Here is a 57078-nt window from a genome sequence, read left to right on the forward strand (position 1 = left end):
GCCGCTCTCCCCCCAACGTGGATGCGGCATGCCGACCACCGCGCATTCCAGCACCGCAGGATGGGTCAGGATGGCCTCCTCCACCTCCCGCGGATAAACGTTCGACCCGCCTGAGATATACATGTCCGAGGCCCGGCCAGTGACATAGAGGAAGCCGCGCGCATCCAGGTGCCCGAGATCGCCGGTGTGGAACCAGCCGCCGCGGAAGACCTTCCCATTGGCCTCCGGGTTCTCGAAATAACCCGCGAAGACAGCCGGGCCGCGCACGCAGATCTCGCCGGTCTCGGCCGCCGGCAGGCGCGCACCCTTCTCGTCCAGGATGGCTATGTCCATTCCTGTCCGCGCGCTGCCGCAGGAGCCGAGCGGGAAGCTCTCGTCATCCTCGATGCTGTGCTGGTCCGGCCGCAGCACACTGATATTGCCGGTCACCTCGCCCAGGCCGAAATACTGCACAAGACAGGGCCCGAGTTTCTCGAGCGCCCGCTTCTGGTCGGCGCGGTACATCGGCGCGCCGGCATAGATCACATGCCGCAGCGAGGAATGGTCGTAGCGGTCCACGCCCGGATGCTCGACCAGCGCGGTCAGGATGGTGGGCACGGTGAACATGTTGGAGACGCGGTGCTCCTCCACCAGCCGCCAGGCTTCCTCCACATCCAGTCGCTCGGACGGCAGCAGCACGGTCCGGGCGCCGCGTGCCACCTGGCCAAGCTGGTGGATGCCCGCGCCATGCGAGAGGGGTGCGACCACCAGCGAGGCGTCGCGCTCGGTCACGCCGGGGAAGAGGTCTGCCAGATGGTTGGTGACGACGAAGGCCATCTGGCCATGCGTCAACACGGCTGCCTTGGGCCGCCCCGTGGTACCGGAGGTGAAGAAGAACCAGAGCGGGTCGCCATAGGCCACCTCGGCCTCATGGTCGGGCGGCGGCGGCTCGGCCGCGGCGAGCGCAGCCTCGTAGTCCAGTTCATCCGCCCGCGCATCGCCGACGGCCAGCACCAGGCGGCAATGCCCGGCGGCACGCACCGCATCGGCATGGCCGGCAAAGCCGCGATCGCGCAGCATGACCCTGGCGCGGGAAGTCTCGGCCAGGTAGGCGACCTCGGCCGGCGTCAGCCGGAAATTGGTCGGCACCCAGACCGCGCCCAGCTTGAACGCCGCCCACATGCTCTCGAACATGGCGTTCGAGTTCCGGGAATGCACCAGGACGCGGTCACCCTTGCCGATGCCGTGGGCCCGCAGCGCGGCGCAGAGGCTGTCCACGCGTGCGTCCAGCTCTGCGAAACTCCACTGCCGGTCGCCCCAGGCCAGCGCGACGTGGTGGGGCAGGCGCCGCGCTGTCTGGGTCAGCAGGCGGCCGAGATTCATGGCGGTGGCTGGGCCCATGTCGCGATTCCTCCTCCAGCCAGCAAACTAGAAAGCCGGGCCAGCGGGAAGACCCTTCGGACCACTGCGCCGTATCCTGCTCCGCCGGCTGGTTCCATGGATAGAGAGGCGGTGCGCCACCGAATGCGGTCACCAGGCGCATGGCTTCCGCTACCTTCGTGACGGACCTGCCCCCTTGCTGAACGGCCACCGGGTCGATGCCGTCCTGGTCACCGGCGGCTCGACTTGGGGCTGCGTCCGGGCGATGGTGGCGGATGACCTGTCCTGCGGCTTCCGGATGATCACCCCGGAGGAGGCCGTTGCGGATTGCGGCGAAAGCCCCCATTCCGTCAGCCTTTACGACAGGGCAGTGAAGTATGCCGATGTGCTGCCGGTGGCGGAGGTCCTCGCGGGCTTCATCGGCAAGCCCCACGGGTGACTGAGACGGAGACGAGAATGATCGACCACGCCGCAATTGACGCGCTGTTCCTCAGCGCGCGTACGCACAACGCATGGAAGCCGGAGCCGGTGAGCGAGGCCGAGTTGCGTCAGCTCTACGACATCCTGAAGATGGGCCCGACCTCGGCCAATTGCTCGCCCGCGCGGTTTGTCTTCGTCACCACGACCGAGGGCAAGGAGAAGCTGAAACCGGCACTCTCCTCGGGCAATCTCGAGAAGACGATGGCGGCGCCGGTCACGGTCATCATCGGCATGGACATGGACTTCTATGAGAAGCTGCCCTACCTCTTCCCGCACACCGATGCGAAGTCCTGGTTCACCGGCAGCCCGGCGGTCGCCGAGGAGACGGCCTTCCGCAATGCGACGCTGCAGGGTGCCTATCTGATGATCGCGGCGCGGGCCATCGGCCTTGATGTCGGCGCCATGTCCGGCTTCGACAAGGCGAAGGTGGACGAGGCTTTCTTCGCGGGCACCACCGTCAAGTCCAACTTCCTCTGCAATCTCGGCCATGGCGACCCCGCCGGCCTGTTCGGCAAGCTCCCGCGCCTGCCTTTCGCGGAAGCCTGCACGATCGCCTGACTCCTGGCTCAGGGGGCTTCCGGCCATTGGCGGAAGGGTACAGGGAGGGCGAGGCCCTCCCTGCCCTGTCAGCCGGCATTCAGCGGCAGCGCCACGAAGGCCTGCCCCCCTTCCCGCTCCACCTGCAGCGCGATCGCCGGCTTGCCCTCCTTCCGTGCGGTGCCAACGGCCTCGACGACGTCCCGCGGTCCCTTCACCGCGCGGTCCCCGGCGCGGAGGACGATGTCACCGGGCCTCAGCCCTTGTGCAGCGGCCAGGCTGTCCGGCCGTACCTCCGCCACCACCGCGCCCTCGCCACCGCGCGGGTTGGGCGCCAGCGTGAGCCCGAGATTGGCCTGGGACTGCCGCTCCTCCCCGGCCAGGCGGGCTTCGCGCGATTCGGGACTCTGACCGAGGGTGACCTTCTGCTCCACCGGCCGGCCATCCCGCAGCAGGCGCAGGGTGATGGTGCCGCCTGGCTTCACGGCAGCCACCGCTTCCGCCAGATCGCGCGGCAGGGCGATAGTGCGGCCGTCCACCGCGGTCACCAGGTCACCCGGCCGCAGGCCCGCCCGCGCGGCCGGCCCGTCACGCTCCACGCCGGCGATAAGCGCCCCCTTGGTCTCCCCGGCGGAGAGGGCGGCCGCCAGTTCCGGATTCAGCCGCTGCATGGAGACGCCGAGCCAGCCACGCTCGACCCTCCCATGCTCCTTCAACTGCGCAACCACCATCTGTGCCAGGGAAGACGGGACGGCGAAGCCGATGCCGATATTGCCACCGGAAGGCGAGAAGATCGCGGTATTGACGCCCACCACCTCGCCGGCGGTGTTGAAGAGCGGACCGCCGGAGTTGCCGGGGTTGATGGGCGCATCAGTCTGGATGAAGTCGTCATAGGGCCCGGCCCCGATCTGCCGGCCGCGGGCCGAGACGATGCCGGCGGTCGCCGTGCCCCCGAGGCCGAAGGGATTGCCCATGGCGAGCACCCACTCGCCGACGCGCAGCCTGTCACTGTCGCCGAAGCTCACGGTGGGCAGGTTGTTGCCCGCCTCGATCTTCAGCAGGGCAAGGTCGGTCTTCGAGTCGGTGCCGATCACCTTGGCGGGCAGGTCACGTCCATCAGCCAGCTCGATGCGGACACTCTCCGCCTGGCCGACGACGTGGTTGTTGGTCACCACATAGCCGCTCGGGTCGATGATGAAGCCGCTGCCCTGCCCCATGGCGCGGCGCGGGCTGCCGCCCTGCTGGCGCTGCCGGAAAAAGCGTTCGAAGGGCGTGCCGCGCAACTCGGGCGGCAGTTCGACGAGGGCCGAGGGATCGGCACGACCGGTGACCGAGACGCGGACCACCGCTGGTGCGACTCGGGCGGCGAGGTCGGCGAAATCGGGCCCGGCCGGGCGCGGCAGGGCGATCGCCGTGCCGGCGGCCGGCGGCGCGCCGGTCTGGGCCTCGGCCGGGTAGACCCAGGGCGTCAGCGCCGTGGTGCCGAGCGCCAGCGCGAGCGCGCCGGCGGCCATCACGCGGATTCGGCGGTTCGGAACAGGCATAAGGTCCTCCATGATGCGGGCCACCCGCCGGGGTGGCATGGGGGCATGGAAAACCCCGGCGCCTGCCTCCATCCTCGCCCGAGGCATACCAATCCGTATGGTAAGGAATGGTCACCGGTCCCCCAGCCGGTCGGGTCGCGGAATGCGTTGGAGATCTGGGTGAAGATCCTGATCGTCGAGGATGACACGGAAACCGCCGACTACGTGGTGCGCGGCCTGACCGAGGCCGGGCATGTGGTGGACCGCGCCTCGGATGGGCGGGACGGGCTGTTCCTGGCCAGCGACGGCTCCTATGACGTGCTGGTGGTGGACCGGATGCTGCCGAAGCTGGACGGGCTTGGCCTGGTGCGGGCGCTGCGGGCAGCGGGCGTGCGCACGCCGGCCTTGTTCCTGACGGCGCGCACCGGCGTCGGTGACCGGGTGGAGGGGCTGGAGGCCGGCGCCGACGATTATCTCGGCAAGCCCTTCGCATTCGCCGAATTGCTGGCACGGCTGAATGCCCTCGCCCGGCGGCCGCCCCTCTCCGGCGAGCCGACGGTGCTGCGTGTCGCTGACCTCGAGATGGACCTGCTGAGGCGCAGCGTCACGCGCGGCGGCCAGCGGATCGAGTTGCAGCCGCGCGAGTTCCGCCTGCTGGAATACCTGATGCGGCGGGCAGGCCAGGTGGTGACGCGTACCATGCTGCTGGAAGGCGTGTGGGATTTCCATTTCGACCCGAAGACCAGCGTGGTGGAGACGCATATCAGCCGGCTCCGCGCCAAGCTGGACCGGGAGGGAGCGCCGCCGCTGATCCATACCCTGCGCGGCGCGGGCTATTGCCTCCGCGCCCCGGATTAGGAGAACCCAGGAGTTGGGACGCCCGTGCGCCCCCGCGCCCGCACCGACCTGTCCGGCAGACCCGACCAGCCTTCGCGGCCCGGGTGCGCAGTCGATCCTGCGGCCTCGCCGGTCGGTCGGGCGGCCCTGGGGCTGACGCATGCGATGAGGCGCGATCGCCCGCGCTGGTGGCGCACCACCGCCTTCCGGATCACGCTGCTTCATCTCGGCCTGACGCTGCTCGGGACGCTCGCGCTCTCTGGCGTCGCCTGGTGGGCCACCACCGGCTTCGCGCTGCGACAACTGGCGCAGGATGTCGAGCAAGACTCCGGACTGCTGGTGCAGGCGGCGCGGCTGGGCGGACCCGGATCCGTCGTCCTCTCGATCGAGGCGCGCATCGCTGCCGACCGAAGCGGCACGCAATACTACCTGCTGGCCGGACCGGATGGGAGGCGCCTCGCCGGCAATCTGGCGGCGGCGCCGCGGGCCGCGGGGTGGCGGCGTCTCAGACTCTCCGGCGCCGAGGTCGAGACCGAGTTGCTGGCGCTTGGCACGCCGCTGCCCGGGGGGACCTTCCTGGTGGTGGGGCGGGCTGTCGCGCCGGTACGGCAGTTGGAGGGCTTCCTGCTCGCCGCTGCGGGCTGGGTGGGCGGAGCGGCGCTGCTGCTCGGCCTGCTGGGCGGCGTGGTGGTCGGGCGCGGCGTGACCCGGCGGGCCGCAGCCATGGACGCCGTGCTGGCGCGGGTGGAGGCGGGAGAGATCGGCCACCGCTTGCTGCTGCGCGAGGGCAATGACGAATTCGACCGCTTGGCGCGGCGGATCAACACCGTGCTCGATCGGGTGCAGGGGCTGATGCAGGCGCTCCGGCAGGTGACGGACGACATCGCGCATGACCTCCGCACGCCACTGAATCGGCTGCGCCAGCGACTGGACGCGGCGCTGCGCACCGCCGAGGGCGATGCCGCCTGGCGAGAGGCGACCGAGGGCGCGATCGCCGAATGCGAGCAGTTGCTGGACATCTTCGCCGCCCTGCTGCGCATCGCGCAGGTGGAAAGCGGGGCACGGCGCGCGGGCTTTGCACCCTTCAATCTCTCCGAAGTCGTGGAGACGGTCGCCGAGGTGCATGCGCCGCCGGCCGAGGCCCGTGGCCAAAGGCTGGAAACACGCATCGAGCCGGGCATTGTCGCGGTCGGGGACAGGGATCTGGTAACCCAGATGTTGTCCAATCTGGTGGACAATGCGGTCAAGCACGGACGCGCAGGCGGGCGGATCCTGCTCTCCCTGGCCACCCGGCCGGAGGGCGGGATGGTACTGGCGGTGTCGGATGATGGGCCTGGCGTCCCGGCTGAGGCTCGGCCCCTGGTGCTCCGGCGCTTTCACCGCCTGGATGCCGCGAGGGCAACGCCCGGAACCGGCCTGGGCCTGGCGCTTGTGGCGGCGGTGGCGGAGTTGCATGGCATGGCGCTGACGCTCGGGGATAACGGGCCGGGGCTGGTGGTGCGGCTCGACATACCGGCGGTGTCGGGCAATGCCGCTGCCGCCGGCTCGGCCGGGGACGGTCCGGGTCCTGAGCACTCATGAGGCGGGCAACCGGCCTCCGCGTCCCACTGAAGGTGGCGCATGCCCCCGCCAAGCGAAAGGGCGTGGCACGGTTCGGTGCGGAACAAGAAGGGCGTATCACCCTGGTCCTGGCACCACAGGCAGGAATTGCAGGCGAGAAAGGCGGTGCAATGCGACAGCTTTGGCAAGGTGGCATGCTGGCGCTGGGGTTGCTGGCGGGACCCGTCACGGGGCAAGCGCAGCTCTGGCCCCTGCATACGGGTCCGGGCGGCGACGCCATCGTTCAGGCAACGAGGGAATTTGATCAATTCCGGCGTTCCGCACCCGTCCAGCCGGAACCGCCGCCGCGCGCCGTCATGCCGGCACCGGTCTGGACACCACCACCCCCGCCGTCGCCCGTCCAGCGTGCTGCCGCACCGCGTAGCACCCCTCGGGTCGCCACGGCGCCAGCACCGGCATCCGCCCCCGCCGCAGCGCCGAGCGGCCGACAGCCGGACATCGAATCGGTCGAGCGGCGTATGGCTGAGCGCGAGCGGATCCTGCGCGACCTGCAGCGGGAACTGGCGGAAGAAAGACGGCTGGTGGAGGAGTGGCGCGGGGCACAGCGGGCCTCGCGCTGACATTCTGCCCCTGGGCTGCGGCAGGAAATGGTCGGAGCGGCGGGATTTGAACCCACGACCCCCAGTCCCCCAGACTGATGCGCTACCAGGCTGCGCTACGCTCCGACGGAAGGCGGGATAGCACCGCCTGACCCGCGCCGCCAGCCCCCCCAAGACCCGATTTGCTTCGCCGGGATAAGCGGCGGCCGGCTCATTCCTTGGAAGGGCCGAAATTCCCCTCCCCGACCAGGATGGTCGCGGGAAAGGGCAGCCGGCGCAGCATCTGGCTGGTGCCCGCATGGTGAGCCGGCATCCGGGGTGAGGCCAGCGCCAGCCGCCCGGGCCGGCGCTGGCAGCAGCTTCACCCGGCGTTGGCGAGGGCGCGCTTCGCCATCACCGTGACGAGGTGCGCGCGGTACTCGGCGCTGCCATGGATGTCGCCGTTCAGCCCATCAGCCGACTGCTGGATGCCGGCCACCGCATCGGGGGACCAATTGGCGGTCAGCGCCTTCTCCATATCGGCCTGCCGGAAGACGCAGGGGCCCGCGCCGTTGATCGCGACGCGCACGCCGGACTTGGTCTTGGCGACGAAGGCGCCAGCCATCACGTAGCGGCTCGCCGGGTTGCGCATTTTGGCATAGCCGGCCTTCTCCGGGATCGGGAACTCGATCGCCACCAGCAGCTCGCCCGGTTCCAGCGCCGTGGTGAACATGCCCTGGAAGAAGTCGTCCGCCGCGATCCGGCGCTTGTCGGTGACCACCGTCGCGCCCAGGCCGAGTACCGCCGCCGGGTAGTCCGCCGCCGGGTCGTTGTTGGAGACGCTTCCGCCGATGGTGCCACGGTTGCGCACCTGGGTGTCGCCGATGGTGCCGGCCATCTGCGCGAGCGCCGGGATGGCGGCCTTCACCTCGGCGTTCTCCGCCACCTCATGGTGCTTGGCCAGTGCGCCGATGATCAGTTTGTCACCGTCGCGCCGAATGCCCTTCAGTTCCGCGATCCCGGAGAGATCGACCACGGCGGTCGGCTTGTTCAGGCGGTGCTTCAGCGCCGGCAGCAGGGTCTGGCCGCCGGAGATCGGCCGCGCATCCGGGTCCGCGGACAGGATCTTGACCGCATCCGCAACCGAGGTCGGCTTGTGATAGGCGAAATCATACATGGCGAGCCTCTCCCCTATTCGGCCGCCAGCTTATGGCCGGCGTTGATGATGTTCCAGATCTTGGCGGGCGTCGCCGGCATCTCAATGTGCCGGACGCCGTAATCCTGCAGCGCATCGACCACCGCATTGATGACGGCGGGTGGCGAACCGATGGCGCCCACCTCCCCGCAGCCCTTCACGCCGAGCGGGTTGTGGGTGCAGAGGGTGGTGTGGGTGGCGACGCTGACCGGCGGCAGGTCCTCCGCCCGCGGCATCTGGTAGTCCATGAAGCTGGCGGAGAGCAGCTGGCCGGCCTCGTCATAGACGGCCGTTTCCAGCAGCGCCTGGCCGATGCCCTGGGCGACGCCGCCCTGCACCTGCCCCTCGACGATCATCGGATTGATGACGCGCCCGACATCGTCCACCGCGGTGAAGTTCACCACATCGACCTTGCCCGTCTCGGGGTCGATTTCGACCTCGCAGATATGGCAGCCGCCGGGATAGGTGAAGTTCTTCGGGTCGTAGAAGGCGGTCTCGTCCAGGCCCGGCTCGATCTCCTCGATCGGGTAGTTGTGCGGGACATAGGCAGTCAGGCAGATCTCGCCCCAACTCTTGGTCTTGTCGGTGCCGGCTACGCGGAAGGTGCCACGGTCGAACTCGACATCCTCGACCGAGGCCTCCATCAGATGGGCAGCGATCTTGCGCGCCTTGGCGACGATCTTGTCCATGGCCTTGACCATGGCGCTGCCGCCGACCGCCAGGCTGCGGGAGCCATAGGTGCCCATGCCGAAGGGAATCTTCGCCGTGTCGCCATGGACGATGTCCACCTGCGCCAGCGGCACGCCGAGCCGGTCCGTGACCAGTTGCGCCAGCGTCGTCTCATGCCCCTGGCCATGGCTGTGCGTTCCGGTCAACACCGTGACGCTGCCGGTCGGGTGGACTCGGATGGTGCCCACCTCGTAGAGGCCGGCCCGGGCACCGAGTGCGCCGACCACGGCAGAAGGCGCGATGCCGCAGGCCTCCAGATAGGTGGAGATGCCGATGCCGCGCAGCTTGCCGCGCGCCTTGGCCTCCGCCCGCCGCTGCTCGAAGCTGGCCCAGCCGGAGCTCTCCAGCGCCTGTTCCAGCGTTGCGACATAGTCTCCGCTGTCATACTGCAACGCAACCGGCGTCTGGTAGGGGAAGGCGTCGTTCGGGATGAAGTTGCGCCGGCGGATCTCGACGCGATCCATGCCCATCTCGCGCGCCGCGACATCCACCAGCCGTTCGAGCAGGAAGGTCGCCTCCGGCCTCCCGGCGCCACGATAGGCATCAACCGGCGTGGTGTTGGTGAAGACCGCTTTCACCTCCGCATAGACGGTCGGTGTGGTGTACACCCCGGCCAGCAGCGTGGCGTAGAGATAGGTTGGCACGCTGGTGGCGAAGGTGGAGAGGTAGGCGCCCATATTCGCCAGCGTCTGGACATGCAGCGCCAGGAACTTGCCGTTCGCATCCAGGGCCAGCCGCGCCTTGGTCACGTGGTCGCGGCCATGCGCGTCGGTGATGAAGCTTTCGGTCCGGTCGGCGGTCCACTTGACCGGCCGCGCGATCTTGCCCGCGGCCCAGGTGACGATCGCCTCCTCGGCATAATGGAAGATCTTGCTGCCGAAGCCGCCGCCGACATCGGGGGCGACGACGCGCAGCTTGTGTTCCGGCAGTTGCAGGACGAAGGCGCCCATCAGCAGCCGGATGACATGCGGGTTCTGGCTGGTGGTATAGAGCGTGTAGTCGCCGGTCGTCGGGTCGTAATCGCCGACCGCAGCACGCGGCTCCATGGCGTTCGGAATCAGCCGGTTGTTCACCAGCTCGAATTCGACCACCTTGTGGGCGCTCTGGAAGGCTGCGGCATTCACCGCCGGGTCGCCGATATGCCAATCGTAGCAGATATTGCCGGCGACGCCGTCATGCACCTGCGGCGCGCCGGTGGCGAGCGCGGCTTCCATCGTCGCCGCGGCGGGCAGAACGTCGTAATCAACGAGGATCGCCTCGGCCGCGTCGCGCGCCTGGGCCTTGGTCTCGGCAATCACCACGGCGACCGAATCGCCGACATGCCGAACCTTGCCCTGGGCCAGCACCGGATGCGGCGGCTCCGCCATGGGCGAGCCATCCTTGTTGTGGATCTGCCAGCCGCAGGGCAGGCCGCCGATCCCCTTCATGTCCTCACCGGTGAAGATCGCGACGACGCCCGGCATGGCCCTGGCGGCGGCAAGATCGATCCCCCTGATTGCGGCATGCGCATGCGGGGAGCGGAGAATATAAGCGTAGGTCTGGCGGGGACGGTTGATATCGTCCGTGTACTGACCCCGGCCGGAGAGGAAGCGCAGATCCTCCTTGCGCTTCACGCTCGCGCCGATGCCCTCGAAGGGTGTCACCACATTCATTGCAACGCCTCCCAGGCAGCGGGGCACCCTGCCGGGGCGGCCTGACCGCACGGCCCCGGGCACTCCCTTTATTCATTCGCAGCCAGGCTGGGCGCACCGGGGCACGCCCGACGCGGCTTACTCTGCGGCGGGCGCCAGCTCGGCGCGGCGGCCGTGCATCACCTCCTGCGCCGCGGCGATCGCCTTGACGATATTGTGGTAGCCGGTGCAGCGGCAGAGATTGCCTTCCAGCCCCTCGCGGATCTCCTTCTCGGAGAGACCCTGCGGGTGCTTCTGCACCAGATCGATGGCGGACATCACCATGCCCGGCGTGCAGAAGCCGCATTGCAGCGCGTGGTACTCACGGAAGGCTTCCTGCATCGGGTGCAGCGTGCCATCGGGCTTCGCCAGCCCCTCGATTGTCGTCACCTCCGCGCCATCGGCCTGCAGGGCCAGCATGGTGCAGGATTTCACGCTGTCGCCATTCACATGCACCACGCAGGCGCCGCACTGGCTGGTGTCGCAGCCGATATGGGTCCCGGTCAGGCGCAGGTTCTCTCGGAGGAGCTCGACCAGGAGCGTCCGGCCCTCGACTTCAACCGTATGGCTTGTCCCGTTCACGGTCAGCGTGACTTGCGGCATTCCGCGTCTCCCCCGAAAAGCGGCGGCCGGACGGCCGCGTATCAGCACAAAGGTCGCCTTGCCCCCGGCTTCCGTCAAGCACTGCCGCATCCACTCTTTGTCGAAAGGGTTCGGTGCTCAACTCTGTCCGCCGGTCGGCGGCACGCTCCCGCGGCCCGGCTCGGGCGGAGCCGGGATCAGCCGCTTCCGGCCGCGGGTGAGCAGGACCAAGACGCCAAGCACCAGGGTGCCGAGCGGCCAGATCGTCCAGATGGCGGCCAGTGTCATGGCGCCGAACATGCCGGCCCCCATCACCACCTCCGGGTCCGACCCCGAGAGGAAGGGGCCGACCACGGCGCAGGTTCCAAGGCTGCCAAGCAGCATGACCAGTTGAAAGATCAGGAAGCTCCATTTGACCGCGCGCCCGAAGGGTCCGCGGCGCTCCCGCACCTCCAGCATCACCGGCCCGGCCATGCAGGCCCCCTTCCCTCTGTCACGGCGGGCCGACTCAGAGCGCCAGGCCCCTCCCGGGCGCCCCGCGACGCGACGCGCCGTGGGGCGGGACGGTGCTCTGGTCCACCACCCGCCTCAGGCCGCGACCAGCGCCGCTCCCTTGGCCACCGCCAGCGGGTTCTCCGCATCCGGCCGATCGTGCAGGTGGCAGGCCGCGACATGCCCGGCATCAAGCGCCGTCGCTACATGGTTGAGCTTTGGCTCCTCCACCCGGCACCGGTCGAAGGCATAGGGGCAGCGGGTGTGGAAGCGGCAACCCTTCGGCGGGTTGATCGGGCTCGGCACATCGCCCTTCAGGATGATGCGCTGCCGCGCCGCGCCCGGGCTCGGCACCGGCACGGCGGAGAGCAGCGCTTCCGTATAGGGATGCTTCGGCGCGGCAAACAGGCTGCGCTTCGGCGCCACTTCCACGATCTTGCCGAGATACATGACCGCGACCCGATGCGTCATGTGCTCGACGATCGCCAGGTCGTGGCTGATGAAAAGCAGTGCCAGGCCGAGTTCCTGCTGCAGGTCCTGCAGCAGGTTCACGATCTGCGCCTTGACCGAGACGTCAAGCGCGGAGACGGCCTCGTCACAGACGATCAGGTCCGGCTCCGCCGCCAGAGCGCGGGCGATGCCGATCCGCTGTCGTTGACCGCCGCTGAATTCATGCGGCCAGCGATTCACCGCATCGCGCGGGAGGCGCACTGTGTCCATCAGCTTGGCGACCCGCTCCTCCAGGTCCTTCCCATCCTTGGCCAGCCCGAAATTCCGGATCGGCTCGGCCAGGATATCCCGCACCCGCATGCGCGGGTTTAGCGAGGAAAAGGGGTCCTGGAACACTACCTGCACGCGCCGGCGCATGGGGCGCAGCGCACCGGCCGAGAGGTCATCGATCCGCTTGCCGTCCAGCACCACCTGGCCGGCGGTGATGTCGAACAGCCGGAGAATGGCCTTGCCGACGGTCGACTTGCCGCAGCCGGATTCGCCGACCAGCGAAAGCGTCTCTCCCTTTTCGATGCTGAAGGAGACGCCATCCACCGCATAGACATAGCCGGTGGTCGAGCCGAGCAGGCCGCCCTTCAGCGGAAAGTGCTTCTTGAGATCGGAAACCTCGAGGATCGGCGCGCTCATGCCGCGATCGCCCCTTCCTTGGTGGCATAATGACAGGCCGCGACATGGCCCGGCGCCTTCTCCTCCAGCGCCGGCGCCACCTGGCGGCAGAGATCGGTGGCGTGCGGGCAGCGGCTGGCGAAGACGCAGCCCGGGATCTTCGCCTTCAGGCTGGGCACCAGGCCAGGGATCTCCGCCAGCCTGGTCTCATCCCCATGCAGGGAGGAGCCGAGCTTCGGCATCGAGCCGAGCAGCCCCTGGGTGTAGGGGTGCTTCGGGTTGTTGAAGAGCGGTCCGACTGCCGCCTCCTCCACCTTCTTCCCGGCATACATGACGATGACGCGCTCCGCGACCTCCGCCACCACGCCGAGATCGTGAGTGATGAGGACGATGGCCGCGCCGACGCGATGCTTGAGGTCCCGCATCAGCTCCAGGATCTGCGCCTGGATCGTGACGTCGAGCGCCGTGGTCGGCTCATCGGCGATCAGCAACTTCGGATTGCAGGCGAGCGCGATCGCGATCATCACGCGCTGCCGCATGCCGCCCGAAAGCTGGTGCGGATACTCCCGTACCCGTCGGCGCGGTTCCGGGATGCCGACCAGCGTCAGCATCTCCACCGCCTTTTCCTCCGCTTGCTGCCTGGAGAGACCCTGGTGCAGCCGCAGCGTCTCGCCGATCTGCCGCCCCACGGTCAGCACCGGGTTCAGCGAGGTCATCGGCTCCTGGAAGATCATGCTGATCTCATTGCCACGGATGTCGCGCATCTCGCGGTCCGAGAGCTTCAGCAGGTCCCTGCCCTCGAAGCGGATGGCGCCGGCGATCTTGCCCGGCGGCTCCGGGATGAGCCGCAGGATCGACATGGAGGTGACGGACTTGCCGCAGCCGCTCTCCCCCACGATCGCCACCGTCTCGCCGGCATTCACATGGAAGGAGACGCCATCCACGGCGCGATTGACCCCGTCCGGCGTGCGGAAATGGGTCTGCAGGTTCTCGACTTCGAGCAGCGCCATGAATCAGAGCCTCTTCGCCATGCGCGGATCCAGCGCATCGCGCAGGCCGTCGCCGAGCAGGTTCACCGCAAGCACCGTGATGGAAAGGAAGACGGCCGGGAAAAAGACGATATAGGGCTTCACCTGCCAGAGCGCGCGCCCCTCCGCCATAATGTTCCCCCAGGACGGGATGATGGGCGGCGTGCCCGCGCCGATGAAGGAGAGAATGGCCTCCGTGATCATCGCGGCGGCGCAGATATAGGTCGCCTGCACCGTGATCGGTGCGAGGGTGTTCGGCAGGATGTGCCGCCAGATGATCATGGGCGTCCGCGTGCCCGCCGCCACCGCCGCCTCCACATAGGGCTGCTCGCGCAGCGAGAGCACCACGCCGCGCACGAGGCGCGAGACGCGCGGGATCTCCGCGATGGTGATGGCGATGATGACGTTCTGGACCGAGCCGCGGGTCAGCGCCATCAGCGCGATCGCCAGCAGGATCGGGGGGATGGACATCAAGCCGTCCATGATCCGCATGATGATGCTGTCGGCGAGCCGGATATAGCCCGAGATCATGCCGATGGTCAGGCCGATGATCGAGGACAGGATCGCCACCGAGAAGCCGACGATGAGCGAGACCCGTGCGCCGTAGAGCACGCGGGAATAGACATCGCGGCCCAGCATGTCGGTGCCGAACCAGTACATGGCCGAGGGCTCGCGCGTGCGCCGCGCCGGCGCCAGCGCCGTCGGGTCCGTGGTCCAAAGCAGCGGCGCGAAGATGGCGACCAGCACCATCAGCAGCAGCAGGAAGCCGCCGATCGCCATGGTCGGGTTGCGCCGGATGAAGCCGATGAAGCCCTTCTTCGGCTTCACCGGCGGCAGGACGTCCGGCATCGGGGCGGCGGCCGCGACGCCTGGGGGCGGCGCAGCCTGGGCGGGTGAGAGGACGGTCGCGGAAGCCATCAGTACCGGATCCTCGGGTCGAAGAGGGTATAGGCCAGATCGATCAGCAGGTTCACCAGCACGTAGACGAAGCTGAACAGCAGCACGACGCCCTGGATCACCGGATAGTCGCGCCGGAGGATGGCATCCACCGTCAGCCGGCCGAGGCCGGGGATGGCGAAGACGCTTTCCGTCACCACCGCGCCGCCGATCAGCAGCGCGATGCCGATGCCGATGACGGTCACGATCGGCACGGCGGCGTTCTTGAGGGCATGCAGGAACAGGATGCTGCTCTGCCCCGCGCCCTTGGCGCGCGCGGTGCGGATGTAGTCCTGCTGCAGCACCTCCAGCATGGTCGCCCGCGTGATGCGGGCGATCAGCGCGATATAGACCCCGCCCAGCGCGACCGAGGGCAGGATCAGATTCTCCAGCCAAGGAAAGAAGCCGTTGCTGAAGGCGGTGTAGCCCTGCACCGGCAGCCAGTCGAGTTCCAGCGCAAAGACATAGGCCAGCAGGTAGCCGACGACGAAGACCGGCACCGAGAAGCCGAGCACCGCGAAGCCCATCACCGCGCGGTCGATCAGCGTGCCCTGCTTCCAGGCTGCCAGCACGCCCATCGGGACGGCGATGCTGACGGCGAGAATGAGGGTCAGCACCATCAGGGACAGCGTCGGCTCGATCCGCTGCGCGATCATGGTCGTGACCGGCAGGTTGGTGAAGATCGACGTCCCCATGTCGCCATTCAGGATGCCCCAGACCCAGGCGCCGAAGCGCACCAGATAGGGACGGTCCAGGCCCAGCGAGGCCCGGATGCGCTCGACATCCTGTGGCGTCGCCTGATCGCCGGCGATCACTGCCGCCGGGTCGCCGGGGGCGATGTAGAGAAGACTGAAGACAAACAAGGCGACCAGGGCCATCACCGGAATGGTGGCCAGCACGCGCCTGACGACATAGGCGAACATCGCGCTAGATCCCGCTCATCAGGACTTCGAGACTCCCCAGAAGAAGGGCAGCGGCCCCTTCTGGATGCCCGACACATTGGACCGCCAGGCCTGGTAGCTGAGGAAGAAGCCCGTTGGCGCATAGACGACGTTGTCGAGCGCGGCCTTGTTCAGGCGCCGCATCGCCGCCTTCTCCTCCTCGAGGGTCTTCGCCTCGAACCAGGATGCGACCTCGGCCTCGACCTCGGGGATGTCCGGCCAGCCGAACCAGGCGCCGGCGCCATTGGCGCGAATGGCGGTGTAGGCCGCCGGGTTGGTGCAATCCGCGCCCGCATGCCAGGAGTGGAACATGCTCCAGCCGCCCTGCCCGACCGGGTTCTTCATGGCGCGGCGCTGGCCGACCGTACCCCAGTCCGTCGCCACGAAGTCCACATTCAGGCCCAGCCGCTTGAGCAGGTCGGCCGTCACGTCGCCCTGCGACTTGGTGATCGGCTGGTCCTGCGCGACGATGCAGGGCACCGGCTCGCCCTTGTACCCGCTTTCGGCCAGCAGCCGCTTCGCCGCGTCGAGATCCCGGCGCCCTTTCAGAATATCGCCGCCTTCCTCATTATAAAGGGGCGTGCCGGGCGTGAAGAAGCCGGGCAGCGGCTTCCAGAGATTGTTGTCGTCGCCCACCAGGGCGCGCATGTAATCCTCCTGGCTCATCGCCATGAGCACCGCGCGCCGCGCCTTCACATTGTTGAAGGGAGGGGTCAGGTGGTTCATCCGGAAGCTGCCGATGTTGCCGAGCGGGTCGGCGATGTCGACGCGGATGTTCCGGTTGCGGCGCAGGGTCGGCACTAGGTCGCTGAGCGGGTTCTCCCACCAGTCCACCTCGCCGTTTTGCAGCGCGGCGGAAGCGGTAGCCGGATCCGGCATCACCACCCATTCGATACGGTCCACCAGCATGCGCTTGCCGCCGGCGAGCCAGCTGGCCGCTTCCTGGCGCGGCACGTACTGGTCGAATTTCTGAAACACCGCCTTCGCGCCCGGCACCCATTCGTTGCGCAGGAAGCGCATAGGGCCGCTGCCGACATATTCCGTGATCTGGGTGAAGGGGTCGGTCTTTGCGATCCGCTCCGGCATGATGAAGCTGCAGGGGCTGTTGTTCTTGCCCAGCGCCAGCAGCATCTTGGGATAGGGCTTCTTCAGCACCCAGCGAAAGGTCCGGTCGTCAACCGCGACCAGTTCCTGCTGGATTGCCTTGATCATCAGCCCCATCGGGTCGCGCGCGGACCAGCGCGTCAGGCTGGCGACGACATCCTTGGCCAGCACGGGCTCGCCATCGTGGAATTTCAGCCCCTCGCGGAGGCGGAACGTCCAGGTCAGGCCGTCCGCCGAGACCTCCTCGCCCTCCACCATCTGCCGCTGCGGCCGCAGATTCTCGTCCACGCCATAGAGCGTGTCCCAGACCAGCGCCGCGGCATTGCGGACAACGTACTGCGTGCCCCAGATCGGGTCGAAATTCGCCAGATTCGCCTGCGGCACGAAGCGCAGCGTACGTGCCGCCGCCCCCTGCGACAGGGCCGGCCCCGGCAGCCCGCCCAGCAGCGCGGCGCCACCGGCAGCCGTGCCGGCCTTCAGGAAGGTCCTGCGATCCATTCGTCTTGTCTCCCAGCTTTGGGTTCGGGCGCACCCGGCGCGCCCGGTTTCGTGCCAGCCTGCCTCAGCCTTGGGCAGCGCGCCAGCACCCTTGGACAGGGGCCCGCCGCCGGGCGGTTGGCTGGCCCGTTCTGATCGGAGCGGCTTGCATGCCGCGTGCCAACCGATGCTGCGTGTCCCACCACAGCGCGGCCAAGGGCACCTCATCTGGGCTGGGCGCCCGGGGCGGCGGTGGTCGTCAGCCCCGATCCGGGCCCGCCTGTCCGGGGCACCACGGCCGTGATGGGGCCCCTTCCCCTTCATCCAGAACCCGTGCGGCCGGCAGCACGAGCGGGGGCACCCTCAGCCCCGGCGGACGTTCCAGAACAGCGCCGGCCCGCCGGTGACGATGTTGGTCAGGCTGCGGCGATAGGCCATGGGCGGGCGCAACAGGCCGAGCGGGATGAACGGCACTTCCTCCCAGGCCAGCTTCTGCAGGTCCTCGGCGATCTTCTTCTCCGCCGCCTGGTCGGGCGCGGAGAACCAAGCCTCGCGCAGCGCCTCACGCCGGGGGCTGGTGGACCAGCCGAACCAGCCTTCCGTCCCGTTGCCGCGCAGCGGCTGGTGACTGCCGGGGACGGACACGTCCAGACCCTCCCAGGTCGTGCAGAAGAGGCTCCAGCCGCCCTGTTCCGGCGATTCGCGCTTGGCGCGGCGCTGCACCAGCGTGCCCCAATCCATCGTCTGCGCGTCGACATTGAAGCCGATTTTCCGCAGCAGGTCGGCCGCCACCTCCGAGAGCCCGTTGAGGGTCGGGAAATCGGTGGGCACCAGCAGCACGACCTTGCGGCCGTCATAGCCGGCGGCGCGCAGCGCGCGCTTCGCCGCTTCCAGGTCGCGCGGCGCCGTCAGTGCCTCCAGCCCCGCCTCATTCGCCAGCGGCGTGCCCGGCGTGAAGGCACCGGCCGGCACCTGCCACAGCGCCGCATCCTCCCCGAGCGCGGCCTGCATGAAGCTTGTCTGGTCGAGCGCGGGCAGGAGCGCGCGGCGGATCTCAGGCTTGTCGAAGGGGGGGTGCAGGTGGTTGAAGCGCAACACGCCGAGCGCACCGGCGGTGTTCACCACCTCCACCGCGATGTCGCGGTTGCGACGCAGCAGGGGCAGAAGATCGGCCAGTGGCGTCTCCCACCAATCGATCTCGTTGTTCTGGAGCGCCGCCGCGGCGGTCGCCGGATCCGGCATGATGCGCCACTCGACCCGGTCGAAATGCACCTGCTTGCCGCCGGCGAGGAAATCCGCCGGCTCGTCACGGGGCACATAGGCGCTGCTGCGCTCGTAGGCCGCCAGGCTGCCGGGCACCCATTGCTCGGCGCGGAAGCGGAAGGGGCCGGAGCCGGTGTAGTCCGTGATCTGCTGGAACGGGTCGGTCTTCGCCACCCGCTCCGGCATGATGGCGCAGATATTGGCGGACGGTTTGCCGAGTGCCCAGGCAAGGCCCGGCCAGGGCTTCTTCAGGATGATCTCGAAGCGGTCATCCGCGGTGGCACGCATCTCCTCCAGCAGCAGGTTCAGCCGCTGGCCCAGAACGTCGCGCTTCGACCACCGCGCGATGGAGGCGATGCAGTCCCGGGCCGTCACCTTCTCGCCGTCATGGAAGCGAAGGTCCGGGCGCAGGGTGATGCGATGCGTCAGCCCGTCCTCCGAGACCTCGTGGCCGGCCGCCATCTGGGGCTTCGGCCTGAAGTCGCGGCCCAGGCCGAAGAGCGTATCATAGACCATCAGCCCGTGGTTCCGGGCGATGACGGTGGTGGTCCAGACCGGGTCGATATTCGCCAGGTTACCCTGCGGCACGAAGCGCAGGGTGCGCGCGCTGCTCTGCGCCGAGACCAGGCGCGGCGCAGCGAGCATGGCGGGGGCGGCTTGCAGCAGGGTGCGGCGACGCATCGTTCTTCTCTCCGGCAGCGCCGCCGGTCCTGACCGCGGCGCGGCGGCTCCCTAGCCCCGGCCAGGGCGGCGATGCAACCGCCGCGTCATGCCTTGGCCATGTTCCAGAACACCGTCGCAGGGGCGCGGAAGGCACCCGTCACATTGCGCCGCCAGGCCGAAGGCTGCCAGTAGAAGCCGAGCGGGATATAGGGCAGCACCTCCATGGCGCGACGGTTCAACTGCTCCGCCACGCGCTTCTGCGCGGCGAGGTCAGGCGATTCCAGCCAGGCGGCGCGCAGCCGCTCGATCTCGGGGTCGTTCGGCCAGCCAAACCAGGCCGAATCGCCATTGGAGCGCAGGAAGAGGTGGAAAACAGGCAGCGCCAGCGACTGGCCGGAGGAGGTGGTGTGGATCATGCTCCAGCCGCCACGCTCCACCGGCTCCTTGCTGACGCGCCGCTGAACTAAGGTGCCCCAATCGGTCGAGACAAGCTCGAGATTCATCCCCATGCGGGTCAGCAGATCGGCGGTGACGAGCGAGAGGGCGTTGATCTGCGGATAATCGCCGGGCGCGACCAGCACCACCTTCTCGCCGGCATAGCCGGCCTCCTTCAGCGCGGCGCGGGCGCGGTCGATATTGCGCACCTTCAGCACGTCGCTGCCCACTTCATTGGCAAGCGGGGTGCCGCAGGTAAAGATGCCCTCGCAGGCCTCCCAGCCATCCTTCTCATTGCCCGCCACCGCGCGCATGTAGTCGCGCTGATCCACTGCCATCGCGACGGCCCGGCGGATGCCGGGGTTGTTGAAGGGCGGCTGCAGGTGGTTGAAGCGGCAGATGCCGTAGGTGCCATCCAGCAGGCGCTGCTCCACCACCACATCCCGGTTCCGCCGCAGCAGCGGCAGCAGGTCGTGCAGCGGGTATTCCCAGTAATCCTGCTCGCCCGTCACCATGGCATTCGCCGCCGTGGCGGGATCCGAGATGATGGTCCACTCCACCCGGTCGAGCCGCGGCACGCGCCCGCCGGCCAGCCCATCCACCGCCTCCTGCCGCGGCACATACTGGTCGAATTTCGCCCAGACCGCACGCTGGCCGGGATTCCACTCATTGGGCAGGAAGCGGAAGGGACCGCTGCCCACCGCCTCCCGGATCTGCTGGAAGGCATCCGTGCTCGCGATGCGCTCCGGCATGACGAAGCAGGGGAATTGCGTCTGCCCCAGCGCCATCAGCAGCAGCGGCAGCCGCTTATGCAGGCGGAAGCGGAAACGCTTGTCGTCGAGCGCCTCCACCTCCGCCACCGCGGGCCACAGAACCTGGGCGAAGGGGTCGCGCCGCGCCCAGCGGCGGATGCTGGCGACGCAGTCCCTGGCCAGCACCCGCTCCCCGTCATGGAAGCGCAGCCCGTCCCGCAGGGTGAAGGTCAAGGCGAGGCCGTCCTGCTCCTCCACCCAGCCCTCGACCATCTGCGGCCGGATCTCGCCCTGCGCATCCTGAGCGCAGAGCTGGTCATAGACCATGAAGGCGTGATTCCGCGTGACCACCGCCGTGGTCCAGACCGGGTCGAGGCTGGTGAGGTTGGCCTGCGGGATGACGCGCAGGGCGCGCGCGGCGGATCCTTGGGCGAGCGCCGGTACCGGCAGTCCGGCGGCGAGCGAGGCTTGGAGCAAGGTGCGGCGATGCATGCGTCAGATTCTCCGGATGCCCCAGAAGATCGCGAACCCTTTCACACGGTCCACGAGGTTCCGATGATGCGCGGTGATGGAGTAGTAGGCGCCGGTCGGGATATAGGGCAGGCCCTCCATCGCTGCCGCCTGGATCCGCCGGGCGATGGCCTGCTGCGCGGCGAGATCCGGCGCCTCCAGCCATTCGGCCCGCAGCCGCTCGACCTCCGGCAGGTCCGGCCAGCCGGGCGCGGCATTGGCACCATCCGAGCGGAGTTGGAGATGCGTGATCGGGTTGATGAAATCCATCCCGGATGTGGCGAAGCAGGCGATGGACCAGCCGCCCTGGTCGAGCGGGCCGCGGTTCATCCGGCGCTGCGCGACGGTGCCCCAATCCGTGAGCACCACATCCAGGTTCACCTCCAGCCGCCGCAGCAGGTCGGCCGCGACCTGTGCCTGAGCGGTGGTTGAGACGATATCGGTGGTGCCGAGCAGCCGGATCGGCTCGCCCTTGTAGCCGGCCTCCCTCAGCGCCCGCTTCGCCCGTTCGATGCTGCGCGGGCCTTGCAGCGGAGCCAGGCCCTCGTCATTGGCGAAGGGGCTGCCGGGGGTGAAGAAGCCGACACCTTTCTCGTATTTCGCCGGGTCGGGGCCGACGATCGCCGTCATGAAATCCTCCTGGCTGATGCAGTGGAGGAAGGCACGGCGGATGGCGGGGTTGTCGAAAGGCGGCTGGCGGTGGTTGAAGCGGAACTGCCCGGGCAGCGGCAGCGGGTCGATGGGCTCCAGCAGCAGGTTCCGGTTGCGGCCGAGGAGTTGCTGCACCTCCGGCCCCATCTGCTCGAACCAGTCCACCTCCCCCGCCATCAGCGCCGCGGCGGCGGTGCCGGCATCGGGAATGATGGACCATTCGATCCGGTCGAAATGGACGAGTTTCGGCCCGGCGGTCAGGCCGTTGCCGCCGGCGGGCGTCGGGACATAATCCGGATTGCGTTCCCAGACCGCGCGGCTGCCCTGGCGAAACTCGCTCGCCACAAAGCGAAAGGGCCCGCTGCCAGTCGGGTCCCGGATCTGCTGGAAGGGATCGGCCTGCGCGATCCGCGCCGGCATGATGAAAGGCTGCGGGTTGGACGGCACCGCCAAGGCGTCGATCAGCAGCGGAAAGCGCGATGTCAGCCGGAAGCGGAAGCGCCTGTCATCGAGTGCCGCCAGTTCCTCGGTCCGCGCGGCCAGCGCCTGTCCCATCGGGCTGCGGCGCATCCAGCGGCGGAGCGAGACGACACAGTCCTCGGCACGGACCGGTTCGCCATCGTGAAACGTCAGCCCGCCCCGCAGGGTGATGATGACGGTGCGGCCGTCATCCTCGACCACATGGCCGGCTGCCATCTGCGGATGCGGCCGGAAGGCATGGTCCACGCCGTAGAGCGTGTCATAGACCATGTAGCCATGGTTGCGGATGACGTTGGAAGAGATCGCGATCGGGTCCAGCCCGCCGAGATCCGCCTGCGGCACGAAGCGCAGCACCCGCGACTGCGCCTGGGACAGGGCGGGGGCCGCCAGCAGCGCGCCTCCCGCCGCCAGTGCCCCCCGCCGTCCGATCATGTGCGCCGGAGCCCCCAATAGATGGCAAAGCCCGGTACCCGCCCCGTCAGGTTCCGCCGCAGCGCCGTCATCGAGAGATAGGCGCCGACCGGGATATAGGGCAGCTCATCCATCGCCACGGTCTGGATCTCCCGGCAGATCGCCTGCTGCGCCGCGGTGTTCGGCGCATCGAACCAGGCGTCGCGCAGTTCCTCCAGCCTCGGGATGGTCGGCCAGCCGGGCCAGGCGGCGGTGCCATTGCCGCGCAGCGGCGTGTGGCCCGCCGGGTCGAGGAACTCGAAGGAGGAAAAGGAGGTGAGCAGCGTGCTCCAGCCGCCACGCTCCAGCGGTTCGCGGCTCGTCCGCCGCTGCACCACCGTGCCCCAATCCGTCAGCGCGACATCCGCATTCATGCCAAGGCGGCGGAACATGTCGGCGGCCACCTGCGTCATCGCGGATGGGGCCAGGATGTCGGTCGGGCCGATCAGGCGCATGGGCTGGTTGGTGTAGCCGGCCTCCCTCAGCAGGGCCTTGGCGCGGTCGATGCTGCGCGGGCCGGTCAGCGGGCCGAGCGCGGCATCGCTCGCCATCGGCGTGCCGGGGGTGAAGAAGCCAACCCCGGTGCGGTACATGGCCGCATCCGCGCCGACGATCGCGGCCATGTAGTCGGCCTGGTCCACCGCCGGGAGCAGCGCCTGCCGCATCTTCTTGTCGTTGAAGGGCGGATGCAGGTGGTTGAAGCGCAGGATGCCGCTCAGCGGCAGCGGGTCGATCGGCTCGATCGAGACCTGGCGGTTCCGGCGCAGCAATTGCTGGATCTCGGGCGGCGGCTGCTCGAACCAGTCGATCTCGCCCTGCTGCAGCGCCGCGGCGGAGGTCGCGGCATCGGTGATGATGTGCCACTCCACCCGGTCGAAATGGACGATCTTCGGCCCGGCCGTGAGGCTCGGCTGGCCGGAGGAGACCGGGACGTAATGCGGGTTGCGCTCATAGACCACGAGGCTACCGCTGTTGAACTCGTCCTGCTTGAAGCGGAAGGGGCCGCTGCCGGTCGGGTCGCGGAACTGCTGGAAGGGGTCGGTCTTCGCCACCCGCTCCGGCATCATGAAGCAGACCGGGTTGGTCGGGCTGGCGAGGCCGCGCACCAGCATCGGGAATGGCCGGCGCAGCTTGAAGCGCAGCCGCTTGTCGTCCACCACCTCCAGCGACTCGACCACGCTCTCAAGCTTCTGGCCGGTGGGGTTGCGCTTCATCCAGCGGGCGATGCTGGCGACGCAGTCCGCCGCACGCACCGGCTCGCCATCATGGAAGCGGAGCTCGTCGCGGAGGGTGATGGTGACGCTCCGCCCCCCCTCTTCCTCCACATGGCCAGCCGCCATCTGCGGCTGGACGTTGAACTCGGCGTCCATGCCATAGAGCGTGTCATAGACCATGAACCCGTGGTTCCGCGTGATGTTCGCGGTGGTCCAGATCGGGTCGATGCTGGTGAGATTGGCCTGCGGCACCATGCGCAGCACGCGGCTGCCCGCCGGCTGTGCAATGGCAAAGCGTGGCAGGGCAGCCGCCGCGGCGGCGCCGGCCAGGATCGTGCGTCGATGCATACCAACTCCGGCTCAGGCGGTCTTCTTCAGGTTCCAGAACAGCGGCATGCCCTTCGGCACGTCGGTGAGGCTGCGCCGATAGGCCGTGGCCTGGAAATACTGGCCGAGCGGCAGGGTCGGTGCCTCCTCGAAAGCAATAGCTTGCATCTCCCGTGCCAGGGCCTGCTGGGCCGGCAGGTCCGGCGCGTCGAACCAGCGCTGGCGCAGCGCCTCCAGCCGCTCGGACGTCGCCCAGCCCCACCAGCCGTCGCGGCCATTGCCGCGGATCGGCTGGTTGACGCCGGGATTGATGACGTCGAGGCCGGTCCAGAAGGTGAAGAAGATGCTCCAGCCGCCACGCTCCGGCGGCTCGCGGCTTGCCCGACGGGCCACCACGCTGCCCCAGTCGGTGGCGACGAATTCCACATTCATGCCGGCGCGGCGGAGCATGTCATTGCCGACCTGGCCGAGCGCGTTGAGCGTCGGGAAATCGGTCGCCGCCAGCAGCACCACCTTCTCGCCCTTGTAGCCGGCCGCCTCCAGGTCGCGCTTCACCTTGTCGAAGTCGCGCGGGCCCTTCAGCGCGTCGAGGCCGACATCGCTGGCGAAGGGTGTCTCGGGCGGGAAGAAGCCGACATTGTCGCGCCAGAGGCTGCGGTCGGTGCCCGTCACCGCCGTCATGTAGTCCGCCTGGTTCACCGCCCCCAGCAGGGCGCGGCGGATGCGGGGATTGTCGAAGGGCGGATGCAGGTGGTTGAAGCGTCCCCAGCCGATCAGTCCGGTCGGATTCGGCATATCGACCATCACATTGCGGTTCCGCCGCAGCAGCGGCAGGAGGTCGGAGGTCGGCACCTCCCACCAGTCCATCTCGCCATTCTGCAGCGCCGCCGCGGCGGTGGAGGGATCGGGCGTCACGATCCACTCCACGCGATCCAGATTCACCCGCTTCGGCCCGGCGGTCCAGCTCGGCTCGCCCTGCTCGCGCGGCGCATAATCGGCGAAGCGCTCATAGACGAAGCGGCTGCCCTGCACCCGTTCATTGGCGACGAAGCGGAAGGGGCCGCTGCCGATGATCTCCGGCACCTGCCGCGCGGCATCGGTCTGCGCCAGCCGCTCCGGCATGATGAAGCAGCAGGGGGTGACGAGGCTGCCCAGCGCCTCCGCCAGCATCGGATAGGGCCGCTTCAGGCGGAAGACGATGCGCCGGTCATCGGCAGCGGACATCTCCTCCAGCCGGGCGTTCAGCTCCTGGCCCAGGGGATGGCGCGAGGCCCAGCGGCGGATGGAGGCGATGCAGTCCCGCGCCCGGACCGGCTCGCCATCATGAAATTTCAGCCCGGGACGGAGAGTGATGGTCCAGCGCCTGCCCTCCTCCTCCACCACATGACCCTCGGCCATCTGCGGCTGGATGCGGAACTCACCATCCATACCGTAGAGGGTGTCGAACACCATGAAGCCGTGGTGGCGGGTGACATAGGCGGTGGTGATGATCGGATCGAGGATGCCGAGATCCGATTGCGGGATGAATTTCAGCACGCGCGTACCCGCCGGCTGGGCCAGCAGCGGCGCGGGAAGCGCGGCTCCCATGGCGGTGGCGGCCGCACCCCTGATCAGGTCACGTCGAAGCATCCCCTGTCTCCCCGGCATTCTTGCCCAGCAGTCAACCAGCAGTCGGCCCGGCCGTGCAAGAAGGTCAGACGCGGCGGACGTTCCAGAACAGCGGCGGGCCCTTCAGCACGCCGGTCAGGTTGCGCCGATAGGCGGTCGGCTGGAAGTACTGACCGGTCGGCACATAGGGGACATGCTCGAAGGCGGCGCGCTGGATGGCGCGGGTCGCCTCCCTGGCCGCCGCTTCGTCCGGGGCATCGAACCAGGCATCGCGCTGGCGTTCGATCTCCGGGATCTCGGGCCAGCCGAACCAGGCGTCGCGGCCGTGGCCGCGCAGGGCGTTGTGGCCGGCCGGAGTCCAGTGGTCGATGCCTGACCAGAAGGTGAAGAAGCCGGACCAGCCGCCGCGCTCCAGCGGCTCGCGGCTGGCGCGGCGCTGCACCACCGTGCCCCAGTCGGTCGCGACATACTCCACATCGAACCCCATCCGCCGGAACAGGTCGGCCCCGACGAGGCCCGAGGCATTAATGCTGGCGAGGTCGGTGGCATTCAGCAGCACGAGTTTCGCGCCCATCGCGCCGGCCGCCTGGATCTCCCGCCGCGCCTGCTCGATGCTCTGCCGGTAATTGTCGAGCCCGATATCGGAGGCGAAGGGCGAGGCAGGGGCGAAGAAACCCACCCTGTCCTTCTTCAGCCGCGGATCGTCGCCGATCACCGCGGTCATGATGTCCATCTGGTTGATGGCGGTGATCACCGCGCGGCGGACGGCGGGGTTGTTGAAGGGCACGGTGGTGTGGTTCGGCCGGAAGGTGCCGATGAGGCCCATCGGATCGGCGACCTCGACCACCACATTGCGGTTGCGCGCGAGCACGGGGAAGAGGTCGGCGGTCGGCTGCTCCCACCAGTCCATCTCGCCCGACTGGATTGCAGCCGCGGCGGTCGCGGCATCGGGGATGATGTGCCACTCGACCCGCTCGAAATGCGCGAGCTTGATCCCTGCCGTGTTGCGCGGCGGACCGGCATCGGGGTTCGGCGTCCAGTTCGGGTTGCGCTCCCATACTGCCCGGACGCCGGGCACCCATTCGTCGCGAAGGAACCGGTAGGGGCCGCTGCCCGTGGGATCGGTGATCTGCTGGAAGGGGTCCGTCTGCGCCACCCGCTCCGGCATGATATAGAGACAGGGCGTGGTCACCTTGGCGAAGGCGTCCAGCATCATCGGGAAAGGCTTCTTCAGCCGGATCTGGAAGCGACGGTCGTCGAGCGCCGTCATCTCCTCCGTCTGGCTCAGGAGGCGCTGGCCGAAGGCGTCGCGCCGTGCCCACCGGCCGATCGAGGCAAGCGCGTCACGGGCCCGGACAGGCTCGCCATCGGTGAAGCGCATGCCGTCACGCAGGGTGAAGATCCAGCGCTTGCCGTCATCCTCGACGACATGGCCCTCGCAGCCCTGCGGATGGACCTTGTAGTCGTCATCCACGCCATAGAGCTGCTCATAGACCATATAGGCATGGTTGCGGGCGATGTAGGCCGTGGTCCAGAAGGGGTCGATGGTGGAGAGGTTGGCCTGGGGGATGAATTTCAGCAGCCGCGCACTGGCCGGCTGCGCGAGCGACGGGGCCGCGGGCGCCCCGCCCAGCGCCAGCCCGGCCGAGCCCAGAAGAAGATCGCGCCGGTGCATCGTCCCGCTCTCCCCACAGCCTGCCGCGGCGCAATAGATCACGGCGGCAGTTGCGACGGAAGGCGGATTCCCGGGGGCCGGGGCCCCCGGATCCGGCAGCCTCTCAGCCCTTCCGGACGTTCCAGAACAGCGGCATGCCGTTCAGCACGCCGCTGATATTGGTCCGGTAGGCCCAGGGCTGGAAATACTGGCCGACCGGGATGTAGGGCACCTCGCGGAAGCCTTCCTCCTGGATCTCCCGGGCGATGCGCTGCTGCGCCGCGAGGTCGGGGGCATCGAGCCAGGCGGTCCGCAGCTCCTCGAGCTTCGGCAGGGTCGGCCAACCGAACCAGGCGCTGGTCCCGTTGCCGCGCAGGCCGAGATGGCCGGCCGGGCTGAAGAAGTCGAGCCCGGTGAAGAAGGTCATGAAGATGCTCCAGCCGCCCTGATCCGGCGGGTTGCGGTTGGCGCGCCGCGCCACCACGCTGCCCCAGTCGGTCGAGACATAGTCCACGTTCATGCCGCATTTCTGCAGCATGTCGAGGCAGACCTGCGCCAGCGCGTTCAAGGAGGGGAAGTCGCTCGCTGCGATCAGCACCACCTTCTCGCCCTTGTAGCCGGCGGCGGCCAGGTCGCGCTTCACCTTCTCATGGTCGCGTGGGCCCTGCAGCGGCGCGAGGCCGGCCTCGGAGGCGAAGGGCGTGCCGGGCGGGAAGAAGCCGACATTCTCCCGCCACATGCTGCGATCCGTGCCGATCACCGCCGTCATGTAGTCCGCCTGGCTGGTGGCGCCGAGCAGCGCCCGGCGGATCGCGGGGTTGTTGAAGGGTGGGTGCAGGTGGTTGAAGCGCAGCAGGCCGAGCAGGCCCGTCGGGTCGTAGGTCTCGACCTTCACATTGCGGTTGCGCCGGAGCAGCGGCAGCAGGTCGGCCGTCGGTTGCTCCCACCAGTCCATCTCGCCGGACTGCAGGGCGCCGGCGGCGGTCGAGGCGTCGGGCATGACCGTCCATTCGACACGGTCGAAATGCACGACCTTGGGGCCGGCGGTCCATTCGGCATTGCCGTCCTGGCGTGGCAGGTAGTCCGGGTTCCGCTCATAGACCAAGCGGCTTCCCGGCACCCGCTCATCCGCCTTGAAACGGTAGGGGCCGGAGCCGATGTTCTCGCGGATAGCGGTATTGGCGTCGGTCTGCGCGATTCGCTCCGGCATGATGAAGCAGACCGGGCTGCCGGGCTTCGCCAGCGCGTCGAGGAGCAGGGCGAAGGGCTTCTTCAACCGGAAGACCAGGGTGCGGTCGCCGGTAGCCGAGAGGTCCTCGGTCGCCGCGGCCAGCGCCTGGCCCATGGCGTCGCGCTGCCACCAGCGCTTGATGCTCGCCACCGCATCCTTTGCAAGCACGGGCGCGCCATCATGGAATTTCAGACCTTGGCGCAGCGTGATGGTGACCCGCCTGCCCTGATCCTCGATTACATGCCCTTCGGCCATCTGCGGCTGCGGCTTGAATTGCGCGTCCATGCCGTAGAGCGTGTCGTAGATCAGGAAGCCGTGGTGGCGCGTGACATAAGCGGTGGTGAGGATCGGGTCGATCACCGCCAGATCGGCCTGCGGGATGAATCTGAGCACGCGGCTGCCCACCGGCTGCGCCAGGGCCGGAGCGGTGAGCGGCAAGGCCGCGGCGCCCGCGGTCCCGAGGAGGAAGCTGCGACGATCCATGATCCCGATCCCGTGAAGTTAGGCAACCGCAAGGCAAGCCTGATCCCCATGGTTGTGCAAGAGGGGGCGGGCCCTTTCCCACGCCGCGGGCACGGGACGCGACCCAGGGCCGGATCTCGCGGCAAATGGCGGGGGCTGCCGCATCCACGTCATATCCGGAAGGCAGCATGGCAGGCCCAGGAGTTCTGCCAGATGCCGTTCCAGTACCCAGTCTGCCCTGACGGCCCGTACTGCCGGTTTAGCGCCGCGGAACGTGACGCACCCAGTGTGGGTGAAGCGCCATGAACGGCGCTTCGTCACCGCGGCGTGGTTTGTTTGGGCGATCGCGGACGAGTAGATCATTCCCATCCGAGATGCATGACATGACCGCTGCACCCATCACCGAGAGCAATGCCGTCCCGGTCTGGGCCGCGCGACTAGGAGTAGAGAGGTTGCGCTTGTTTGCGCAACTTCTGCGTTTTGGCGTCGTGGGAGTCGCTGGCTTCCTGGTGGATGCCGGCGTCTTGACGCTCGCCATTTTTTTCGGCCTGGGGCCGTGGCTTGGTCGGGTTGTGTCCTATGTCGTGGCGGCCAGCACGACCTTCACGCTCAATCGCGCCTGGACCTTCCGCGGCGCGAGCGATGCCCCGGCGATGCGCCAGTGGGCGCTCTTCCTGCTGGTGAATCTCGTCGGATTCGCCTGCAATTACGGCACCTATGCCGTGCTCATCGCACTGGTGCCACTGGTTGCCGCGAATCCGGTCCTCGGCGTGGCCGCTGGCTCCCTCGCTGGGCTGATGGGGAACTTCATTCTTTCGCGGCGCTTCGTCTTCGGCCAGGGCGGCAAGGGCCGTCCGTCCCGCAACTGAAGGACGGAGGGCGCCATGCATTCCGATGCAGCCATCATTCTCCGCCAGCCGGCCATCCCTCAGGGAAACCCTGCATGCATGGCATGAGCCACCCTGAACATCGCCGGAAGGACTCGCCGCTGATGCCGCCGGTGGTGGAGGCCACCTGGCCCGGCTTCCCGGGCGCGCGACAGCCGGAGGCGGTGCGCCAGCCGGAGGCGATTCGCCGCCCCCGGCAACTGCCACGCCCCTTCTCGCCGACATTGCTCGCCGCGCTGGTCGCGGGGCTCGATGCGCTGGCCATCATCCTCTCGGGCGTGATCCTGCAGTATATTCCGCTGGAGCGTGGCTCGCCCCAGCCGCCGCTGATCATGTTCTTTGCGGCGCTGACGGTCAGTTTGGCCGGCTTCGGCGGCGGCTATGCGCATGCCGCCCTGTTCGGCGGCCGGCGCCCCATCCTTGCCGCGCTCGGCGGCCTGTTGGCCGGTGGCTGCCTGCTGGCGATCGCCGCGCAGGTGCTGGGCGCGCCGGTCACTTTCCGCCCCGGCGCGGCGCTGCTCTGGCTTGGTCTCGCCGCGCCCATGCTGCTGGCCGGCCGGCTCGGCTCGGCGGCGCTGTTCCGGGCCCTGCCCCATCTCAGCCGGCAGCGGGCCGTGCTGGTCGGCAGCGGGCCGCAGGCGGCCCGCTTCGCGGCCACGCTGACCGGGCGGCACGACCAGGGCCTGGCCCTGCTAGGGCTGGTGGACAATGACGCCGCGGCGGCGGCGGGCAGCGGCGGCCTGCCCTATCTCGGCCCGGTCACCACCCTGGACGGCATGATCCGCCGGGGGGAGGTGGACCAAGTCGTGCTCTGCATGCCCTGGTCCGAGGAGCGCCGCGTGCGGGACCTGCAGGCCATGCTGGCCGACTACCCGGTGGACGTCACCCTTGCCCCGGATCTCATGGCCTATCGCAGCCACGCCTCGGAAGCGCCGCGCCTGCTGCGCCTGGCGGACCGGCCGATCCGCGGCTGGGCGGCAGTGGTGAAGGCGATCGAGGACTATACCCTGGCGACCGCGGCGCTCGCCATTGCCGCCGTGCCCATGGCGCTGATCGCGCTGGCCATCCGGCTGGACAGCCCCGGCCCGGCGCTGTTCCGCCAGCGGCGGACCGGCTTCAACAACCGCGACTTCTACGTGCTGAAGTTCCGGACCATGTATCATGAGGCGGCCGACCCCACGGTGCGGCAGCAGGTCATGCAAGGCGACCCGCGCGTCACCCGTGTGGGCGCCATCCTGCGGCGTACCTCGCTGGACGAGTTGCCTCAAATCTTCAACGTGTTGCGCGGCGAGATGTCCTTCATCGGCCCGCGGCCGCACGCCCCGGGCACCCGCGCCGGCGGTCGTCCCTTCGAGGAGGTAATGGCGCGCTACGCCGCCCGGCACCGGGTGAAGCCGGGCCTCACCGGCCTCGCCCAGGTGCGTGGCTGGCGGGGCCCCACCGAAACCGAGGATAAGCTTATCCGGCGCGTCGAAAGCGATCTGGAGTATATTGAGACCTGGTCGCCCTGGCTCGATCTCATGATCCTGGTGCGGACCCTGCTGGCCGTCGCGCGCATGCGCAATGCCTGCTGAGCCAAAGCTCGCCCGGAGGATTCGCGTGCCCGATACCCTGCCCCATACCCTGACGGGACTCGAGCCGGAGCAGCGCCCGGCCACCCCGCGCATCGCGGTGCTGGTGCCCTGCTACAACGAGGAAGTGGCGATCCCACGCGTGGTGGAGGCCTTCCGCGCCGCCCTGCCGGAGGCCACGATCTATGTCTACGACAACAATTCGAAGGATCGCACCGTCGAGGTGGCGCGCGCCGCCGGTGCCATCGTGCGGACCGAAACGCTCCAGGGCAAGGGCCATGTCGTCCGCCGGATGTTCGCCGATATCGAGGCGGACATCTATGTCCTGGTCGATGGCGACGACACCTATGAAGCCGCGGCAGCGCCGCGCATGGTGGCCAGGCTGATCGAGGAGCGCCTCGACATGGTCACCGGCATCCGCATCAGCCAGGTGCAGGAAGCCTACCGGCCGGGCCACCGCTTCGGCAATGTCATGCTAACCGGCATGGTGCGGACCGTCTTCGGCAACCGCATCACCGACATGCTCTCGGGTTACCGGGTCTTCTCCCGCCGCTTCGTGAAGAGCTTTCCGGCGCTGGCCGGCGGGTTCGAGACCGAGACCGAGTTCACGGTGCATGCCCTGGAACTCATGCTGCCGGTCGGTGAGGTGCCGACCGCCTATAAGGAGCGGCCGGCAGGCTCCGCCAGCAAGCTGCGCACCTTCTCCGATGGCTGGCGCATCCTCAAGGCCATCATCGCCCTGGTGAAGCGCGAGAAGCCCCTGCCCTTCTTCTCCTCGATCGCCGCCGTCCTGCTGCTGGCCAGCATCGGCCTCGGCATCCCGCTGGTCCTCACCTTTCTGGAAACCGGGCTCGTCCCTCGGTTCCCTACCGCGATCCTGGTGACGGGCCTGGCGGTGCTCTCCTTCCTGTCGGCCGCCTGTGGCCTGATTCTGGATACTGTGACCCGCGGCAGGCTGGAGGCGAAGCGGACCGCCTATCTCGCCATCCCCGCGCCCGATTTCGACCGGATGCGCCAAGGATGAGCCTGCCGGCCTATCCACGGCCGGAGCATGTCGCCGGAGCGTTGGCCCCGGCCCAGCCGGCCTATGATGCGGATGTTATCATCCTCGCTCTCGACCGGGCCGAGGACACCATCGCGGCCATTGCCTCGGCCCGGGCCCAGACCGGCGTCGCCAGCCATGTCTGGATTGCAGACCAGGGGAGCAGGCCGGAAAATCTCCGCCTGCTCGCGCAGGCGGTGGAGGGCGCGCCTGATGCCACTCTGGTCAGGCTCGACCGCAATTGGGGTGTCGCGGGTGGGCGCAACCGGGCGACGGCGCTCGGAACCGGGCGGTGCATCTTCGCCCTCGACAATGACGCGGAGTTCGCCAGGGCTGATACCCTGGCGGCGGCGGTGCATGCGCTTGATGCCGAGCCGGACCTCGCCGCCATCGCCTGCCGCATCCTGGTCCATGCGACGGGGCGGGACGACCTCTCCTCCTGGGGCTATCCGGCCAGCCTGCTGCCGCGGGCGGCCGAGAGCTTCGATACCGTCACCTTCGTCGGTGCCGGCCACGCCATCCGGCGGTCCGACTTCGAGGCGGCGGGCGGTTATGACGATGCGCTCTTCTTCTGCTGGGAGGAGTTCGACTTCGCGCTGCGCGCCATCAATATGGGCAAGAGGATCCGCTACCGCGGCGACATCGCCGTCCGGCACAAGGTAAGCGGGGAGCAGCGTTTTGCCTGGAGCGGCACGCGCTGGTTCCACTTCGTCCGCAACCGTCTCTATATCGCGCTGAAATATGGCGCCGCGGCGCCCGGCCTTTTGCCACGCTTCCTTGCCTACCAGTTGAAGGGCGCGCGCAACGGCGTGCTGGCGCAAGGACTGCGGGCGGGACCGGCGGCTCTCCGCCTGGCGCGGGCCTTCCGGCCACGGCCCGAGGAGGCGGCGCTCTACCATCTGACGCCCGCCGCGCGCGACTACCTGGCACGCAACGACGCCGCACACCGGGGCGGGTTATCCCGGCGCATCCGGGCGGAACTCCTCGCCGCCCTGCCGGGCGCCGGGCCGCGATAGCGCGAGGGCCCTGCGCACCGGAAGGTCCGCCTGCGCCATAAGCCGGGATTGAGGGCGCTTCGACGCTTCGGATGGCGGCATCGTCCCACAGGCGATGACCAGACATGGGCGAGCCTGCGAGCGCAGCCCATTGCTACCCCGACCGCAGCGGCAACCCTCCCCTCCCGGACAGATCCGGCGACCGGGGCCTCAGGCGCCGCGTTGATCTGCCGAAGGCCCCTTGAACATCCGATACCAGTCGGGGCCCCTTATCTGCCGGGACCGCGCCCGCATTCGCCCGGCAGAGCGGCCGTGGTGCTGCGGCGCGCACGTGCTTCCTCGCGCAGCAGCAGCATCACCTGCGGGCTGTCCACCAAGTAGCGCCGCGCCAGCCGGCGCGGATCCAAGGCCAGCCGCCAGGCCCATTCCAGGCCCGCCCGTTGCACCGGCCGGGGCGCGCGCCGCTCATGCCCCGACAGGAACAGCAGGCTGGCGCCGATGCAGAGCCCGATCCCCCGGGCGCGGCCACGGCGGGCGACGGCATGTGCGACGCGGCACTGGCGGGGCGAGCCCACCGCGAGGAAGGTGAAGCGGGCCGGGTGCTGCTCGATGAAGCGGATGGCCCGCTCCATGGCGGCATCATCCTCGTCGAAGCCCATGGGCGGGTTATGATGGGCGATGCGCCGCAATCCCTGGCGCCGCGCCAGTTCCGCGACGGCCTCCTCCTCCATGCCGAGGATGGTGATGGGCTCCTCGGGGTCGATCACGCTTCGCAGGAGATGCGCGGTCAGATCGCTGCCGGGCACGACCTCAGGCACGGGCAGGCCGGCAAGCAGGGCCGCCCTTGCCACCACCCGGCTGTCGAGCAGGCGAAGGAGCGCCGCATCATACAGACGCCGCATCTCCGGCATGCGGATCATGCGTGCCAGATGGTCCGCATTCGGGGTGACGACATAGCCGAAAGGCGCGTCGGCAGGCCGGGCGGCGAGCCACCCGGCCGTCGCCTGCAGCGGAAGATCGGCGAAACTCAGGCCGAACAGGCTGACGGTCGGCAATGCGTCGAGCAGAGCCTCGCCACCCCGGGGCGCGGGCGCGGAGTACGGCTCCCCTGCCCCGGTTGTCCGACATGGGCGCAATTGCAGCGATTCGAGTTGGTCCTCAGAGGGCAATCCGGAGCCTCAATTGGATCAGGTTGCGGTCATATTCCGGCAAGTTGCGCGTCGCCTCCAAGCGGCGGGAATGGGTGTAGCTTCCGACCAGCGAGAGGTTCCGATTGATCAAATAGCGCGTGGACAGGGTGAACAGCGCATCGAAGGCGCTTTCGTTCGGATTCTGATATTCACGATAATCGGCGCGCGCATCGGCCGAAAGGATCACATTCCGCAGGAACTCGTGATCGACCGAGAGGCCACCCTGGGTGCGGTTGAAGCTGACCGTATCCCGCCGGATGGACTCCTCGATGGTGCGGGAGACGTCCAGGCGCAGGGTGGTCAACAGGGTTGGCGCCCAGGTCAGTTGCCCCTCCACTGCAGGGCCTTGCAGGTTCTTGAGGTTGGGATCCTTGTAGTTGCGCTCCCGCCAGCCGAAGGCGATGCGGGCCTGCCAGACGCCGTCGAAATCATAAGTGAAGCCGCCCAGGACCTCCCAGGTGAAGCTGTCGCGCCCGCGGGATTCCTGCTGCGTGTAGGCGATATCCTGCACCCGGAAGATCAGGTTGGCGTAGCGACCCTGCGCGAAGGCGTAGCTCGTGCCGATGGCGCCGATGACGGTATCGAAGTCGTTGAGCGAGACGCGGTTCTGCACGCCGCCGATGTTCACGTCCTCGAACCGGTAGGTCCGATAGAGCGCGGTGCCCAGCAGGCCGATGCGGTTCAGCGTCGTATTGGCGTTGAACTGGAATTCATCCGAGCTGAACGGCACAGGCTGGAAGACACCAGCGGTCTGGACGTCAAAGCTGTAGACGTCGAGGTGGTCCCTGTAGTGGCGATAACGCCCCTCGACATTGGTGGTGGTTGAAAGATCGTAGCGGCCGAAGGCGCCTATATCCCAATCGGCCCAGTTGAAATCACTGTTGCCGAAGTATTGTCGGGCATCGAAATTACCAGTGATGCCGACCGCATGGGTCGTCCAGTCGCTGGTCAGGCTGACCGTGCCGGCCTGGTCGGTGAAGCCGTCGGAGGTCCGGCGCCGGTTGTTGGCGCGTATGTTGTCGTCGTAGCCGCCGCCGAGGTCGAGCTGCCCGTTTAGCCGGAAGCCGCCCAGCCGGACCCCGAGCGGTTCGTAGTCCCGGCGCAGGCGTGACTCCACGGTCACACCTCGCTGCACATCCTCACGGGAGATGCCGCCAGCCGGCTGCGCAAAGGCATCGGCTGCAGGCAGAGCCGCCAGGATCAGTGCTCCTGCGGCCCATTCTCGAATCCTGATCACCATCATTCCCCCGCAATTCGCCCGCCCGCGTGCTACCATGGCGAGGGTGGCCCGCGAGAAACCGCAACGATCACGTTATGTCATGAAGCGCCGGGTTGCATCTGTGTCCTGAAGAACACAGTCATCCGGTTCAGGCATGCGCGGCTGTAACCGGAAAAGCGCAGCACCGCCTCCCGTGATCGGGTGTGCGGCGCAACACAGCGACGCTCCCAGGCGCGCTTTAGGTTGGTCCCCACAAGCTCTCACGCAGGTTACACTCACATAGGTTCTGCCGGTTTAGGCTTGCAATTGGAGGCCGTGCGCGTGCGTATTCCCCCGGTTGCCGACCCGCGCAGTGATGGCATGGGCCGGCCCCTCTTCGCGCCACGCGGCATCCGACCGAATGGCAGCGGAGCCTGTGTCGTCCTGTCGGACGGCCCGAACCGGAGCCTAGGAATGGCCACGACGACTACTCTCGGCCCGGACATATCCGGACAGAATAATGCCGCGCCCCCCGTCTCTTCAATCATTACAGACAATGATCTTGCCCGCTTCATGGCCGGCCGGCCAGCCACCGAACGGGCGGTGGATCTGATGGCTTTCGCGCTGGCTGCCGAAAAGCGCCAAGCCCCGAGCGACGAAACGATCGACCGCTTCCGCCAGGAAGCCGCCACTGCTCTCAGCGAGTACGCCTTCCGCTACATGCATAACGCGGTCGAGCAGATCCGACGCGAGGCGATGGCCGAACAACTCAGCCGGCTCGGTCGGCCGCCGGGCTTCGGCACCCTGCTCCTGGCCAATCTTCTTGCCCTCGCCATTGCCGGCCTGGTCGCCGCCTGGCTGGTCCTGCATCCCGCAACCCTGGCCGGCCTCGCCGGCCTCCTGTCAGGCTGACGCATGTCCTTCACCAACATACGGCTCGCCGGCCCCGCAGGCGCCTTCGAGGAGACAGGGAAGACGCCGCTTTCCCGGGCGCTGGGCGCCTGCCGGAAGCAGCTCATCGTGGTCGGCCTGTTCAGCGGCGTGGTCAATCTGCTGCAGCTCACGACCTCCATCTACATGATGCAGGTCTTCGACCGGGTGCTGGCCAGCCGTGTGCTCGACACCCTGTATTTCCTCTCGCTCATCGCCATCGCGGCGACCTTGGTGCTGGCCCTGCTCGAGGCGGTGCGCGGCCAGGTCATGCAGCGGCTGGCCTCCTGGGTGGAGCAGCGGGTCGCGCCGGAGGGCTTCGTCCGCGCCATCGAGAGCACGCTGCGCGGCCGCCCCTACCGGATGGAGGCGCTGAGGGATCTCGCGATCTGCCGCGGCTTCCTCGGCTCGCCGAGCGCCCTTGCCCTCTATGACGTGCCCTGGGTGCCGATCTACCTCGCCTTCATCTTCCTGCTGCACCCCACCATGGGCTTCATCGCGCTCGGCGGCGCGGTGATGCTGTTCGTCCTGACCCTGGCCAGCGAGCTCTCGACCTCCAAGCTGCTGAAGGAGGCGAATGTCGCCGGCATGACCTCCCAGCGCCGGGCCGAGAGCATCACCCGCAATGCCGAGGTGATCGACAGCATGGGCATGCTGCCCGCGGTCATCGGCCGCTGGCGGGAATCGGTCGCCGCGATGACCGAGCCGCAGCAGCGCGCCGCGGACCGTGCGGCCGTGCTGGTGGCAGCGACCAAGTTCTTCCGCATCGCGGTCCAGATCGGCATCCTGGGCGTCGGCGCCTATCTGGTCCTGCAACAGGAGCTGACGGCGGGCGCCTCCATCGCCGGCTCCATCATCATGGGCCGAGCGCTCGCGCCGGTCGAGCAGATGATCGGCGGCTGGAAGCAGCTCGTGCAGGCCCGGCAGTCCTTCCGCCGGCTGCAGGCCTTCCTCTCCCAGCCGCGGCTGCGCCCGGCGGGCATGCCGCTGCCGGAGCCGAAGGGGCAGCTCTCGGTCGAGCGGGTCTCCTATGGCTTCCCCGGCCAGGGCGTGCCGCTGGTCAAGGGCGTGAACTTCTCCCTTGCCCCGGGCGACAGCCTGGCCGTCATCGGCCCCTCGGCGGCGGGCAAGACCACGCTCATCCGCATGCTGATCGGCACGCTGCAGCCTTCGGCCGGCACGGTCCGGCTGGACGGCGCCGATGTCTACCAGTGGATGCGGGAGGATTTCGGCCGGCATGTCGGCTACCTGCCGCAGGATGTGGAGCTGTTCGACGGCACCGTCTTCCAGAACATCGCCCGCCTGGCGGAGGCCGAGCCGAGCGCGGTCTACGAGGCGGCGCAGCTCGCCGGCTGCCATGAGATGATCCTGCGGCTGCCCAATGGCTACGACACCCAGATCGGCGATGGCGGCCAGTACCTCTCAGGCGGCCAGCGCCAGCTCGTCGGCCTGGCCCGCGCCATGTTCGGCCGGCCGAAGCTGATCGTGCTGGACGAGCCGAACAGCAACCTGGACGGCGATTCCGAGGTCGCGCTGACCCGGGCCCTGGCCCGGCTGAAGGAACAGGGCACCACCGTCGTGCTGGTCTCCCACCGGCCCACCCTGGTGCAGGGCGTGGACAAGGTGATGCTGCTGAAGGACGGGGCGGTGGAGATGTTCGGCCCGCGTGCCGAGGTCCTGAAGCGCCTGATGACGCCCCGGCCGGCGGAGGTGCCCGCCGCTCCCGCCGCGCCGCGGCTTGAAGGGAGTGCCGCGTGATGAGCGCGACCGCCGAGACCCAGACCGCCCTCGCCCCGGCCGCGGCGCCGAAATCCGTCGCCCTGCCGAAAATGGGCGCCGCCCTGCCGGGCATCCCCTTCCACCCGCTGCTCGATGCCCCGCGGCCGGCGACGCGCGCGCCGATGATCTTCGGCCTCGTCATCTTCGTGGTCTTCGTGCTCGGCTTCGGCGCCTGGGCGGGGCTCGCCCCGCTGGCCGAGGCCTCGATCGCGCCCGGCATGATCAAGGTCGAGGGCAGCCGCCGGACCATCCAGCACCTGGAAGGCGGCATCGTGCGGGAGATCCTGTTCCGCGACGGCGCCAGGGTCCGTGCCGGCGATGTCATCGCGCGGCTCGACATCACCCAGTCCGACACCCTGGTCGAGACGCACCGCGCCCAGCGCTGGGCGCTGCTCGCGCAGGATGCCCGGCTGGAGGCCGAGGTGAGCGGCCGGCGCGACATCCCCTTCCCGGCGGATCTCGCGGCCAGCAGCGACGCCCGGGCGATGGAGGCGGTGAACGGCCAGCGCGCCCTGTTCGAGGCCCGCAAGGCCAATCTCAACAGCCAGATCCAGGTCCTGCAGGCGCGGATCGAGCAGCAGAACGCGGTCATCGCCAGCGCCCGCGGCCAGCTGACCGCGACGCGCCAGCAGCTCACCTTCGCCAGGCAGGAAGAGCAGATGCGCCGCGGCCTGGTCGGCCAGGGCCTCGGCCGCCTGCCGGAACTGCTCGCGCTGCAGCGGGCGGTCGCCGCCCTGGAAGGCCAGCTCGAGGATCTGAACGGCCAGGTCGAGCGCGCCAATGCCTCGATCGCCGAGGCCCGCAACCAGATCCAGACCACGATCGACCAGCGGGTGCAGGAAGCCTCGACCGAGCGGCGCGAGGTCCGCGCCAGGCTGGCCGAGACCGAGGAGAAGCTGCGGGCCGCCGCCGATGTCGCCACCCGGCGCGAGATCATCGCCCCGGAGGACGGCACGCTGGTGAACCAGCGGGTCTTCACCGTCGGTGCCGTCCTGAAGCCGGGCGACCCGATCTTCGAGCTGATCCCGGTGCAGGACCGGCTGGTGGCCGAGGTGAATGTCCAGCCCATGGACATCGACGTGGTCTATCCCGGCCTGCAGGCCGAGGTGCGGCTGCCGGCCTTCAAGCAGCGACTGGTGCCCTACCTGCACGGGCATGTGACCTGGGTGGCCGCGGATGTGACAACCAATGAGCAGACCCGGCAGCAATACTATCGCGCCTACATCCTGATCGATGCAGACCAGCTCAAGCACCTGCCCAGCGTCTTCCTCACCCCCGGCATGCCCGTGGAAGCGCATGTCCAGATCGGCCAGAGAACCTTCTTCCGCTACATGGTCCAGCCGCTGATCGACAGCTTCACCCGGGCCTTCCGGGAACAATAAGTCCAGATGCCACCCGGCCGCCCGCTCGGGCGGCCGGATCCCTTTTCGGCGGCGTCCCTGCCGCCGATGTCTTCCGCCCGACGGCCCGGCATGTCCCGGAGGCCGAGGGCCATGCCGGAGATGATCGAATGACTGCTGGAACCACCATTTTCGCCGACGGGATCCTTGATGCCAGCGTCACCAGCGGGGTGGCACGCCTGTCCCTCGCCCAGACCGGCCCGGACGGGAAGCCGGTGCCGGCCGGCCAGCTTGTGGTCCCGCTCGTTCAGCTGCCCAATATGGTGAATGGCCTCTCCAGCCTGTTGAAGCAGGTCGAGGCCAAGATGCGCGAGCAGCAGCCACCGGCCGAGGCCGACGCTCCCTCGGCCTTCCGCTTCGGCTGAGGTGCCGGGCATGCCGATCGTCGTCCCGGCCGGCCTGCCCCGCCGCGGCCTGCTCGCGGCCTCGTTGCTCGCGGCCTCACCGGTCGGCGCGCGCCAAGGCGATCTCCGCACCCGGATTTCGCGCCTGCGATACGGCGCCAATCTGGAACGGTGGTTCACCGTCGCGCGCGACAACCACCCCCGGCGCCTCGGCCGGGCCTGGTGGCGGGACTTCCGCGCCGCCGGCTTCGACCATGCCCGGCTGATCATCCCGGGCAGCGGCACCGAGCTGTACGGGCTCTTTCACCGGGCCATCGACGACGCGATGACGGCGGGCGTGCCGATCCTGCTCGCCCTGCAGGACATCGTGCACCAGAACTCGCCGGCCGCGCGCGACTGGGACGGGCTGGCCGAGCGCGCCCGCTTCTTCGCCGCCCGGACGGACCCGGAGATGGTCGTGCTGGCCCCGGTGAACGAGCCGGCCTTCGAGACCACCGCGACCTGGCTGCCGGTGCGCGACCGCATGCTGGCCATTCTGCGCGACAACGCGCCGCGCCACCTGCTGATGTGGGGCGGGCGGGAATGGAACAGCGTCCGCTCGCTCAACGAAATGGCGCCGCCGGCCGATCCCTGGACCATTGCCGAGGTGCATGACTATGGCGGCGGCACCGCCGACAGGATCCGGCAGCGCTTCGCCTCGGTGGTAGCGTGGCGGGAACGGCACAAGCTCCCGGTGATCGTGGCCGAGTACAACGGCTATGGGACGAACCAGGCGAACCGTGCCGGATGGATCGTGGACCTGCGGGAGGGGTTGCCGGTTCTGCGCTCCCTCAACCTGCCAGTGACCATCTGGTCCTACAGCCATGGCTCCTGGTACCGGCTGCAGCCGGAGGACGGGCCAGCCCCCTATCCGGAGGTGCGGGCGTTGCTGGCATAGCTCGCGGCCGGAGGTGGCCTGGGTCGGAACGTCGCGCAGCTGCGACCTGTTCCCCCACCCTGGCCACCGATGGCCGGGGCCTGCCGTCAGTAGGGCGTGCGGTCAGCTTTCGCCATCCATTCGGCGAAAGGCTGCCTGCCCTCCTCCGCGAGCATCGGCCGGGTCGGCACGGCGCGGTCCTCCAGCGGCGCCGCGACCTCCCGGTACAGCAACTCGTCATCGAAGCCGGCCGCTGCCGCGTCCCGGCGCGTGCCGGCGAAATACGCTCCGTCCAGCCGTGCCCAATGGATGGCGGCAAGGCACATCGGGCAGGGCTCGCAACTGGAATAGAGCGTGAAGCCGCGCAGGTCGAAGCGGCCCAGTGCCTGGCAGGCCCGGCGGATTGCCGTCACCTCGGCATGCGCCGTCGGATCCAGGTCGAGCGTGACCCTGTTGCCGCCCTCCGCGATCACCTCCTCCCCGCGTGCGATCACCGCGCCGAAGGGCCCGCCGCCCGCTGCCACCGACTCGCAGGCAAGCCGGATGGCGCGGCGCATGTGGCGGATCGCGACAGGATCGGGTGTGGTCATGCGGCAGCCCCTGAACAGTGGAAAGCGGCGCCGGCGTCCCCTCGGGTGAGAGCGGACCGAATGCCGGCCAGCGCCGCAATGCCCGCGCTACGCTTCCTCGCGCATCTCTCGGAACAATTCCCTGGCGACCAGCAGCGCCTCCCGCACCGCGGGCAGGCCGACATAGCCGCCCATATGCAGCAGCGCCTCGCTCAGCTCCTCCTCGGTCCAGCCCATGTTGCGGGCCATGCGGAGATGGATCTTGAGCTCCGGCCAGGCATGGGTCGCGGTGTCGGAGACCACGCAGATCAGCGCGCGGGTCTTGAGGTCGAGCCCCGGCCGCCCCCAGAGCATGCCGAAGACGGCTTCCGAGGCATAGTCGCCGAATTTCTGCATGATCGGGTCGTCATAGACGGTCTTCGCCATCTCTTGCACGGCGCGATCGCCGAGCAGTTTGTGCCGGATCTCCCGCCCCCTGGCGTAATGCGGTCCCTTTTCCATGGCGCCTGTCTCCTCCCCCGCTTCGCGGGCCGGGGGAGGTTACGCGAGCCGCGCCGGATCCGCACCCGGTCCGGCGCCAGTGCCGGCAGCACGCCGGACGGGATCACCCGGGCAGGCCTCGCCTCCCGACCGCGGCGGATCCCGCCGCGCCGCCCTGCAGGCGCCGCCGGGACCACAGCCTGCAGGAAGGGCGTGGTCGGCTCCCGCTTCCCCTGCATCCGGGCCTTCTCCATCGAGCCTCGATTGCCCCCACATTCCTGCCGGGCCCCGGCTTCACGGCCCGCGCGGCCGGGGCTACGATTAGCAACCTACGCATCTGCGGGAGAGGAAACGCCATCATGGGCATGCTGGACGGCAAGGTCGCGGTCGTCACCGGTTCGGGCGGTGGCATCGGGCGCGAGATCGCGCTGCACATGGCGCAGGCCGGCGCCAAGGTCATCATCAACGATATCGGCGCCAGCCTGACGGGCGAGGGCCAGTCCGCCACCCCAGCGCAGCAGACCAAGCAGATCATCGAGCAGCGCGGCGGCCAGGCCGAGATCAACACCGACAGCGTCTCCTCCTGGGAGAGCGCCGGGAAGATCGTCCAGTCGGCGCTCGACCATTTCGGCCGGATCGACATCGTCGTGAACAATGCCGGCATCCTGCGCGACCAGATCTTCCACCGGATGACGCCGGAGGAATGGGATGCCGTCATCGACGTGCATCTCAACGGGTCGTTCTACGTCTCCCGCCATGCCGCGACGCATTTCCGCAAGCAGGAGGGCGGGTCCTACGTCCACATCACCTCGACCTCCGGCCTGATCGGCAATTTCGGCCAGGCGAACTACTCGGCGGCGAAGCTCGGCATCTGCGCGCTGTCGAAGTCCATCGCGCTGGACATGAAGCGGTACAATGTCCGCTCCAACTGCCTCGCGCCCTTTGCCTGGAGCCGCATGACCAGCTCCATCCCGGCCGAGACGCCGGAGCAGAAGGCCCGCGTCGAGAAGATCATGCGCATGGGCCCGGAGAAGAACGCCCCGCTCGCGGTCTTCCTGGCCTCGGACGCGGCCAAGGAGGTCACCGGCCAGATCTTCGGCCCGCGGATGAACGAGCTTTTCCTGTTCAGCCAGAACCGCCCGATCCGCGGCATCCACGCCGCCGAGGGCTGGACGCCGGAGAGCATCGCCGAGCACGCCCTGCCGGCGCTGAAGAGCTTCTTCATCCCGCTCGAGCGCTCGGGCGAGGTCTTCTCCTGGGATCCGCTCTGAGCCTCTGATACCGGGGAGAGAGGGCACCTCTCTCCCCGGACCCCACTCACCGCTTTCTGCAAGCTTGGCACAGGCCGCGCGGTAACAGCCGACATGGGGCGGCCACAGGGACGTCCATGAACCCGCTCCACCGCGCGCTCTTCCAGCCGCGCCGCATCGCCCTCATCGGCGCTTCCGCCGACCCGAAGCGCCTGACCGCGCGCGCGCAGCTCTATCTCCGCAAGCACGGCTACCGGGGCGACATCCTGCCGGTGCACCCGCGCGAGGCCGAGGTGCTGGGCGAGAAGGCCTACCCGACCGTCGCCGACATCCCGGGCGAGGTGGATTTCGCCTACATCCTGTTGAGCACGCCGCATGTCGAGGGTGTGCTGGAGGCTGTCGCCGCCAAGGGCATCGCCGCCGCCTGCGTGCTGGCCGACGGCTTCGCCGAATCCGGCCCGGAGGGCGCCGCCCTGCAGGCGCGGCTGGTCGCCACCGCACGGCGCGCCGGGCTCCGCCTGCTCGGTCCCAATTCCATGGGCGTGGTCAACCTGAACGACCGCATCGCCTGCTCGGTCAACGCCGCGCTGGAGGCGGAGACCCTGCCTGCCGGCCGCATCGCGCTGGTCAGCCAGTCCGGCTCCATGATGGGCGCCATCATGTCGCGCGGCGCCGCGCGCGGCATCGGCTTCTCCCACCTGGTCGGCACGGGGAACGAGGCCGACCTCTCCGCCGCCGAGATCGCGGGCCTGCTGGTGGACGACCCGCAGGTGGACGCCATCCTGCTCTTCCTGGAGGCCATCCGGCAGCCGCGGCACTATGCCGATCTGGCCCGGCGCGCCCATGCCGCGGGGAAGCCGGTCATCGCCTACAAGCTCGGCCGCTCCCCCTACGGCGCCGAGCTCGCCACCAGCCATACCGGCGCGCTGGCCGGCTCGGATGCCGCGGCGGAGGCCTTCTTCCGCGCCCATGGCATTCTCCGGGTCACCACGCTGGAGGCGCTGATTGAATTGCCGGCGCTCGCCATCAGCCGCCGCCCGCCCGCGGCGGTGCATCGCGCGGTGGGCGTCACGACCACCACGGGCGGCGGCGGCGCCATGGTGGTGGATTGCCTGGGCGTCGCGGGCATCGAGGCGCGCGCGCCCGATCCTGCCGCGGCGGCGAAACTGGACGCGGCCGGCATCCATCACCACGGCCGGCTCCTGGACCTGACGCTGGCCGGCGCCAGGCCCGACCGCGTGGCGGCGGCGATCGACGCGCTGCAGCAAGCGGGCGACACCGACCTCGTCCTCTCCGTCATCGGCTCCTCCGCCCAGTTCAAGCCGCAGGACGCCGTCGCCGGCATCCTGCACGCCCGGGACACAGGCGGCGCCAAGCCCATTGCCGCCTTCCTGGTCCCGCAGGCGGATGCCTCGCTCCGCCTGCTGGCCGAGGCCGGCATCCCGGCCTTCCGCACGCCGGAATCCGCCGCCGACTGCATCCGCGCCTGGTGCGACTGGCGCGCGCCACGCCCGGAGCCGTCCCTGCCCGCCATCGCCCATGCCCTGCCGGACCGCCCGGACGAGGCGGATGCCCGCCGCCTCTTCGCCGCCCTTGGCCTCGACAGCCCCTTCGCCGTGCTGCGCCAGCCGCAGGACGCGCCGCGCGACATGGCCTGGCCGGTCGCGCTGAAGATCCTCTCGCCCGACCTGGCGCACAAGACCGAGATCGGCGGCGTGAAGCTCGGCATCGCCAATGCCGATGCGCTCAGGCAGGAGGCTGCCGCGATGCAGGGGCGCGTCGCCCGGATGGCGCCGGAGGCGAGGCTGACAGGCTTCCTGGCGCAGCCCATGGCGAAGGGGCTGGGCGAGGCCATCCTCGGCTTCCGTCGCGACCCCGAGGTCGGTCCGGTCGTCCTGCTCGGCACCGGCGGCATCACTGCCGAACTGTTCCGCGACGTCACGCTGCGACTCGCCCCGGTGGATGAGGCGGAGGCCCTGGCGATGATCGCCGAGGTGAAGGGCCTGAGGCTGCTGGCCGGCTGGCGCGGCCTGCCGCGCGGCGATCTGCCGGCGCTGGCACGCGCCGTCGTCGCGGTATCGCGTCTTGCCGTGAGGGATGATATCTCCGAAGCGGAGATCAACCCGCTGATCATCCACGCCGAGTCCGAAGGCGTGACGGTCGCGGATGCCTGGGTGGTGCGCGCGACCTGACAAGGCGGCGATCCTCCGCAGTGGCAACACTGTGGACATGAATCGCTGCCTCAAGCGATGACGGCAGCGCGCTCCCCCCTGGCGCGTTGCCGCACTGCCCGAGGACACGTCGCCATGCGCGCCAGCATCATCCCGACCTTGCCCTATCGTGACGCTGCGGCGGCGGTGGAGTGGCTCTGCCGCGCCTTCGGCTTCGAGCGGCGGACCCTGCACCGCGACCCATCGGGCGCGGTGGCCTTCGCCCAGCTCACCTTCGGCGATGGCATGATCATCCTGGGCACCGCGCGGGAGGAGGGCACGGGCGCCATCCAGCTGCCGCCGCTCGGCCATGTGACCCAGAGCGCCTATGTCATCGTGGAGGATGCCGACGCGCACCATGCCCGGGCCCGGCGCGCCGGGGCGGAGATCGTGGCCCCCCCGACGGACGAACCGATGGGTGGCCGCAGCTATTCCTGCCGGGACCCGGAAGGGCATCTCTGGCATTTCGGCACCTACGATCCCTGGGCGCCGCGCTGACGCGACCGGAAGGGGGCTCGCGCAGGCGGGACTCCCCTGGCATGCTGCCGGGGAGATGTCCGAGAACGATCCGGAAAAGCTGATCCGCGGCCGCTACGGCGTGCCGGCGGACGCGCCCCTGCCCTTCACGCCGGCGGCCGGGATACCGCCCGCCCTCGCCGCCATCCTCGACCGGCGCGTGACCCGCCGCTACACGCCGGACCCGGTGCCGGAGCCGCTGCTGCGGACCGTGCTGGCCGCCGCGCAATCGGCGCCGAGCAAGTCCGACCTGCAGCAATATGCGATCATCGTCATCCAGGAGCCGGGGAAGATCGCCCGGATCGCCGACTGGATCGGCGGCATGGACTGGATCCGGCAGGCCCCGGTCTTCCTGCTCTTCTGCGGTGACATCCGCCGCGGGCGGCGGGTCTGCGCCATCCACGGCCGCCCGCATGCCAACGACAATGTCGACACCTTCGTCAACGCCACGGCCGATGCGGCGCTGGCCCTCGGCTTCACGGTGATGGCGGCGGAGGCGGCCGGCCTCGGCACCTGCCCCATCTCCTATGTCCGCAACCATGTCGAGAAGATCGGGCCGATCTGTGGCCTGCCGGAGGGCGTCTATCCGGTGGCCGGGCTGACGCTCGGCTTCCCCGCAGGGGCACGCAACTGGCTTTCCCCGCGCCTGCCGCAGGATCTGGTGGTGCACCGCGAGACCTATGACGACAGCGGGCTGGAAGCGGCGCTGCCAGCCTATGACGCCGCCCGGCCGCCGGCCAAGCCGCGCTACCCGGAGATCCACGGGCCCCGGCCCGAGGGCTGCGGCTGGTCGGAGAATGCCGCCCGCCAGCTCTCCGTGCCGGAGCGCTTCGGGCTGCGCAGCTGGCTGAAGCTGCGGGGCCTTTCGCTTGACTGACGACGCAGGGCCACCCGACCGCCGCAGCGCCCCAGCGGCCCCCGGGGGCGTGGACCGGTCCGGCATGCGGGCCCCGCACGAGGCGCCGACCGACGACAACCCCGGCGCCGAGGCGGATGCCCCGCGCATCCCCGCCCGCGCGGTCACGCCGAAGCATGCCGCCAGCGTCATCCTCTGGCGGCAGGGCAAGGCCGGGCCGGAGGTCCTGATGGGCCTGCGGCATGCCCGGCACCGCTTCATGCCCAATGTCCTGGTCTTCCCGGGCGGCCGCGTCGATCGCGCCGATCACCGGGCGAAGGCGCTCAGCGAGCTGCCAGGCTTCACCCGCGCCTGCCTGCAGCGGCAGGCGCCGCCCTCCCTCGCCCGCGCCCTCGGCATCGCGGCGGCGCGGGAGCTGCACGAGGAAACGGGGCTGGTCCTCGGCCGGATGGAGGGGCGCACGCTGCTGCCCGACCTTGCCTCGCTCGATTATCTCTGCCGCGCGGTGACGCCGCCACGCCTGCCGCGGCGCTTCAACGCCCGCTTCCTGATCGCGCCGGCCGAGGCCTCGCACGGCGTGCTGCGGGGCTCCGGCGAGCTGGAGGAGCTGCGCTTCTTCTCCTTCGAGGAGGCCTTCCGGCACAAGATCGCCACCATCACCGCCAGGGTGCTGGCCGAGTTCCGCAGCTGGCTGGCGATGCGCCCGGAGGAGCGGCTGGCGCGGGAGCTGATCTGCTTCCGCGGCCAGGACACCAGGCTACCGGAGCGCTGACCAGCGCTCCCCCTCCGCCTGCGCCACCTCTCCCTCCTGCGCCAGCTTGATCAGGTGGCTCAGCAGGCTGCGCCCCGCAGGCTTCACCAGCCGCGGGTCGAGCGGGCCATAGACCGGCCCGACCAGTTCATCCGCCGTCGCCGTGCCGGCCTTGCGCAGTGCCTCCAGCACCCGCGCCTCCCGCTCCTCGCGATGTGCATGCAGGCCCGCGAGGAAGGGCTTCGGGTCACGGATTGCCGGGCCATGGCCGGGCAGCAGCACCGCATCCTCCCGCGCCATGACACGCTCCAGGCTGCGCATGTAGTTCGCCATGTCGCCATCGGGCGGGCTGACCACGCTGGTGGACCAACTCATCACATGGTCGGCACTGAACAGCACACCGTTGCCGGCCATGGCGAAGCAGAGATGGTTGGCGCAATGGCCCGGCGTGTGCAACGCGGTCAGGCGCCAGTCCCCGCCCTCCACCACGCCCTCATCCGGCACCGCCACATCGGGGCGGAAGGCGTGGTCGCCGCCCTCGCCACCGGCCTCGGGCGGCGTCACATGCGGCCCGAAGCCGTAGGTCCGCGCGCCCGTCGCCGCCACCAGAGGCGCCACCCCCGGGGAGTGGTCGCGGTGGGTGTGGCTGACCAGCACATGCGTGATGGTCTCGCCCGTGGTTGCGGCGAGGATCGCGGCCAGATGCGCCTCGTCCACCGGCCCGGGGTCCAGCACCGCCACGCGTCCGCGGCCGATGAGGTAGGTGTTGGTGCCGCGGAAGGTGAAGGCGGAGGGGTTGTTGCAGACCACGCGCCGCACACCCGGCGCCGTCTCCTCCACCGCGCCATGCGGCAGCGGGTCATCGCGCAGGAACGGTATGGCCATCACTCCCTCCCGGATCGTCTGGCGAGGCGGGGTCAGGCCTTCGGGTCCCTGCCCTTCGGTGCTCCGCTCCCGGCCTGGCCACGCCGGACCAGCTCGCGGTGCAGGATGTACAGCCCGGCCGCCACGATCAAGCCGGAGCCCGCCAGCATCGCCAGGCCCGGCAGGTCGCCGAAGACCAGCCAGCCGAGCCCGACCGACCAGAGCAGCGCCGAATAGGAATAGGGGGCGATCGCCGAGACCTGGGCGCTGGCCCAGGCCTCGGTGAGCAGCCATTGCGCGCAGCCGCCGACCAGCCCGACCATGATCAGCAGGCCGAGATCGACCCAGTCCGGCGTCACCCAGAAGAAGGGCAGCAGCACCGCCGCATAGGCGCCCATCAGCAGCGACTGCCAGAGAGTGATGGTGGAGGAGCTTTCGGTCGCGGAAAGCTGGCGCACCAACAGGGTGGTCAGCGCCGAGAACATCCCCTGCGCCACGCCTGCCGCCGTGCCGAGCAGGAGTTCGGGCGAGGCCACGCCGAACCCCGCCCCTTGCCCTGCCGCGATCAGCAGCACGCCCAGGAAGCCGAGGACGACGGCGCTCCAGCGATGGAGGCCGACCCTCTCGCCGAGGAAGGGAATGGCGAGGATGGTGACGAAGAGCGGCTGGGTGTAGCCGAGCGCCACCTGCTCCGCGAGCGGCAGCAGGCCAAGCGCGTAGAAGCCGAGCGTCTGCGCCGCGATCCCGGTGCAGGCCCTGAGCGCATGGCCGCCGAAGCGCTTCGTGCGCAGCGTCGCGCCACCGGCGCGGGTGCAGATCAGCAGCACCACCGGCAGGGCGAAGACGCTGCGGAAGAACATCAGCTCGATGACCGGGATGTGGTCCGCCAGGTGCTTCACGATGGCGCCCATGGCGGTGAAGAGCGCGTGCGAGGCCAGCATGCAGATCGCCCCGCGCCGGATGTCGTGCCGCAGCGCCACTACCCGGCTCCCCCTGCCCGTTCCTCGGCCCGCCGCACCCGCTCCCGGTGCAGGTTGTACAGCCCCGCCGCGATGACCACGGCGGCGCCGCCCAGCGTGGTCCAGGCCGGCACCTCGCCCCAGATGAGGAAACCAAGCGGAATGCCCCAGAGCAGCGGGGTGTATTCGAAGGGCGCGATGGCCGAGACCGGCGCCAGCGCATAGCCGCGCCCGAACAGCACCTGCGCGAGCGCATTCAGCACCGCGAATCCGGCGAGCGTCGCCAGCGCCCAGGCCGGCGGCAGCAGGGGTGGCGGTCCGCCCGAGGGCCACATGGCCGGCCAGGCCAGCAGCGCCAGCCCGACCGGCGCCTGGGTCGCCAGCACCCAGAAGGCCATGCTGTCCGGCGTATCGGTCCGGGTCAGGATGCGGGTCCAGATCCGGGTCAGCGCCATGACGGCGGTCGCCGCCAGCAGCAGCGCTGCCTCCCAGCGCCAGAGCTCGCCGCCCGGCTGCAGCATGAACAGCACGCCGCCGAAGCCGACCGCGGTGCTGCACCAGCGCCGCCACCCAACCTTCTCCCCCAGCAACGGGATGGCCAGAAGGGTCATCAGCAGGGGCGAGGCGGCGGCGACCGCATAACTGTCGGCGAGCGAGACGCCGAGCGACCAGGCGAGGTACCAGGCGGCCGAGACGCCCGCCTGCAGCAGGCTGCGCACCGCGAGCAGCGGCCGGTTCACCGCCCTGAGCGCCCGGCCACGCGAGAGCAGCAGCACCACCCCGCCCCCGAGCAACCCGCGCCAGACCATGGCGGCGGCAGGGCCGATCTCCGGCAGCACCCATTTCACCGTGGCATCGGCGAGGGAGATGGCCGCGTAGCCGAGCGCCACGATCATCAGCCCCCGCACCGCTTCCTCCCCCGTCGGCACCGCGGCATGGGCGATGGCGGGGCCGGGCGTGTCGCGCATCAGCGACGCCGCCCGGCATGGTCTTGCATCATCAGTCCTCGCGGCGCAGGAGACGGTAGCCCTCGATCTCGGCCGCTGGGCGGTAATGCCGCAGCGTCTCGGCAAAGAGCGGGTGGCGGCCGAAATATTCCAGGAAGTCGAACTCCCGGCCGCAAACCGGAATGCCCGGCCTGGTGGAGACCAGGATGGCGGCCGGCGGGGCGTGGGAGAAATCCTCCGCTACCGTGCGGTAGACGAAGAACTCGGTGCGGGACATCTCCCAGGTCTCGCGGTAGCGCGCCCCGCCCTCCGGGCAGGTCTGGTACACGCCCTGCAGCAGCCAGAGCGTCATGGTCCGCAGCGTCGATTGCGCCCGGGCATAGTTCACCGCCGGGAAGACCGGGAAGACATCGGGCGAGAGGACCAGCAGCCGCTCGCCATAGGCCTGCCGCCTGAGCAGGGTGGTGACCTCCCCGCCGCGGGACCAGGACCAGGTGACCTGCCGCCAGGGCGCCTCCGCCCCGGTGAAGCCATGAATGCCGACGGCGAAGGCCGCGATGACGGCCGCCGCCGGCGCCATGCGGACGGCGCGGGGCGCGGGCAGCGCCCGGTCCAGCCAGCGCGCCGCCAGCACCACCGCCAGCAGCCCGGCCAGCAGGCGCACCGGCAGGGCGTGATAGGACCAGCCCTTGTGCTGGACGACGGCGGCGATGGCCGCGCCGATCGCCGCGGCCGCCACCACTTTCGGCAGCGCCCCGGCCCCCGGCCGGGCCGCTACCACCGTGAGCGGGAGCAGCAGCATCAGGGCGGTGCCCAGCCGCTCCGTCAGGATCACCTGCCACCAGGCGAAGCCGCCGAGATCGAGGTAGTAGCCCCAGACCAGCGGCAGGACATGATCCAGATAGGCCGGGAAGAGCAGCGGCAGGCTGGCGAGGTAGAGCAGCCAGATCGTGGCCATGGTCCAGGGCGCCGGGTCGCGCATGGCGCGGGATGGCCCCCGCCGCAGCAGCACCAGCGCCTCGACCAGTCCGGGGATGGCCAGGAAATGCGGCTTCAGCGCGAAGCCGAGCGCGGCCAGGACCGCGGCACCGAGCGCGAGCCCGAGCCCCGGCGGGCTGCCCTCCATGCGCCGGGCCGCGAGGATGAGGTAGGGCAACGCCGCGACCGCCATCAGATGCTCGCGCTGGCCGAAATCATAGCCGGCGATGAGGGTCAGCAGCGGCACCGCCACGGCCAGGCTGGCCGCCTCGATCGGCCCGGCCCCCGGCCGCGCCAGCCGCAACGCCAGCCAGGCAGACAGGGCGCAGAGGCCGAGCAGGCAGAGCAGCAGCCCCTGCACCGCATCCAGCGGGGTCCAGGCGCCGATCGCCGCCGGCAGCAGGTTGAGCACGAAGACCAGCGGCGGGTTGACGTCGATCAGCTCGGCATAGAGCCGCTCGCCGGCCAGCATCCGCTCGGCGAAATTCAGCACCGCCGCGACGTCGTGGTTCAGTGGCGGGGAGAGAACCGTCAACAGGAAGACCGCCGCCGGGAAGAGCGCGGCGAATCGAAGCAGGCGCGCCGCGGCCGCGCTGCCGGCGCGCGGCAGGCTGGCAGGCTCGGCGAGGCTGGCGGCGAGGCGCCGGCTGGGCGGGAGGGGATCGGGCGCGGTCATGCTCGGAGCGGCGCATCCTTGGACCGCCGGCGCGAAGCCTGCAATGCGATTGCGGCCGGCATGCGGCAGGACGGAACCGATGCGGAGATCAATCGAGTCACACCATCTCGCGAATATTGGGGGGCAGCGCGCAACCCGCGGTGCCGTTGCGTCACCGTGACTTGTTCTCGCCGGCGCGAACATGCCAGAAGCGGCGCGTGGAACTCGCCGAATACCAGCTGATGGATGCGGCCGAGGACAGCATGTGGTGGTACCGCGCCCTGCATGCCCAAGTCCTCGATGCCCTCGCCACCGCCCGGCCCCGCCCGGGCCGGCTGCTCGATGCCGGCTGCGGCACTGGCGGGTTCCTCGCGCGCCTTCGCCAGCAGCAGCCGGACCAGCCGGCCATCGGACTGGAATACCACCCGACGGCCGCCGCCCGGGCCCAGGCCAAGTCCGGCCTGCCCGTTGCGGTCGGCACCGTCAATGCCATGCCCTTTGCCGATGCCAGCTTCGGCGTGGTGGTCAGCCTGGATGTGCTCTGCCATGCCGCGGTGGAACCGGGCCGGGCGCTGGCCGAGATGCGGCGGGTGTTGCGGCCGGGCGGGATGCTGATCGTGAACCTGCCCGCCTTCGACTGGCTGCGCTCGACCCACGACCTGCGGGTACAGAACGCCCGGCGCTTCACCGCCCACAGCGCGGCCACGATGCTGGCCGAGGCGGGGCTGGCGGAGGCACGGCCGCGCTATTGGAACAGCCTGCTGCTGCCGCTCATGGTGCTGCAGCGCAAGCTTCTCGCCCGCGCGCCCGATGGCCGCTCGGATGTCGCCCCTTTTTCGCCCTGGCTGGACCGTAGCCTGTTTGCCGTGACCCGGCTGGAGCGGCGGCTGCAGTCCGGCGGCCTGCCCTTTCCCGCTGGCGGATCGGTGCTCGCCACCGCCACCCGCCCCTGACGTGAGGCCTCCCATGTTTCCGATCCCGCCCGAGGATCTCGCCACGCACCCGGTCGGTCTCAGCATCGTCGTCCCGGTCTATCGCGGCGCCGCCACGGTCGGCCGGCTGGTCGAGGCACTCTCGGCGCTGGAGCCGGCCGGCGGCCTCGAGATCGTGCTGGTCAATGACGGCAGCCCGGACAATTCCGGCGATGTCTGCCGCGAGCTCGCACGCACCGCGACCGTGCCGCTAATTTATCTGGAGCACGCCCGCAACTATGGCGAGCACAACGCGGTCATGACAGGGCTGCGGCATGCCCGGGGGGCCTATGTCATCACCATGGATGACGACCTGCAGAACCCGCCGGAGGAGGTGCTGAAGCTCTACAACCATGCCCGCCTCGGCGGCTGGGACGTGGTCTATACCCGCTATGCCGAGAAGAAGCACGAAGGCTGGCGCAACCTCGGCAGCCGCTTCGCCAACCGGGTTGCCGATTCGCTGCTCGACAAGCCGAAGGGGCTCTATCTCTCCTCCTTCCGCTGCATGAGTGCGCTGGTGGTGCGCGAGATCGGCAGGTATCGCGGCCCCTACCCTTATGTGGACGGGCTGATCATGCAGGTGACGCAGCGGATCGACAGCATCGAGGTGCTGCACCTGGCGCGCGCCGAGGGCCGCTCGAACTACACGCTCAAGCGGCTGGTCCTGCTCTGGCTGAACCTCGCCACCAATTTCTCGGTCCTGCCGCTGCGCCTGGCAATCTTCGCCGGCGCCGGGATGGGCGTCCTCGGCCTCATCGGCGCCGTCCTCGTGGTCATCGAGGCGCTGGCCACCGGCACGCCGTCCGGCTGGGCCTCCACCATGACCGCCATGCTGCTGACGGCGGGCGTGCAATTCCTGATCCTCGGCGTGCTGGGCGAATATGTCGGCCGCGCCTTCCTCTCCGCCAATGGCAAGCCGCAGGGCGTAGTGCGGGAGATGATCGCGGTGCGGGTCGAGCGCCAGCCCGCCCGCACGCCGGAGAATGCGCTGCCGTGACCTTCCACTGGCTCTCGCTCTTTGCCGCGATCCTCACCTCGCTTGGCGGCCAGGTGCTCCTGAAGAAGGGCGCGATCGGGGACGGCAATTTCCTCGACCAGCTCCTGCGGCCGAGCACGATGATCGGGCTGGTCGCCTATGGGGGGGCGGCCTTCCTCTACATCATCGCCCTGCGCAAGATTCCGATGAGCGTCGCCCTGCCCTGCACGGCGGCCAGCTACGTCGCCGTGCTGCTGATCGGGCATTTCATGTTCGGCGAGGCCCTGTCGGCGCAGAAGCTGGCCGCGATCGGGATGATCTGCGGCGGCGTGCTGATGCTCGCCACCGCCTGAACGGAAACCGACGCCACTACAGCGGATTGCGTTCATATCTGAGCGCTCATTCGCTGCGGCATGAATCATCCATTCGTGCCGAGCGCCTGAACGGGCATCGCCGCAAGCGCGGCGTAGCCAAGGGTCGCGGCGCATACCGCTCGGCCACTGGGCGGCCGGCCTTCGGCGCCGTACACCGCCTGCCGCCGCGCCATCGCCGGCCGCGGCCGCATCGAGCCCGGCCCGCGCGCCGCTCTACAGCGCCAGCCGCGCCTCCATCACATCCTCCTCTTCGGGAGAGCGCCGGAGTTCGAAGCCGAGCGCCTTCACGAAGGCCAGCATGGGCGCATTGTCCGCCAGGACATGGCCGACGATCTCCCGCACCCCGCTCTCCCGGCCCCAATCGAACAGTCTTTCCATCAGGTGCCGGCCGAGGCCCTGGCCCTTCATGGATTTCAGCACCGTCACGGCGAACTCTGCCGAGGGCTCGGCCGGGTCGCGGATCAGCCGGGCGACGCCGACCGTCTCCTCCGTGCCGTCCGGGCGCCGCCGCACGGCGACGAAAGCCATCTCCCGGTCATAGTCGATCTGCGTCAGCCGGGCGACCAGGGTGGGGGACAGTTCCTTCAGCGGCGAAAAGAAGCGCCAGCGGACATCCTCGGGGTCGAGCTTGCGGAAGGCCTCGGCATGCGCCGCGGCGTCCTCGGGCCGGATCGGCCGCACCGTCAGCACCTCGCCCGATTTCGTCTGCCACAGCCGCACCAGCTCCGCCGGATAGGGCGGAATGGCGAGCACCCCCGCCTCCCCCTCCGGCCGCAGCATCAGGCCGGCATCGGCCGCCAGCACGCCCTGGGCATCGGCGAAGAGCGGGTTGATCGTCAGCGTCTCGATCTCGGGGAAGTCCACCGCGATCTGGGAGAGGCGGACCAGCGTATCGGCCACTGCCGGCTGGTTCACCGGCGCGTGGTCGCGGAAGCCCGCCATCAGCCGCGCGGTACGCGACCGTCCGATCAGCTGCCCGGCCAGGGCCAGGTTGAGCGGCGGCAGGTCATGCGCCTCATCCTCCGCGAGGTCGGCCGCGGTGCCGCCCTGGCCGAAGCCGATCCAGGGCCCGAACATCGGATCGTCGCCGAGCCGCATGCGCAGTTCCAGCGCGCGGGCCGCCTGGCGCTGCACCAGGAAGCCCTCGATCCGTGCCTCCGGCCGCTTCGCGCGGATGCGCGCCAGCATCGCTTCCGCCTCTGCCTTCACCGCAGCGGCGGAGCCGAGGCCGAGGACCACGCCGCCCACCTCGCTCTTGTGCCGCAGATCGGGGCTCAGGATCTTCAGCACGGCCGGGAAGCCCAGCATGGCGGCGGCATCCGCCGCTTCCTGCGGGCCGGCGGCGCGGCGGCCCGGCACGGTCGGCACGCCATAGGCAGCCAGCACGCCAAGCGCCTCCTCCTCCGTCAGCGACCGCCGGAAGCTCGCGCGCACGCTCTCCAGGATGCGCCGGACCGAGCGGCGATCAGGCGCCACCTCCAGCACCTCGCGGGAGGGCAGCTCGGCCGCCGCAGCGCGGTTGCGCCGGTCCCGGGCGAGCTGGAGCGCGCCGCGCACCGCGCCCTCCGGCGTCGGGAAAACGGCGAGCCCGGCCTCCGCCATGGCTTGGCGCTGCCGCCCGGCGGTCGCCTGGCCGGCCCAGCTCACCAGCACCGGGGCGGCGCGCTGGCCGCCGGTGCGCGCGGCGGCGATCATCGACTCGGCCGCAACGTCGCCCGCCTCCTGCGGGGCCGGGGCGTGCAGCGCCACCACCGCATCCACCTCCGGCAGGGCGGCCAGCATGGTCGCGGCCTCCGCCAGCCGCGGGCCGCTCGCCGGGCCGAGCGAGAGCGGGTTGCCGGGCCGCCAGCCCTCCGGCAGCAGAAGCTGGAAGGCCGCCAGCGCCTCGGGCGAGAGCCGGGCCAGGCGCCCGCCGCCCGCAAGCACCGCGTCGGCCGCGAGCTGACCCATGCCGATGCCGTTGGTGACGATCGCAATCCGGTCGCCCCGCGCGGCATCCGGCCCCCCGCCGAGGCGTGGCTTGACCCGCGCAAGGGTCTCCGCCGCCGAGAGGAACTCCTCCAGCCCCGAGACGCGCAGCACGCCGGCACGCCGCAGGGCCGCCTCCATCACGCAATCGCCGATGCCGGAATGGTCGGCGGTCCGGCCGCCGGCGCGGATCGCCACCACCGGGCGGGTGCGCGTCACCGCGCGCGCGGCGGAGACGAAGGCGCGCCGGTTCCTGATCCGGCGCAGGTCGAGCAGCACGGCGCCGGTCACCACATCCCGCGCCAGCCAGTCGAGCGCCATGGCGAAGCCGATGGTGGCATTGCCGCCGATGCCGATGACATGGCTGAAGCCGACCGATTCGGCCGCCGCCCAGTCCAGGACCGCGCGGGCGAGCGCGGCGGATTGCGTCACCAGGGCGAGCTTGCCTGGGCTCGGCGCGATATGTGCGAGCGAGGCGTTCAGCCCGATCGCCGGGACGCAGAGGCCGAAGCTGCCCTGGCCGAGCGCCTTGACGCCGGTGCGGGCGGAAATGGCGGCAAGGTCGGGCGCCGCGCCGGGCACCACGGCGGCGAAGCAGCCGCGGGCGGCGAGCGCCGCCATGGCCGGCTCCAGCAGGGCAGGCGGCAGGCAGAGCACG

Annotated in this window: 48 protein-coding genes and 1 tRNA gene (2 of these 49 cut by a window edge); 21 read left to right on the forward strand and 28 right to left on the reverse strand. The window is 69.6% G+C overall.

What is annotated here, in order from left to right; all coding sequences use genetic code 11:
• Nucleotides 1–1380, reverse strand: the 5' portion of a protein-coding gene (locus tag LHA35_RS04780; protein ID WP_226605185.1) for an acyl-CoA synthetase. 195 nt of this gene lie to the left of the window's left edge; the window shows 1380 of its 1575 coding nt (coding positions 1–1380); its start codon is at nt 1378–1380; its stop codon lies beyond the left edge, outside the window.
• 175 nt (nt 1381–1555) lie between these two features.
• Between LHA35_RS04780 and LHA35_RS04785 the strand changes: the two genes are divergently transcribed.
• Complete coding sequence (locus LHA35_RS04785; protein ID WP_226605188.1) at nt 1556–1798, forward strand: isochorismatase family protein; 243 nt, start codon at nt 1556–1558, stop codon at nt 1796–1798.
• 17 nt (nt 1799–1815) lie between these two features.
• Nucleotides 1816–2397 (forward strand): malonic semialdehyde reductase, encoded by a 582-nt coding sequence (locus LHA35_RS04790; protein ID WP_226605191.1) that lies wholly within the window; start codon nt 1816–1818, stop codon nt 2395–2397.
• 68 nt (nt 2398–2465) lie between these two features.
• Here the strand turns inward: LHA35_RS04790 and LHA35_RS04795 are convergent, their stop codons facing one another.
• A complete protein-coding gene (locus LHA35_RS04795; protein WP_226605194.1) occupies nt 2466–3932 on the reverse strand; it encodes a DegQ family serine endoprotease in 1467 nt (488 codons plus the stop codon).
• Nucleotides 3933–4079: 147 nt separating this feature from the next.
• Here LHA35_RS04795 and LHA35_RS04800 point away from each other — a divergent pair, with 147 nt between their 5' ends.
• Nucleotides 4080–4757, forward strand: coding sequence for a winged helix-turn-helix domain-containing protein (locus LHA35_RS04800; protein ID WP_226605197.1), 678 nt, complete (start codon nt 4080–4082; stop codon nt 4755–4757).
• Between the two features lie 144 nt (nt 4758–4901).
• Entirely contained in the window at nt 4902–6317 is a 1416-nt protein-coding gene (locus tag LHA35_RS04805; RefSeq protein WP_226605202.1) for a sensor histidine kinase, read from the forward strand.
• A 627-nt stretch (nt 6318–6944) separates the two neighbouring features.
• On the opposite strand, the gene LHA35_RS04810 is transcribed toward LHA35_RS04805, so the two are convergent.
• From LHA35_RS04810 to LHA35_RS04890, 17 genes are all read right to left on the reverse strand, one after another.
• Nucleotides 6945–7021 (reverse strand) — tRNA-Pro (locus LHA35_RS04810).
• Between the two features lie 235 nt (nt 7022–7256).
• Complete coding sequence (locus LHA35_RS04815; protein WP_226605205.1) at nt 7257–8051, reverse strand: FAD binding domain-containing protein; 795 nt, start codon at nt 8049–8051, stop codon at nt 7257–7259.
• 14 nt (nt 8052–8065) lie between these two features.
• The gene (locus LHA35_RS04820) at nt 8066–10450 is read right to left on the reverse strand and encodes a xanthine dehydrogenase family protein molybdopterin-binding subunit (protein WP_226605208.1); all 2385 of its coding nucleotides are present in this window, start codon (nt 10448–10450) and stop codon (nt 8066–8068) included.
• A 117-nt stretch (nt 10451–10567) separates the two neighbouring features.
• A complete protein-coding gene (locus LHA35_RS04825; RefSeq protein WP_226605210.1) occupies nt 10568–11071 on the reverse strand; it encodes a (2Fe-2S)-binding protein in 504 nt (167 codons plus the stop codon).
• 117 nt (nt 11072–11188) lie between these two features.
• Nucleotides 11189–11524 carry a hypothetical protein gene (locus tag LHA35_RS04830; protein WP_226605215.1) on the reverse strand — a complete coding sequence of 112 codons (336 nt, stop codon included), beginning with the start codon at nt 11522–11524 and terminating at the stop codon, nt 11189–11191.
• Between the two features lie 114 nt (nt 11525–11638).
• Nucleotides 11639–12679, reverse strand: a complete 1041-nt coding sequence (locus LHA35_RS04835) for an ABC transporter ATP-binding protein (protein WP_226605218.1) — start codon at nt 12677–12679, stop codon at nt 11639–11641.
• The gene (locus tag LHA35_RS04840) at nt 12676–13668 is read right to left on the reverse strand and encodes an ABC transporter ATP-binding protein (protein WP_226605222.1); all 993 of its coding nucleotides are present in this window, start codon (nt 13666–13668) and stop codon (nt 12676–12678) included. The genes LHA35_RS04835 and LHA35_RS04840 overlap by 4 nt, the downstream gene beginning before the upstream one ends.
• Before the next feature lie 3 nt (nt 13669–13671).
• On the reverse strand, nt 13672–14604 hold the full coding sequence (locus LHA35_RS04845) for an ABC transporter permease (protein ID WP_338050842.1): 933 nt from the start codon (nt 14602–14604) through the stop codon (nt 13672–13674).
• Nucleotides 14604–15545: an ABC transporter permease gene (locus tag LHA35_RS04850; protein WP_226605225.1), complete on the reverse strand. Its 942-nt coding sequence runs from the start codon at nt 15543–15545 to the stop codon at nt 14604–14606. Before LHA35_RS04850 ends, LHA35_RS04845 begins: the two co-directional genes overlap by 1 nt.
• Nucleotides 15546–15563: 18 nt before the next feature.
• Nucleotides 15564–17165: an ABC transporter substrate-binding protein gene (locus LHA35_RS04855; protein ID WP_226605227.1), complete on the reverse strand. Its 1602-nt coding sequence runs from the start codon at nt 17163–17165 to the stop codon at nt 15564–15566.
• 342 nt (nt 17166–17507) lie between these two features.
• Nucleotides 17508–19088 (reverse strand): ABC transporter substrate-binding protein, encoded by a 1581-nt coding sequence (locus LHA35_RS04860; protein ID WP_226605229.1) that lies wholly within the window; start codon nt 19086–19088, stop codon nt 17508–17510.
• Nucleotides 19089–19174: 86 nt separating this feature from the next.
• The gene (locus LHA35_RS04865) at nt 19175–20749 is read right to left on the reverse strand and encodes an ABC transporter substrate-binding protein (protein WP_226605231.1); all 1575 of its coding nucleotides are present in this window, start codon (nt 20747–20749) and stop codon (nt 19175–19177) included.
• Between the two features lie 3 nt (nt 20750–20752).
• Nucleotides 20753–22330: an ABC transporter substrate-binding protein gene (locus LHA35_RS04870; protein ID WP_226605233.1), complete on the reverse strand. Its 1578-nt coding sequence runs from the start codon at nt 22328–22330 to the stop codon at nt 20753–20755.
• Nucleotides 22327–23910, reverse strand: coding sequence for an ABC transporter substrate-binding protein (locus LHA35_RS04875; protein WP_226605235.1), 1584 nt, complete (start codon nt 23908–23910; stop codon nt 22327–22329). The genes LHA35_RS04870 and LHA35_RS04875 overlap by 4 nt, the downstream gene beginning before the upstream one ends.
• Before the next feature lie 12 nt (nt 23911–23922).
• Entirely contained in the window at nt 23923–25518 is a 1596-nt protein-coding gene (locus LHA35_RS04880) for an ABC transporter substrate-binding protein (protein ID WP_226605237.1), read from the reverse strand.
• A 64-nt stretch (nt 25519–25582) separates the two neighbouring features.
• On the reverse strand, nt 25583–27172 hold the full coding sequence (locus LHA35_RS04885) for an ABC transporter substrate-binding protein (protein ID WP_226605240.1): 1590 nt from the start codon (nt 27170–27172) through the stop codon (nt 25583–25585).
• Nucleotides 27173–27275: 103 nt separating this feature from the next.
• Nucleotides 27276–28865 (reverse strand): ABC transporter substrate-binding protein, encoded by a 1590-nt coding sequence (locus LHA35_RS04890; protein ID WP_226605243.1) that lies wholly within the window; start codon nt 28863–28865, stop codon nt 27276–27278.
• Between the two features lie 353 nt (nt 28866–29218).
• On the opposite strand from LHA35_RS04890, the gene LHA35_RS04895 reads away from it, so the two are divergent.
• The 4 genes from LHA35_RS04895 to LHA35_RS04910 all read left to right on the forward strand — a co-directional run bounded on the left by LHA35_RS04895 (nt 29219) and on the right by LHA35_RS04910 (nt 33360).
• On the forward strand, nt 29219–29713 hold the full coding sequence (locus LHA35_RS04895) for a GtrA family protein (RefSeq protein ID WP_226605246.1): 495 nt from the start codon (nt 29219–29221) through the stop codon (nt 29711–29713).
• Between the two features lie 83 nt (nt 29714–29796).
• Entirely contained in the window at nt 29797–31305 is a 1509-nt protein-coding gene (locus LHA35_RS04900) for an exopolysaccharide biosynthesis polyprenyl glycosylphosphotransferase (RefSeq protein ID WP_226605250.1), read from the forward strand.
• Nucleotides 31306–31330: 25 nt separating this feature from the next.
• Entirely contained in the window at nt 31331–32326 is a 996-nt protein-coding gene (locus tag LHA35_RS04905) for a glycosyltransferase family 2 protein (RefSeq protein WP_226605253.1), read from the forward strand.
• Nucleotides 32323–33360 (forward strand): glycosyltransferase family 2 protein, encoded by a 1038-nt coding sequence (locus LHA35_RS04910; RefSeq protein ID WP_226605255.1) that lies wholly within the window; start codon nt 32323–32325, stop codon nt 33358–33360. The genes LHA35_RS04905 and LHA35_RS04910 overlap by 4 nt, the downstream gene beginning before the upstream one ends.
• Before the next feature lie 248 nt (nt 33361–33608).
• On the opposite strand, the gene LHA35_RS04915 is transcribed toward LHA35_RS04910, so the two are convergent.
• Nucleotides 33609–34394, reverse strand: a complete 786-nt coding sequence (locus LHA35_RS04915; RefSeq protein WP_226605258.1) for a WecB/TagA/CpsF family glycosyltransferase — start codon at nt 34392–34394, stop codon at nt 33609–33611.
• Between the two features lie 103 nt (nt 34395–34497).
• Nucleotides 34498–35769 carry an outer membrane beta-barrel protein gene (locus LHA35_RS04920; protein WP_226605260.1) on the reverse strand — a complete coding sequence of 424 codons (1272 nt, stop codon included), beginning with the start codon at nt 35767–35769 and terminating at the stop codon, nt 34498–34500.
• 432 nt (nt 35770–36201) lie between these two features.
• Here LHA35_RS04920 and LHA35_RS04925 point away from each other — a divergent pair, with 432 nt between their 5' ends.
• From LHA35_RS04925 to LHA35_RS04945, 5 genes are all read left to right on the forward strand, one after another.
• The gene (locus LHA35_RS04925) at nt 36202–36639 is read left to right on the forward strand and encodes a hypothetical protein (RefSeq protein ID WP_226605262.1); all 438 of its coding nucleotides are present in this window, start codon (nt 36202–36204) and stop codon (nt 36637–36639) included.
• A gap of 3 nt (nt 36640–36642) precedes the next feature.
• Nucleotides 36643–38415 carry a type I secretion system permease/ATPase gene (locus tag LHA35_RS04930; RefSeq protein WP_226605266.1) on the forward strand — a complete coding sequence of 591 codons (1773 nt, stop codon included), beginning with the start codon at nt 36643–36645 and terminating at the stop codon, nt 38413–38415.
• Nucleotides 38415–39818 (forward strand): HlyD family type I secretion periplasmic adaptor subunit, encoded by a 1404-nt coding sequence (locus LHA35_RS04935; RefSeq protein ID WP_226605268.1) that lies wholly within the window; start codon nt 38415–38417, stop codon nt 39816–39818. Before LHA35_RS04930 ends, LHA35_RS04935 begins: the two co-directional genes overlap by 1 nt.
• A 128-nt stretch (nt 39819–39946) precedes the next feature.
• The gene (locus tag LHA35_RS04940; protein WP_226605271.1) at nt 39947–40201 is read left to right on the forward strand and encodes a hypothetical protein; all 255 of its coding nucleotides are present in this window, start codon (nt 39947–39949) and stop codon (nt 40199–40201) included.
• A 10-nt stretch (nt 40202–40211) separates the two neighbouring features.
• A complete protein-coding gene (locus LHA35_RS04945) occupies nt 40212–41117 on the forward strand; it encodes a glycoside hydrolase family 5 protein (protein ID WP_226605275.1) in 906 nt (301 codons plus the stop codon).
• Between the two features lie 86 nt (nt 41118–41203).
• Here the strand turns inward: LHA35_RS04945 and LHA35_RS04950 are convergent, their stop codons facing one another.
• Both LHA35_RS04950 and LHA35_RS04955 read right to left on the reverse strand, forming a co-directional pair.
• The gene (locus LHA35_RS04950) at nt 41204–41686 is read right to left on the reverse strand and encodes a nucleoside deaminase (protein ID WP_226605278.1); all 483 of its coding nucleotides are present in this window, start codon (nt 41684–41686) and stop codon (nt 41204–41206) included.
• An 87-nt stretch (nt 41687–41773) separates the two neighbouring features.
• Entirely contained in the window at nt 41774–42166 is a 393-nt protein-coding gene (locus LHA35_RS04955; protein WP_226605282.1) for a carboxymuconolactone decarboxylase family protein, read from the reverse strand.
• 338 nt (nt 42167–42504) lie between these two features.
• Here LHA35_RS04955 and LHA35_RS04960 point away from each other — a divergent pair, with 338 nt between their 5' ends.
• The 5 genes from LHA35_RS04960 (at nt 42505) to LHA35_RS04980 (ending at nt 47749) form a co-directional block, all read left to right on the forward strand.
• Nucleotides 42505–43416, forward strand: a complete 912-nt coding sequence (locus LHA35_RS04960) for an SDR family NAD(P)-dependent oxidoreductase (RefSeq protein WP_226605284.1) — start codon at nt 42505–42507, stop codon at nt 43414–43416.
• Nucleotides 43417–43532: 116 nt separating this feature from the next.
• Nucleotides 43533–45587: an acetate--CoA ligase family protein gene (locus tag LHA35_RS04965; protein ID WP_226605286.1), complete on the forward strand. Its 2055-nt coding sequence runs from the start codon at nt 43533–43535 to the stop codon at nt 45585–45587.
• 114 nt (nt 45588–45701) lie between these two features.
• Nucleotides 45702–46103: a VOC family protein gene (locus tag LHA35_RS04970; protein ID WP_226605290.1), complete on the forward strand. Its 402-nt coding sequence runs from the start codon at nt 45702–45704 to the stop codon at nt 46101–46103.
• Nucleotides 46104–46158: 55 nt separating this feature from the next.
• Entirely contained in the window at nt 46159–46998 is an 840-nt protein-coding gene (locus LHA35_RS04975) for a nitroreductase family protein (RefSeq protein WP_226605292.1), read from the forward strand.
• Nucleotides 46999–47062: 64 nt separating this feature from the next.
• Nucleotides 47063–47749: an NUDIX hydrolase gene (locus LHA35_RS04980; protein ID WP_226605295.1), complete on the forward strand. Its 687-nt coding sequence runs from the start codon at nt 47063–47065 to the stop codon at nt 47747–47749.
• Here LHA35_RS04980 and LHA35_RS04985 read toward each other — a convergent pair.
• Genes LHA35_RS04985 through LHA35_RS05000 form a run of 4 tightly spaced genes read right to left on the reverse strand, consistent with a single transcriptional unit; the run spans nt 47735 to nt 52152 of the window.
• Nucleotides 47735–48613 (reverse strand): MBL fold metallo-hydrolase, encoded by an 879-nt coding sequence (locus tag LHA35_RS04985; protein WP_226605301.1) that lies wholly within the window; start codon nt 48611–48613, stop codon nt 47735–47737. The two genes, LHA35_RS04980 and LHA35_RS04985, sit on opposite strands and share 15 nt — an antisense overlap.
• Nucleotides 48614–48645: 32 nt before the next feature.
• Nucleotides 48646–49572: a DMT family transporter gene (locus LHA35_RS04990; protein WP_226605304.1), complete on the reverse strand. Its 927-nt coding sequence runs from the start codon at nt 49570–49572 to the stop codon at nt 48646–48648.
• Nucleotides 49572–50519, reverse strand: a complete 948-nt coding sequence (locus LHA35_RS04995; protein WP_226605308.1) for a DMT family transporter — start codon at nt 50517–50519, stop codon at nt 49572–49574. Before LHA35_RS04995 ends, LHA35_RS04990 begins: the two co-directional genes overlap by 1 nt.
• A 31-nt stretch (nt 50520–50550) precedes the next feature.
• A complete protein-coding gene (locus tag LHA35_RS05000) occupies nt 50551–52152 on the reverse strand; it encodes a hypothetical protein (protein ID WP_226605310.1) in 1602 nt (533 codons plus the stop codon).
• Between the two features lie 197 nt (nt 52153–52349).
• On the opposite strand from LHA35_RS05000, the gene LHA35_RS05005 reads away from it, so the two are divergent.
• Genes LHA35_RS05005 through LHA35_RS05015 form a run of 3 tightly spaced genes read left to right on the forward strand, consistent with a single transcriptional unit; the run spans nt 52350 to nt 54431 of the window.
• Entirely contained in the window at nt 52350–53084 is a 735-nt protein-coding gene (locus LHA35_RS05005; protein ID WP_226605313.1) for a class I SAM-dependent methyltransferase, read from the forward strand.
• A gap of 13 nt (nt 53085–53097) precedes the next feature.
• Nucleotides 53098–54099: a glycosyltransferase family 2 protein gene (locus LHA35_RS05010; RefSeq protein ID WP_226605314.1), complete on the forward strand. Its 1002-nt coding sequence runs from the start codon at nt 53098–53100 to the stop codon at nt 54097–54099.
• Nucleotides 54096–54431 carry a DMT family transporter gene (locus LHA35_RS05015; RefSeq protein WP_226605316.1) on the forward strand — a complete coding sequence of 112 codons (336 nt, stop codon included), beginning with the start codon at nt 54096–54098 and terminating at the stop codon, nt 54429–54431. Before LHA35_RS05010 ends, LHA35_RS05015 begins: the two co-directional genes overlap by 4 nt.
• A 234-nt stretch (nt 54432–54665) precedes the next feature.
• Here LHA35_RS05015 and LHA35_RS05020 read toward each other — a convergent pair whose 3' ends face one another.
• Nucleotides 54666–57078, reverse strand: partial view of a bifunctional acetate--CoA ligase family protein/GNAT family N-acetyltransferase gene (locus tag LHA35_RS05020; RefSeq protein ID WP_226605318.1) — the 3' portion only. It continues 230 nt past the right edge of the window; the window shows 2413 of its 2643 coding nt (coding positions 231–2643); its start codon lies beyond the right edge, outside the window; the stop codon is at nt 54666–54668.

Source organism: Roseicella aerolata (genome assembly GCF_020523605.1).
In the GTDB taxonomy this organism is placed as follows: domain Bacteria; phylum Pseudomonadota; class Alphaproteobacteria; order Acetobacterales; family Acetobacteraceae; genus Paracraurococcus; species Paracraurococcus aerolatus.

Coding starts and splice junctions, on each gene's coding strand:
- LHA35_RS04880 (WP_226605237.1), bottom strand. CDS start 25,518: ATGCTTCGACGTGACCTGATCAGGGGTGCGGCCGCCACCGCCATGGGA.
- LHA35_RS04855 (WP_226605227.1), bottom strand. CDS start 17,165: ATGGATCGCAGGACCTTCCTGAAGGCCGGCACGGCTGCCGGTGGCGCC.
- LHA35_RS04860 (WP_226605229.1), bottom strand. CDS start 19,088: ATGCGTCGCCGCACCCTGCTGCAAGCCGCCCCCGCCATGCTCGCTGCG.
- LHA35_RS04940 (WP_226605271.1), top strand. CDS start 39,947: ATGACTGCTGGAACCACCATTTTCGCCGACGGGATCCTTGATGCCAGC.
- LHA35_RS04820 (WP_226605208.1), bottom strand. CDS start 10,450: ATGAATGTGGTGACACCCTTCGAGGGCATCGGCGCGAGCGTGAAGCGC.
- LHA35_RS04790 (WP_226605191.1), top strand. CDS start 1,816: ATGATCGACCACGCCGCAATTGACGCGCTGTTCCTCAGCGCGCGTACG.
- LHA35_RS04935 (WP_226605268.1), top strand. CDS start 38,415: ATGAGCGCGACCGCCGAGACCCAGACCGCCCTCGCCCCGGCCGCGGCG.
- LHA35_RS04845 (WP_338050842.1), bottom strand. CDS start 14,604: ATGGCTTCCGCGACCGTCCTCTCACCCGCCCAGGCTGCGCCGCCCCCA.
- LHA35_RS04870 (WP_226605233.1), bottom strand. CDS start 22,330: ATGATCGGACGGCGGGGGGCACTGGCGGCGGGAGGCGCGCTGCTGGCG.
- LHA35_RS04955 (WP_226605282.1), bottom strand. CDS start 42,166: ATGGAAAAGGGACCGCATTACGCCAGGGGGCGGGAGATCCGGCACAAA.
- LHA35_RS04885 (WP_226605240.1), bottom strand. CDS start 27,172: ATGCACCGGCGCGATCTTCTTCTGGGCTCGGCCGGGCTGGCGCTGGGC.
- LHA35_RS04875 (WP_226605235.1), bottom strand. CDS start 23,910: ATGCATCGACGCACGATCCTGGCCGGCGCCGCCGCGGCGGCTGCCCTG.
- LHA35_RS04920 (WP_226605260.1), bottom strand. CDS start 35,769: ATGGTGATCAGGATTCGAGAATGGGCCGCAGGAGCACTGATCCTGGCG.
- LHA35_RS04815 (WP_226605205.1), bottom strand. CDS start 8,051: ATGTATGATTTCGCCTATCACAAGCCGACCTCGGTTGCGGATGCGGTC.
- LHA35_RS04835 (WP_226605218.1), bottom strand. CDS start 12,679: ATGAGCGCGCCGATCCTCGAGGTTTCCGATCTCAAGAAGCACTTTCCG.
- LHA35_RS04975 (WP_226605292.1), top strand. CDS start 46,159: ATGTCCGAGAACGATCCGGAAAAGCTGATCCGCGGCCGCTACGGCGTG.
- LHA35_RS04895 (WP_226605246.1), top strand. CDS start 29,219: ATGCATGACATGACCGCTGCACCCATCACCGAGAGCAATGCCGTCCCG.
- LHA35_RS04995 (WP_226605308.1), bottom strand. CDS start 50,519: ATGCGCGACACGCCCGGCCCCGCCATCGCCCATGCCGCGGTGCCGACG.
- LHA35_RS04925 (WP_226605262.1), top strand. CDS start 36,202: ATGGCCACGACGACTACTCTCGGCCCGGACATATCCGGACAGAATAAT.
- LHA35_RS04825 (WP_226605210.1), bottom strand. CDS start 11,071: ATGCCGCAAGTCACGCTGACCGTGAACGGGACAAGCCATACGGTTGAA.
- LHA35_RS04930 (WP_226605266.1), top strand. CDS start 36,643: ATGTCCTTCACCAACATACGGCTCGCCGGCCCCGCAGGCGCCTTCGAG.
- LHA35_RS04830 (WP_226605215.1), bottom strand. CDS start 11,524: ATGGCCGGGCCGGTGATGCTGGAGGTGCGGGAGCGCCGCGGACCCTTC.
- LHA35_RS04980 (WP_226605295.1), top strand. CDS start 47,063: ATGCGGGCCCCGCACGAGGCGCCGACCGACGACAACCCCGGCGCCGAG.
- LHA35_RS04970 (WP_226605290.1), top strand. CDS start 45,702: ATGCGCGCCAGCATCATCCCGACCTTGCCCTATCGTGACGCTGCGGCG.
- LHA35_RS04900 (WP_226605250.1), top strand. CDS start 29,797: ATGAGCCACCCTGAACATCGCCGGAAGGACTCGCCGCTGATGCCGCCG.
- LHA35_RS04850 (WP_226605225.1), bottom strand. CDS start 15,545: ATGTTCGCCTATGTCGTCAGGCGCGTGCTGGCCACCATTCCGGTGATG.
- LHA35_RS04985 (WP_226605301.1), bottom strand. CDS start 48,613: ATGGCCATACCGTTCCTGCGCGATGACCCGCTGCCGCATGGCGCGGTG.
- LHA35_RS04865 (WP_226605231.1), bottom strand. CDS start 20,749: ATGCATCGCCGCACCTTGCTCCAAGCCTCGCTCGCCGCCGGACTGCCG.
- LHA35_RS04960 (WP_226605284.1), top strand. CDS start 42,505: ATGGGCATGCTGGACGGCAAGGTCGCGGTCGTCACCGGTTCGGGCGGT.
- LHA35_RS04965 (WP_226605286.1), top strand. CDS start 43,533: ATGAACCCGCTCCACCGCGCGCTCTTCCAGCCGCGCCGCATCGCCCTC.
- LHA35_RS04950 (WP_226605278.1), bottom strand. CDS start 41,686: ATGACCACACCCGATCCTGTCGCGATCCGCCACATGCGCCGCGCCATC.
- LHA35_RS04890 (WP_226605243.1), bottom strand. CDS start 28,865: ATGGATCGTCGCAGCTTCCTCCTCGGGACCGCGGGCGCCGCGGCCTTG.
- LHA35_RS05010 (WP_226605314.1), top strand. CDS start 53,098: ATGTTTCCGATCCCGCCCGAGGATCTCGCCACGCACCCGGTCGGTCTC.
- LHA35_RS04945 (WP_226605275.1), top strand. CDS start 40,212: ATGCCGATCGTCGTCCCGGCCGGCCTGCCCCGCCGCGGCCTGCTCGCG.
- LHA35_RS04795 (WP_226605194.1), bottom strand. CDS start 3,932: ATGGAGGACCTTATGCCTGTTCCGAACCGCCGAATCCGCGTGATGGCC.
- LHA35_RS04840 (WP_226605222.1), bottom strand. CDS start 13,668: ATGGCGCTGCTCGAAGTCGAGAACCTGCAGACCCATTTCCGCACGCCG.
- LHA35_RS04805 (WP_226605202.1), top strand. CDS start 4,902: ATGAGGCGCGATCGCCCGCGCTGGTGGCGCACCACCGCCTTCCGGATC.
- LHA35_RS04910 (WP_226605255.1), top strand. CDS start 32,323: ATGAGCCTGCCGGCCTATCCACGGCCGGAGCATGTCGCCGGAGCGTTG.
- LHA35_RS05000 (WP_226605310.1), bottom strand. CDS start 52,152: ATGACCGCGCCCGATCCCCTCCCGCCCAGCCGGCGCCTCGCCGCCAGC.